The organism is Cupriavidus sp. YAF13, from assembly GCF_052113425.1.
Taxonomy (GTDB): domain Bacteria; phylum Pseudomonadota; class Gammaproteobacteria; order Burkholderiales; family Burkholderiaceae; genus Cupriavidus.
Window position 1 is genome coordinate 1 of record NZ_JBFRDD010000015.1, and the last position, 57,406, is coordinate 57,406.

Annotated in this window: 52 protein-coding genes (1 of these 52 cut by a window edge); 31 read left to right on the forward strand and 21 right to left on the reverse strand. The window is 66.1% G+C overall.

Translation table 11 applies throughout. From position 1 onward, the window contains the following. Together AB4061_RS14345 and prpB are read right to left on the reverse strand one after the other, a co-directional pair. A partial coding sequence (locus tag AB4061_RS14345) for a citrate/2-methylcitrate synthase (RefSeq protein WP_441634795.1) occupies positions 1–445 on the reverse strand: 445 nt, incomplete at its 3' end. 66 nt (positions 446–511) lie between these two features. Further along, positions 512–1,420 (reverse strand): methylisocitrate lyase, encoded by a 909-nt coding sequence (gene prpB, locus AB4061_RS14350; RefSeq protein ID WP_441634797.1) that lies wholly within the window; start codon positions 1,418–1,420, stop codon positions 512–514. A gap of 286 nt (positions 1,421–1,706) precedes the next feature. On the opposite strand from prpB, the gene prpR reads away from it, so the two are divergent. Continuing rightward, on the forward strand, positions 1,707–3,758 hold the full coding sequence (gene prpR / locus AB4061_RS14355) for a propionate catabolism operon regulatory protein PrpR (protein WP_441634799.1): 2,052 nt from the start codon (positions 1,707–1,709) through the stop codon (positions 3,756–3,758). Positions 3,759–3,763: 5 nt separating this feature from the next. Here prpR and AB4061_RS14360 read toward each other — a convergent pair whose 3' ends face one another. The 10 genes from AB4061_RS14360 to AB4061_RS14405 all read right to left on the reverse strand — a co-directional run bounded on the left by AB4061_RS14360 (position 3,764) and on the right by AB4061_RS14405 (position 15,277). Then, positions 3,764–4,774 carry a cysteine synthase A gene (locus AB4061_RS14360; protein WP_441634801.1) on the reverse strand — a complete coding sequence of 337 codons (1,011 nt, stop codon included), beginning with the start codon at positions 4,772–4,774 and terminating at the stop codon, positions 3,764–3,766. Between the two features lie 199 nt (positions 4,775–4,973). Continuing rightward, positions 4,974–5,267 (reverse strand): putative quinol monooxygenase, encoded by a 294-nt coding sequence (locus AB4061_RS14365; protein WP_006160712.1) that lies wholly within the window; start codon positions 5,265–5,267, stop codon positions 4,974–4,976. Between the two features lie 177 nt (positions 5,268–5,444). Beyond that, positions 5,445–6,908: an N-acyl-D-amino-acid deacylase family protein gene (locus AB4061_RS14370; RefSeq protein WP_441634803.1), complete on the reverse strand. Its 1,464-nt coding sequence runs from the start codon at positions 6,906–6,908 to the stop codon at positions 5,445–5,447. 41 nt (positions 6,909–6,949) lie between these two features. Next, a complete protein-coding gene (locus AB4061_RS14375; RefSeq protein WP_441634805.1) occupies positions 6,950–7,942 on the reverse strand; it encodes an ABC transporter ATP-binding protein in 993 nt (330 codons plus the stop codon). Continuing rightward, positions 7,939–8,982 carry an ABC transporter ATP-binding protein gene (locus AB4061_RS14380; RefSeq protein ID WP_441634807.1) on the reverse strand — a complete coding sequence of 348 codons (1,044 nt, stop codon included), beginning with the start codon at positions 8,980–8,982 and terminating at the stop codon, positions 7,939–7,941. Before AB4061_RS14380 ends, AB4061_RS14375 begins: the two co-directional genes overlap by 4 nt. 14 nt (positions 8,983–8,996) lie before the next feature. Next, positions 8,997–9,899 (reverse strand): ABC transporter permease, encoded by a 903-nt coding sequence (locus tag AB4061_RS14385; RefSeq protein ID WP_441634809.1) that lies wholly within the window; start codon positions 9,897–9,899, stop codon positions 8,997–8,999. A gap of 41 nt (positions 9,900–9,940) precedes the next feature. Next, positions 9,941–10,876, reverse strand: coding sequence for an ABC transporter permease (locus AB4061_RS14390; RefSeq protein ID WP_441634811.1), 936 nt, complete (start codon positions 10,874–10,876; stop codon positions 9,941–9,943). 41 nt (positions 10,877–10,917) lie between these two features. After that, a complete protein-coding gene (locus AB4061_RS14395) occupies positions 10,918–12,501 on the reverse strand; it encodes an ABC transporter substrate-binding protein (RefSeq protein WP_441634813.1) in 1,584 nt (527 codons plus the stop codon). 66 nt (positions 12,502–12,567) lie between these two features. Further along, complete coding sequence (locus AB4061_RS14400) at positions 12,568–14,022, reverse strand: M81 family metallopeptidase (RefSeq protein WP_441634815.1); 1,455 nt, start codon at positions 14,020–14,022, stop codon at positions 12,568–12,570. A gap of 88 nt (positions 14,023–14,110) precedes the next feature. Beyond that, positions 14,111–15,277 carry an NAD(P)/FAD-dependent oxidoreductase gene (locus AB4061_RS14405; protein ID WP_441634994.1) on the reverse strand — a complete coding sequence of 389 codons (1,167 nt, stop codon included), beginning with the start codon at positions 15,275–15,277 and terminating at the stop codon, positions 14,111–14,113. 184 nt (positions 15,278–15,461) lie between these two features. On the opposite strand from AB4061_RS14405, the gene AB4061_RS14410 reads away from it, so the two are divergent. Further along, the gene (locus AB4061_RS14410; protein ID WP_441634817.1) at positions 15,462–16,199 is read left to right on the forward strand and encodes a helix-turn-helix domain-containing protein; all 738 of its coding nucleotides are present in this window, start codon (positions 15,462–15,464) and stop codon (positions 16,197–16,199) included. A gap of 143 nt (positions 16,200–16,342) precedes the next feature. Then, positions 16,343–17,554, forward strand: a complete 1,212-nt coding sequence (locus AB4061_RS14415) for an HD-GYP domain-containing protein (RefSeq protein WP_441634819.1) — start codon at positions 16,343–16,345, stop codon at positions 17,552–17,554. A gap of 33 nt (positions 17,555–17,587) precedes the next feature. On the opposite strand, the gene AB4061_RS14420 is transcribed toward AB4061_RS14415, so the two are convergent. Then, positions 17,588–19,267 carry an acyl-CoA dehydrogenase family protein gene (locus tag AB4061_RS14420; protein ID WP_441634820.1) on the reverse strand — a complete coding sequence of 560 codons (1,680 nt, stop codon included), beginning with the start codon at positions 19,265–19,267 and terminating at the stop codon, positions 17,588–17,590. A 108-nt stretch (positions 19,268–19,375) separates the two neighbouring features. Between AB4061_RS14420 and AB4061_RS14425 the strand changes: the two genes are divergently transcribed. Next, positions 19,376–20,017, forward strand: coding sequence for a TetR/AcrR family transcriptional regulator (locus AB4061_RS14425; RefSeq protein WP_441634822.1), 642 nt, complete (start codon positions 19,376–19,378; stop codon positions 20,015–20,017). Between the two features lie 77 nt (positions 20,018–20,094). Here AB4061_RS14425 and AB4061_RS14430 read toward each other — a convergent pair whose 3' ends face one another. The 5 genes from AB4061_RS14430 to AB4061_RS14450 form a co-directional block, all read right to left on the reverse strand. Further along, positions 20,095–20,889, reverse strand: coding sequence for a peptidylprolyl isomerase (locus AB4061_RS14430; protein ID WP_150990285.1), 795 nt, complete (start codon positions 20,887–20,889; stop codon positions 20,095–20,097). A 4-nt stretch (positions 20,890–20,893) separates the two neighbouring features. Beyond that, on the reverse strand, positions 20,894–21,208 hold the full coding sequence (locus tag AB4061_RS14435) for a BolA family protein (RefSeq protein ID WP_441634824.1): 315 nt from the start codon (positions 21,206–21,208) through the stop codon (positions 20,894–20,896). Between the two features lie 84 nt (positions 21,209–21,292). Then, the gene (locus tag AB4061_RS14440; RefSeq protein WP_045236319.1) at positions 21,293–21,832 is read right to left on the reverse strand and encodes a septation protein A; all 540 of its coding nucleotides are present in this window, start codon (positions 21,830–21,832) and stop codon (positions 21,293–21,295) included. 70 nt (positions 21,833–21,902) lie between these two features. Then, complete coding sequence (msrB, locus tag AB4061_RS14445) at positions 21,903–22,349, reverse strand: peptide-methionine (R)-S-oxide reductase MsrB (protein ID WP_043346672.1); 447 nt, start codon at positions 22,347–22,349, stop codon at positions 21,903–21,905. A gap of 137 nt (positions 22,350–22,486) precedes the next feature. Next, positions 22,487–24,172, reverse strand: coding sequence for a protein adenylyltransferase SelO (locus tag AB4061_RS14450; RefSeq protein ID WP_441634827.1), 1,686 nt, complete (start codon positions 24,170–24,172; stop codon positions 22,487–22,489). A gap of 270 nt (positions 24,173–24,442) precedes the next feature. On the opposite strand from AB4061_RS14450, the gene AB4061_RS14455 reads away from it, so the two are divergent. From AB4061_RS14455 to AB4061_RS14480, 6 genes are all read left to right on the forward strand, one after another. Next, positions 24,443–26,068, forward strand: coding sequence for a 3-(methylthio)propionyl-CoA ligase (locus AB4061_RS14455; protein ID WP_441634829.1), 1,626 nt, complete (start codon positions 24,443–24,445; stop codon positions 26,066–26,068). Positions 26,069–26,216: 148 nt separating this feature from the next. After that, on the forward strand, positions 26,217–27,455 hold the full coding sequence (locus AB4061_RS14460; protein ID WP_441634831.1) for a branched-chain amino acid ABC transporter substrate-binding protein: 1,239 nt from the start codon (positions 26,217–26,219) through the stop codon (positions 27,453–27,455). A 181-nt stretch (positions 27,456–27,636) separates the two neighbouring features. Continuing rightward, positions 27,637–28,584 carry a branched-chain amino acid ABC transporter permease gene (locus AB4061_RS14465; protein WP_441634833.1) on the forward strand — a complete coding sequence of 316 codons (948 nt, stop codon included), beginning with the start codon at positions 27,637–27,639 and terminating at the stop codon, positions 28,582–28,584. 10 nt (positions 28,585–28,594) lie between these two features. After that, positions 28,595–29,908, forward strand: coding sequence for a branched-chain amino acid ABC transporter permease (locus AB4061_RS14470; RefSeq protein WP_441634835.1), 1,314 nt, complete (start codon positions 28,595–28,597; stop codon positions 29,906–29,908). Further along, positions 29,905–30,678, forward strand: coding sequence for an ABC transporter ATP-binding protein (locus AB4061_RS14475; protein WP_043346660.1), 774 nt, complete (start codon positions 29,905–29,907; stop codon positions 30,676–30,678). Before AB4061_RS14470 ends, AB4061_RS14475 begins: the two co-directional genes overlap by 4 nt. Then, positions 30,678–31,391 carry an ABC transporter ATP-binding protein gene (locus AB4061_RS14480; RefSeq protein WP_043346656.1) on the forward strand — a complete coding sequence of 238 codons (714 nt, stop codon included), beginning with the start codon at positions 30,678–30,680 and terminating at the stop codon, positions 31,389–31,391. Before AB4061_RS14475 ends, AB4061_RS14480 begins: the two co-directional genes overlap by 1 nt. A gap of 75 nt (positions 31,392–31,466) precedes the next feature. Here AB4061_RS14480 and AB4061_RS14485 read toward each other — a convergent pair whose 3' ends face one another. Then, a complete protein-coding gene (locus AB4061_RS14485; protein ID WP_441634838.1) occupies positions 31,467–32,840 on the reverse strand; it encodes an esterase-like activity of phytase family protein in 1,374 nt (457 codons plus the stop codon). Positions 32,841–33,025: 185 nt separating this feature from the next. After that, positions 33,026–33,160: a hypothetical protein gene (locus AB4061_RS14490; RefSeq protein ID WP_441634840.1), complete on the reverse strand. Its 135-nt coding sequence runs from the start codon at positions 33,158–33,160 to the stop codon at positions 33,026–33,028. Positions 33,161–33,211: 51 nt separating this feature from the next. Between AB4061_RS14490 and AB4061_RS14495 the strand changes: the two genes are divergently transcribed. The 8 genes from AB4061_RS14495 to AB4061_RS14530 all read left to right on the forward strand — a co-directional run bounded on the left by AB4061_RS14495 (position 33,212) and on the right by AB4061_RS14530 (position 41,521). Further along, a complete protein-coding gene (locus AB4061_RS14495; RefSeq protein WP_441634842.1) occupies positions 33,212–34,363 on the forward strand; it encodes an RNA ligase RtcB family protein in 1,152 nt (383 codons plus the stop codon). Beyond that, on the forward strand, positions 34,360–34,974 hold the full coding sequence (gene prfH, locus AB4061_RS14500; RefSeq protein ID WP_441634844.1) for a peptide chain release factor H: 615 nt from the start codon (positions 34,360–34,362) through the stop codon (positions 34,972–34,974). Before AB4061_RS14495 ends, prfH begins: the two co-directional genes overlap by 4 nt. 123 nt (positions 34,975–35,097) lie before the next feature. Continuing rightward, positions 35,098–35,739 carry a helix-turn-helix transcriptional regulator gene (locus AB4061_RS14505; RefSeq protein WP_441634846.1) on the forward strand — a complete coding sequence of 214 codons (642 nt, stop codon included), beginning with the start codon at positions 35,098–35,100 and terminating at the stop codon, positions 35,737–35,739. Beyond that, a complete protein-coding gene (locus AB4061_RS14510) occupies positions 35,729–36,700 on the forward strand; it encodes an ornithine cyclodeaminase family protein (RefSeq protein WP_441634848.1) in 972 nt (323 codons plus the stop codon). Before AB4061_RS14505 ends, AB4061_RS14510 begins: the two co-directional genes overlap by 11 nt. A gap of 28 nt (positions 36,701–36,728) precedes the next feature. Further along, positions 36,729–37,691, forward strand: a complete 963-nt coding sequence (locus AB4061_RS14515; protein ID WP_441634850.1) for a threo-3-hydroxy-L-aspartate ammonia-lyase — start codon at positions 36,729–36,731, stop codon at positions 37,689–37,691. Positions 37,692–38,125: 434 nt separating this feature from the next. Beyond that, on the forward strand, positions 38,126–39,451 hold the full coding sequence (locus tag AB4061_RS14520; RefSeq protein ID WP_441634996.1) for a dicarboxylate/amino acid:cation symporter: 1,326 nt from the start codon (positions 38,126–38,128) through the stop codon (positions 39,449–39,451). 115 nt (positions 39,452–39,566) lie between these two features. Further along, a complete protein-coding gene (locus AB4061_RS14525) occupies positions 39,567–40,472 on the forward strand; it encodes an amino acid ABC transporter substrate-binding protein (RefSeq protein ID WP_441634852.1) in 906 nt (301 codons plus the stop codon). Between the two features lie 8 nt (positions 40,473–40,480). Next, entirely contained in the window at positions 40,481–41,521 is a 1,041-nt protein-coding gene (locus tag AB4061_RS14530; RefSeq protein WP_441634854.1) for a threo-3-hydroxy-L-aspartate ammonia-lyase, read from the forward strand. Here the strand turns inward: AB4061_RS14530 and AB4061_RS14535 are convergent. Further along, on the reverse strand, positions 41,422–42,972 hold the full coding sequence (locus AB4061_RS14535; RefSeq protein WP_441634856.1) for an amino acid permease: 1,551 nt from the start codon (positions 42,970–42,972) through the stop codon (positions 41,422–41,424). The genes AB4061_RS14530 and AB4061_RS14535 overlap by 100 nt on opposite strands. Before the next feature lie 499 nt (positions 42,973–43,471). Here AB4061_RS14535 and AB4061_RS14540 point away from each other — a divergent pair, with 499 nt between their 5' ends. The 13 genes from AB4061_RS14540 to AB4061_RS14600 all read left to right on the forward strand — a co-directional run. Continuing rightward, the gene (locus AB4061_RS14540) at positions 43,472–45,553 is read left to right on the forward strand and encodes a 3-hydroxyacyl-CoA dehydrogenase NAD-binding domain-containing protein (RefSeq protein ID WP_174426390.1); all 2,082 of its coding nucleotides are present in this window, start codon (positions 43,472–43,474) and stop codon (positions 45,551–45,553) included. 91 nt (positions 45,554–45,644) lie between these two features. Continuing rightward, the gene (gene pncA / locus AB4061_RS14545) at positions 45,645–46,280 is read left to right on the forward strand and encodes a bifunctional nicotinamidase/pyrazinamidase (protein WP_441634858.1); all 636 of its coding nucleotides are present in this window, start codon (positions 45,645–45,647) and stop codon (positions 46,278–46,280) included. 128 nt (positions 46,281–46,408) lie between these two features. After that, positions 46,409–47,587, forward strand: coding sequence for an acetyl-CoA C-acyltransferase (locus tag AB4061_RS14550; protein WP_043346629.1), 1,179 nt, complete (start codon positions 46,409–46,411; stop codon positions 47,585–47,587). Positions 47,588–47,601: 14 nt separating this feature from the next. Next, positions 47,602–47,781 carry a hypothetical protein gene (locus tag AB4061_RS14555; RefSeq protein WP_441634861.1) on the forward strand — a complete coding sequence of 60 codons (180 nt, stop codon included), beginning with the start codon at positions 47,602–47,604 and terminating at the stop codon, positions 47,779–47,781. Positions 47,782–47,981: 200 nt separating this feature from the next. After that, the gene (locus AB4061_RS14560; RefSeq protein WP_441634863.1) at positions 47,982–49,832 is read left to right on the forward strand and encodes an acyl-CoA dehydrogenase; all 1,851 of its coding nucleotides are present in this window, start codon (positions 47,982–47,984) and stop codon (positions 49,830–49,832) included. Between the two features lie 69 nt (positions 49,833–49,901). Continuing rightward, positions 49,902–50,684, forward strand: a complete 783-nt coding sequence (locus AB4061_RS14565) for an SDR family oxidoreductase (RefSeq protein WP_174426386.1) — start codon at positions 49,902–49,904, stop codon at positions 50,682–50,684. A gap of 91 nt (positions 50,685–50,775) precedes the next feature. Continuing rightward, positions 50,776–51,219, forward strand: coding sequence for a PaaI family thioesterase (locus tag AB4061_RS14570; RefSeq protein WP_441634865.1), 444 nt, complete (start codon positions 50,776–50,778; stop codon positions 51,217–51,219). A gap of 101 nt (positions 51,220–51,320) precedes the next feature. After that, positions 51,321–52,706, forward strand: a complete 1,386-nt coding sequence (locus AB4061_RS14575; protein WP_441634867.1) for a serine hydrolase domain-containing protein — start codon at positions 51,321–51,323, stop codon at positions 52,704–52,706. 97 nt (positions 52,707–52,803) lie between these two features. Next, on the forward strand, positions 52,804–53,814 hold the full coding sequence (locus AB4061_RS14580; protein ID WP_441634869.1) for an NADP-dependent oxidoreductase: 1,011 nt from the start codon (positions 52,804–52,806) through the stop codon (positions 53,812–53,814). A gap of 121 nt (positions 53,815–53,935) precedes the next feature. Next, a complete protein-coding gene (locus AB4061_RS14585; protein ID WP_441634871.1) occupies positions 53,936–54,790 on the forward strand; it encodes a class II aldolase/adducin family protein in 855 nt (284 codons plus the stop codon). Positions 54,791–54,794: 4 nt separating this feature from the next. After that, on the forward strand, positions 54,795–55,616 hold the full coding sequence (locus tag AB4061_RS14590; RefSeq protein ID WP_150990339.1) for an SDR family oxidoreductase: 822 nt from the start codon (positions 54,795–54,797) through the stop codon (positions 55,614–55,616). A 187-nt stretch (positions 55,617–55,803) separates the two neighbouring features. Next, on the forward strand, positions 55,804–56,739 hold the full coding sequence (locus tag AB4061_RS14595; RefSeq protein WP_441634873.1) for a glutathione S-transferase family protein: 936 nt from the start codon (positions 55,804–55,806) through the stop codon (positions 56,737–56,739). Positions 56,740–56,795: 56 nt separating this feature from the next. Beyond that, positions 56,796–57,406: the 5' portion of an SDR family oxidoreductase gene (locus AB4061_RS14600; protein ID WP_441634875.1), read on the forward strand. 292 nt of this gene lie beyond the right edge of the window; 611 of the gene's 903 nt are visible here — the first part of the coding sequence; its start codon is at positions 56,796–56,798; its stop codon lies beyond the right edge, outside the window.

Below are 57,406 nucleotides of genomic sequence, written 5' to 3' on the forward strand. Positions count from 1 at the left end.
CGGTCGGCGACGTCGCGCGCGCCGGGGGTGTTGTGGTCGTCCTTCGGTCGGCGACGTCGCGCGCGCCGGGGGTGTTGTGGTCGTCCTTTTCCGGCAGCACGGTGCCGAGCACGGACACGCCGGTGCGCATCACGTCCATCGGGTGGGCGCTGGCGGGCACCCATTCGAGGGCGGCCTTGACGTTGGCGGGCAGGCCGCGCAGGGCCTTGAGCTTGGCCTTGTAGGCAGCCAGTTCGGCGTGGGTGGGGAGCTTGCCGTGCACCAGCAGGTGGGCGATTTCCTCGAATTCGCAGGTCTCGGCGATGTCGAGGATGTCGTAGCCGCGGTAGTGCAGGTCGTTGCCGGTACGGCCGACCGTGCACAGCGCGGTATTGCCGGCGGTCACGCCCGACAGGGCGACGGATTTCTTGGGCTTCGGGGCGGCTAGCGGTTGCGCTTCGGACATGGGGGGAGTCTCCTTGGGGTTGCTGTGCTCGTGTGCTCGTGTGCTGTTCGAGTGCTGCTGGTGTGCTTACTTGGCCTTGCCCTGGGCAAACAGGGCGTCCAGTTTTTGCTCAAAGTCGTGATAGCCGATGCTTTCGTACAGCTCGGCGCGCGTCTGCATGGTATTGACCACGTTCTGCTGCGTGCCGTCGCGGCGGATTGCAGCGTACACGTTTTCGGCGGCCTTGTTCATGGCGCGGAAGGCCGACAGCGGGTAGAGGACCATCGACACGCCGGCACCACCCAGTTCCTCGGTGGTGAACAGCGGCGTAGCGCCAAATTCGGTGATGTTCGCCAGCACCGGCACCTTCACGGCGTCAACGAACTTGCGGTACATGGCCAGGTCGGTCATGGCTTCCGGGAAGATGGCGTCGGCGCCGGCTTCCACGCAGGCCACGGCCCGCTCGATGGCCTTGTCCAGGCCTTCCACGGCCAGCGCGTCGGTGCGGGCCATGATGACGAAATTCTCGTCGGTACGGGCATCGACGGCCGCCTTGATGCGGTCGACCATTTCGCCCTGCGAGACGATTTCCTTGCCCGGACGGTGGCCGCAGCGCTTGGCGCCGACCTGGTCTTCGATATGCATCGCGCCCGCGCCGAACTTGATCAGCGACTTGGTGGTGCGCGCCACGTTGAAGGCGGAGGCGCCGAAGCCGGTGTCCACGTCGACCAGCAGCGGCACATCGCACACGTCGGTGATGCGGCGCACGTCGGTCAGCACGTCGTCCAGGTTGGAGATGCCCAGGTCCGGCAGGCCGAGCGAGCCCGCGGCCACGCCGCCGCCCGACAGGTAGATGGCGCGGTAGCCCGCGCGCTTGGCCAGCAAGGCATGGTTGGCATTGATCGTGCCGACGACCTGCAGGGGATGCTCATCGGCCAGTGCCTGGCGGAAGCGGGCGCCGGCGGAGCGGGCGAGGTCGGAAGTGGAGAAGGTCATGATCATCGCTTTAGGAGTGGACTGCGGATAAGCGCAAGGGGTGTGCCAGCCTGTTTTCGGCCGTGCATGGGGCCTCGCGCGGGAGGGTGGCATGGGGTAGGTGCCCTTGCCAGTCCTGGGCTGGCGGCGATTCCTGAGGCTTCGCGGCCGGGGCTGCGTTGTGTCGCTGATGTGTGATGAATTTCAAATTTGAAAGGATTGTATTTCAAGATTGAAATGCAATCCGCGAGGGCGCACAATCTGAAGATTAGCGCCATCCGGCGTATCTGCAGCGTTTTCCGTCGCCATGCAATCCGGCATCCTCCCGTCCATCCCCCCCTCCGGCACGGCCACGCCGGCCCGTCCGCGAATCTGGGCCATCGGCATCAGCCGCCTGTCCCGGGCCTTTGCCGACCTGATCCCGGCCTACGCCGCGCAGGCCGAGTTCCGCATCGTGGGCAAGGGCTACGCGGCCGCCGCCAGCGCCGTCGCCCGCGAAGCGCGCGAGGGCAGGCTCGATGCCGTGGTGGCGGGCGGCTCCAATGGCGCCTACCTGCGCCAGCACGTCGATGTGCCGGTGGTGCTGGTCAAGGTGACCGGCTTCGATGTGATGAGCGCGCTGGCGACGGCGCGGCGCATCTCGCCGAAGGTGGCGCTGGTGACACACGCCGCTACCTATCCGGAGGTGGACGAATTCGTGCGGTCTTTTTCCCTGTCCATCCCGGCCTACACGTACCTGACCGAGGATGATGCTGCCGCCCGCGTGAAGGCCCTCAAGCAAGAGGGCGTGAAGGTGGTGGTAGGGCCGGGCATGGTGACTGACCTGGCGGACAAGATCGGCCTGATCGGCGTGTTCCTGTATTCAGGCAATTCGGTGCGGGGTGCGCTGGAGGATGTGATCGAAGCGGCCCGCTTGCGCCGCATCGAGTCCGGCCGGCGCGACTACGTCAACACGATCCTGGCTCACCTGAACGAAGGCGTGGCCGCGGTCGACGCGGACGGGCGCATCCAGACCTACAACCCGGCCATGGAGCGTTTTCTCGGCACGGCGCCGGCCGCCGCGCTGGGCCGCAAGCTGCAAGCGCTGGCCCCCGCGCTCTCGCTCGATGGCGTGATGCACAGCGGCAGCAAGGAGCTCGAGGCCATCCACAAGCTTGGCGACAAGATGGTGGTGGTCAACCGCATCCCCATCGTCACCGAGAGCGGCGCCACCGGCGCTGTGCTGACGCTGCAGGACGCCAATGCCATCCACCGGGTCGACCGCAGCCTTCGCTCGCGCAGCCGCGCGCGGCCGGCCGGAGTGCGCTACAGCCTGGATGACCTCGCTGGCGCATCCCCGGCCATGCATCACCTGCGCGAACTGGCGCGGCGCTATGCGGCGGTGGATTCCACCGTGCTGGTGGGCGGCGAAAGCGGCACCGGCAAGGAGGTGCTGGCCCAGGGCATGCACGACGCCAGCCCGCGCCGCGTATTCCCGTTCGTGGCGGTCAATTGCGCGGCMTTTCCGGAGTCCCTGCTGGAAAGCGAGCTGTTCGGCTACGAAGAGGGCGCCTTTACCGGCGCACGCCGCGGCGGCAAGGCGGGCCTGTTCGAGTCCGCCCACAATGGCACGCTGTTCCTGGACGAGGTGGGCGATATGCCGCCCGCGCTGCAGACCCGCTTGCTGCGCGTGCTGCAGGAAAAACAGGTACTGCCGATCGGCGGCCTGGAGGCCGTGCCGGTCAATGTGCGGGTGATCGCCGCCACGCACCGCAACCTGGGCGAACTGGTCCGCCAGGGCAGCTTTCGCCAGGATCTCTACTACCGCCTCAATATCCTGCGCATCGAGATGCCGCCGCTGCGCGAGCGCGCCGGCGACCTGCCCGAGCTGGCGGAGCTGCTTTACCGCCGTGCCCAGGAACGCCTGGGGCAGCCGGCGCCGCAGCCGCTGCCGCAAGCGGTGCGGGCGAGGCTGGCGGGCTATGCCTGGCCGGGCAATATCCGCGAGCTGGAAAACGTGACCGAACGYATTGCCGTGCTGGTGGCGGGGCGCAAGCTGGCGCCCCGGGATTTGCTCGCTGAATTGCAGGCGGCGGCGCCGGAGCTGTTTGGCACGGAGCCGCAGGGCGAGCCTGCGCCGCTGGCTGGCGGCTTGCGCAGCGCGGCGGAAAAGGGGGGAGACACTAGCACTAGAGGTGAGGCGGGGGATGAGGGTGACGATTCGACTGAGGCCGGCTCGCTCGCAGGCGTGGCACGCGCCAGTCAGGCCGAGCATATCCGGCGCGTGCTGGCGCAATGCGGGGGCAACCGCGCCGCCGCCTGTCATCAGTTAGGCATCAGCGCCACGACCCTGTGGCGGCGCCTGAAAGAGGCGCCGTAGTCATGTCATGGCTGCTCTCGGTGCTGTGCCACGACGGGCCGCGGCGTCAGTCCCTTGGCCGCCAGCCAGTCCGCATTGAACAGGCGTCCGGCATACAGGTCGCCGCGGTCGCACAGCAGGGTCACAATGGTGTGGCCCGGCCCCATCTCGCGGGCCAGCCAGGCCGCCGCCGCTACGTTGATGCCGGACGAGCCGCCCACCCATAAGCCTTCCTCGCGCAGCAGCCGGTAGACCATGTCGACGCAGGTCTTGTCGTCGATCCGGACCGCATCGTCGATCGGGGTGTCCGCCAGGTTGGCGGTGATCCGGCTGGAGCCGATGCCCTCGGTGATGGAGTTGCCCTTGGCCTTGACCTCGCGGTGCTTGACGAAGTGATACAGCCCGCTGCCGTGCGGATCGGCCAGCACGATGCGCACGGGCGGGTTGCGCTCCTTCTCCTTCAGGAAACGCGCGACGCCGGCCAGCGTGCCGCCCGTGCCGGTGGCGCAGACAAAGGCATCGACCTTGCCGGTGGTGTCGTGCCAGATTTCCGGGCCGGTGGTTTCGTAGTGCGCCTGGCGGTTCGCCAGGTTGTCGAACTGGTTCGCCCAGATGGCGTTTTCCGTCTCCTGGGCCAGGCGCCCGGCCACCTTCTGGTAGTTGTTGGGGTCGGCGTAGGGCGCCGCGGGCACCGTGCGCACTTCGGCGCCGAGCAGCCGCAGGCGGTCCATTTTTTCCGGGGACTGGGTGTCGGGGATCACCACGATGCAGCGGTAGCCGCGCGCGGCGCACAGATGCGCCAGGCCGATGCCGGTATTGCCGGCGGTGCCTTCCACTACGGTCCCGCCGGGCTTGAGCGCGCCGCGCCGCTCGGCGTCGCGGATGATGTAGAGCGCCGCCCGGTCCTTGACCGAGCCTCCCGGATTCAGGAACTCGGCCTTGCCGAGGATTTCGCAACCGGTCTCCTCGCTCAGGCCTGCCAGCCGGATCAGCGGTGTATGGCCGATGGTGCCGACGAATCCATCCTTGACGTCCATGATGCACTCCGGGTGTTGCGCTCCGGATGTGGTGGAGCGTCACTCAAAGTGATAGATCGGCGTCGGCGGAATGACAAGCAGGTGGGCGCCCAGAGTCGAGGACAGCCTCGGCTTTAGCTGTCAGCACTTGATTTGAGTGGCTTTCTGGCCACGGCCGGGGCGACCGCCAGGCCGTATTCAGGCCGTATTCAGGCCTTATTCAGGCCGCATTCAACCACCGGAAATTGATATCCCCTTCCAGGAACTCCTGCCGGGTGGCGTGAAAGTCACGCACATATTCGCTGTTGAGGTGCGATTCCAGCGCGTGCCTGGAATTCCACTCCATATAGAGCACAAACACCTCGGCATCCTCGGCGTCTTCTCCCACGTGGTAGCGCAGGCAGCCGGGTTCCATGGCGCCGCGCAGGCGCAGCGCGGCCAGCTTGGCAACCAGGACTTCACGGCGGTGAGCCTTGGCGCGCGCAATTCCGACAAGCGTGTACGTTGTGGACATGGTGTGAACGGCAAGCGTGTGGCGCGCCATTGTAGCCGTGCGGCGAGGCCCTGGGCTGAATGTCCTAGGACATTGGCCGGATAATCTGGACGGGTTGACAAGTCCACGCCTGGGCGATAGCGGTGCGGCCAGCGGCCCCGGCAGGGGCGGGCTGGCAATCCATCGCCCCGCGCCCCGCTAGTCCTGCCGTGCCTGCCGTGTGATGACCTGCCCGTTGCGCGCCCCGCTGTGCGCGCCGTGCTGCCAGGTAATGGCGCCGTTGACGATCACGGCGTCGATGCCTTCGGCCGGGCGGGTGGGGGTTTCGTAGCTGGCGGCGTCGCGCACGTTCTCGGCACTGAAGACGACGATATCGGCATGGTGGCCCACCTCCAGCGTGCCGCGCTGATGCAGGCCGAAGTTGCGCGCTGTCAGCCCGGTCATCTTCCAGACTGCCGTCTCCAGCGGGAACAGCCCGATCTCGCGGCAGTAGTGGCCGAGTACGCGTGGGAAGGTGCCCCACAGGCGCGGATGCGGGCTCTCACCAACGGGAATGCCGTCGGAGCCGATCATGGTGTCGTCGAAGGCGAGGATGCGCTGGACGTCGTTCTCGTCCATCAGGAAGTAGACCGCGCTGCCGGGCTGCAGGCGGCGCGCGGCCTCGTCCTTGGCCACGCCCCATTCCCTGGCAATGTCGTCGAGATCGCGGCCCGCGCATTCGGGGTGCGGTTGGCTGGCGGAGATCAGCACCCGGCCTTCGAGCATGCCGCGGTCGGTGCGGATCATGGTGGAGCCGGCCGTGTACGGGTAGCAGTCGAGCGAGACGCACTGGTGCTTCATGGTTTCACGGATGAATGGCAGCGTGACCCGGCTCCTGCCAAAGTTCGCGGTGTTCTGCACCTTGTGGTGCGACACCACCACCGGCACGTCGAGCTCGCGGCCGATGCGGAAGGTTTCTTCCAGCGACTGCATGACATGGTCGGACTCGTCGCGCATATGCGTCACGTACAGCGCCTTGCGCGCGCTGAGTGGCCGGCAGACCTCGATGATCTCCTCGGTTGTCGCCTTGGCGGCAGGCGGGTAGAAGGTGCCGGTCGACAGGCCGATCGCGCCGGCCTGCATGGCCTCTTCGACCAGTGCCCGCATGGCGGCAATCTCTTCGGCATTGGCGGGTCGGTCGAGCGCCGGCATGGTGACCGCGCGCAAGGTCGAATGCCCGACCATCGCGGCCACGTTGACGGAGCTTGGCGCGGCGCGCAACGCATCGAGGTAAGCAGCGAAGGTGGTGAAGCGGCCTTCGGCGGGCGAGTCGATCAGGCTTAGCGGCATGGGCAGGTCCATGTCGGCGCGCAACGGGGCGGCGCTGATGCCGCAGTTGCCCGCAATCACGGTCGTTACGCCCTGCGAGATCTTGAAGGGCATGTTGGCCTGCGACAGCACGGCCTGGTCGTCATGCGTGTGCGCATCGATGAAACCGGGGGCGACGATCTGGCCCGCCGCGTTCAGCGTCTGGTCGGCGGTGTGCCCGCATAGATTGCCGATCGCCGCGATGCGGCCGCCGCGCACGCCAATATCGGCGCTGAAGCGGGGTGCCTTGCTGCCGTCGATCACGGTGCCGCCAGCGATCAGCAGCTCGTAGTGCGTGGAATCAGGGTTGGACATCGGGTTCCTTTTTTTTGGTTTGCAGCGAGTCGGTCAGCGGGTCAGCGGAAATGGCAGGCCACCTGATGCCCACCGCCGGCGGAGGGCCGATCGGTGAGGGCGGGCGCCTGCTCCTTGCATACGGCTTGGGCCAGCGGGCAGCGCGTGTGAAAGCGGCAGCCCGATGGCGGGTTGGCCGGGCTCGGCGGGTCGCCTTGCAGCAGCAGGCGCCGGGCCGGCGTGCGCGGATTGGGTACTGGCACCGCGGACAGCAGGATTTCCGTGTACGGGTGGCGCGGCGCGCGGAACAAGGTGTCGCGGTCGGCCAGCTCGACGATCTGGCCGAGGTACATCACAGCCACCCGGTGGCTGATATGGCGCACCACGGCAAGATCGTGCGCGACGAACAGGTAGGCGATGCCGAGTTCGGCCTGCAGGTCCATCAGCAGGTTGACCACCTGCGCCTGCACCGAGACGTCGAGCGCGGACACCGGTTCGTCGCAGACGATCAGCTTGGGGTTGAGCGCGAGCGCGCGCGCGATGCCCAGCCGCTGCCGCTGGCCGCCCGAGAACTCGTGCGGGAATTTCTTGGCCGCCTCCGGGCGCAGCCCGACCTTGCTGAACAGCCACTGCACGCGTTCGGAGCGTTCCGCACGCGAATGCATGCCGAAATTGCGCAGCGGCTCGCTGACGATCTCGCCCGCCGTCAGGCGCGGGCTTAACGAAGCGTAGGGGTCCTGGAAGATGATCTGCAGATCGCGCCGGCGCAGGCGCATGGCGTTTGCCGACAGGCCCAGCAGCTCCTCGCCATCGAGCTGCACCGAGCCGGAGGTGGGTTCGACCAGGCGCAGCACCGACTTGGCGGTAGTGGTCTTGCCGCAGCCGGATTCGCCGACCAGCGAGAGCGTCTCGCCGCGCTCCACGGTGAAGGACACGCCGTCCACCGCCTGGATGGGCGGCTTGCGCGGCGCCAGCCAGCGCTGCGGCGCGATGTAGTGCTTCTTGAGCCGGTCGACCTTGAGCAGGGACGAGGGCGTGGCAGTGGGGGTGCTCATGCGATGGCTTCCTGGGCTGGCTGGTTGCATTCGATGCGGCCTTCCTCGATCGCGAAGCAGGCCACGGCATGGTCTGCGCCGTGGCGCGTGAGTTGCGGGATCTCGCGCGCGCAGCGCGTGCCGGCATGCGGGCAGCGCGCCGCGAACGCGCAGCCGCGGCGCGCTTCCTGTGGCGATGGCACCAGCCCGGGGATTTCGGCCAGGCGCTGGCTGCTGGTGTTCATCGAGGGCATCGAGGCCATCAGCGCGCGGGTGTAGGGGTGCAGCGGGCGGTCGAACAGGTCGATGACGCTGGCTTCCTCGACCTTGCGCCCGGCGTACATCACGATCACGCGGTCGCAGCACTCCGCCACCACGCCGAGGTCGTGCGTGATCATGACTACCCCCATGCCTAGCTCTTTCTGCAAGCGGCGGATCAGGTCCAGGATCTGGGCCTGGATGGTGACGTCGAGCGCGGTGGTGGGTTCGTCGGCGATCAGCACCTCCGGGTTGCAGGCCAGCGCCAGCGCGATCATCACGCGCTGGCGCATGCCGCCGGAGAGCTGGTGCGGATATTCGTTGACGCGGCGCTCGGGCTCGGGGATCTGCACCAGCCGCAGCATTTCCACCGCGCGCTTGAGCGCCTCGGCACGGCTTGCGCCTTGGTGCAGCTGCACCGTCTCGGCAATCTGCCGGCCGATCGTGAGCACCGGGTTCAGCGAGGTCATCGGCTCCTGGAAGATCATCGAGACGCGGTTGCCGCGGATGCGGCGCATCTCGCGCTCGCTGAGTTGCAGCAGGTCGGTGCCGCGCAGCCGCACGGCGCCGCGGATGCGTGCCGGCGGCGTGGGCAGCAGCCGCATGATCGACAGCGCCGTCACGCTCTTGCCGCAGCCGGACTCGCCGACCACGCCAAGCGTCTGGCCGGCGCGCACGGTGTACGAGACGCCGTTGACCGAGCGGGCCGGCCCAGTGAGCGTGTCGAAATGGGTGTGCAGGTCGTCTACCTCGAGCAGCGGCTCCCCGGTGGCCAGGGCAACGCGGGACATTGTCGTTGTCATTGGTGTGCCCCCCTTCAGAGTTGCCGCGCCAGGCGCGGGTCGAGCGCGTCTCGCAAGCCGTCGCCCAGCAGGTTGATCGCCAGCACCGTCGCGGCCAGCAGGATGCCGGGGTAAAGGATGATATGGAACGCCACCGCCACGAAGTTGCGGCCCTCGGCCATCATGTTGCCCCAGCTCGGTGTCTGCCCGGGCACGCCGACGCCCAGGAAGGACAGGGCCGCTTCCGTCAGCACGGCGGCGGCGGCCACGAAGGTGGCCTGCACGATCAGCGGCGCCACCATATTAGGCACCACATGGCGCGCCAGGATCACGGGCAGGCGGGTGCCCACCGCATGTGCCGCCTCGACGTAGAGCTGCTCGCGCAGCGTGAGCGCCAGCGAGCGCACCAGCCGCACCACGCGCGGAACTTCGGGGATGGTGATGGCAACGATCACGGCGGTGAGGCTGGCCTGCGTGACGGCCATCAGCGCGATGGCCAGCAGGATGCCGGGGATGGCCATCAAGCCGTCCATCACGCGCATCACGAAAGAATCAGCCCAGCGCACGAAGCCTGCGGCGAGGCCGAGCAGCACGCCGAAACCGGTCGCGAGCAGGCCGACCGCAAGGCCGACGACCATCGAGACGCGCCCGCCCCAGACCGCGCGGCTGAACACATCGCGGCCGAGCGCGTCGGTGCCGAACCAGTGCTCGGCCGAGGGCGGCTGCATGCGCGCCAGCGGATCGATATCCTGGGGGTCGAAGGTGGCGATCCAGGGCGCGCCGATGGAGAGCACGGCAATCGCGGCCAGCAACAGCGCACCGGCGATCAGCGTGGGGTGCTTGCGCGCCCAGTGCCAGCGCGGCAGCACGAAGGGGGTGTCCTGCGGCACCGCCGCGCTGGGGGCGGTGTCATCGGTCACGGGCAGGGAGGTGGACATGGTGGCAGGTCTCGCGGCAAGGATGGGATTGGTACCGGATGTCAGTACTTGATGCGCGGATCGAACAGGCGGTAGCTCAGGTCGATCATCAGGTTGATCAACACGTAGACGCCGGCCGAGATCAACAGCACGCTCTGGATCACCGGATAGTCGTGGCGCTGCACCGAGTCGACCACCAGGCGGCCGACGCCCGGGATGGCGAACACGGTCTCGGTGACGACTACGCCGCCGATCAGCAGCGCGATGCCCATGCCGATGGTGGTGGCGATCGGGATTGCCGCGTTGCGCAGCGCATGGCCCAGCACCGGCAGCACGCCCAGGCCCTTGGCGCGCGCAGTGCGGATGTAGTCCTCGTGCAGTACCTCAAGCACGGTGGCGCGCGTCATGCGCGTCACCAGCGCGATATAGACCAGCGCCAGGTTGACGCAGGGCAGGACCAGGCTGCGCAGCCATTCGCCGGTGCCGTCGGCGAAGCGTGCGTAACCCTGCACCGGAAACCACGGCAGCTGGATGGCGAAGGCATAGACCAGCAGGTAGCCCACCAGGAACACCGGCAGCGAAAACGCCAGCACCGCGAACAGCATCACCAGCCGGTCGATCCAGCTGCCGGCGCGGTAGGCCGCAAGCGTGCCCAGCGGCACCGCGACCAGCAAGGTCAGCAGCATGGTCAGCGCGGCGATCGAGGCCGTGGGTTCCAGCCGTTGCGCCAGCAGCCGGGCCACCGGCACCTGGGTGAAGATCGAGGTGCCGAGATCGCCGGTGGCGAGCCGGCCGAGCCACAGCACGAACTGCCGCCACAGCGGCAGGTCCAGGCCCAGCGCGCCACGCAGTTTGGCGATGTCGTCGACTGTGGCAAGGTCGCCCGCGATCAGTGCCGCCGGGTCGCCCGGCGACAAGTGGATCAGCAGGAACACCACGATGGCTACCACCGCCATCACGGGTAGCGTCGCGGCCAGGCGTCGGAGCAGGTAGCCCATCGTTGTGTCTCCTCGGTGGGTCGTTTTTCTTTCTTTCTTGTTTATTTGTCGAGCATCCAGACCGTGGGCATGCCAGCCCACAGCTTGTCGACGCCCTTGAGGCTGGCGCGCGCCGCGAAGGCCGCCGAGTACTGGCCGGCATTCACATAGGGCACCGCCTCATAGGCGCGCTTCTGGAAGGCGTCGAGCAATTCCTTGCGCTTGGCCGGCACGGTCTCGCGGATCCAGGCGGTGCGCAGCGCATCGAGCGGCTTGTCGCAGGGCCAGCCGGGCAGGCTGTTGCCGCAGGCGGCGCCAAGGTAAGCGTTGGCGATCGGCGAATTCGAATCGAACTCGCCCGCCACTGTCACGTACATGCTCCAGCCGCCGGCCTCCGGCACGTCGCGCTTGGCGCGGCGCGCGCCAATGGATGCCCAGTCCATGTTCTGCATGTCCACGTTCATGCCCATGCTGCGCATGGTCTGCGCCGCCATCAAGGCTTCGGCGTTGAGCTGGGGCACGTCGGTGGGCACTAGCACCACCACCTTCTCGCCCTTGTAGCCGGCCGCGCCGAGCAACTGCTTGGCGCGCGCCAGGTCGGCCTTGCGGTACGGCTCGGCGCCGGCCGTCGTATCGTTGGGGCCGCCGCAGATGAAATAGGTGGCGCAGTAGTTCATGCGCATATCGAGTGGATACCCCATGGCCGCGGTGAAGCGTTCCTGGCTCACCGCCTGCAGGAAGGCCTGGCGTACCTTCGGGTTATTGAAGGGCGGATGGAGCTGGTTCATCACCAGCACGCCCTGGTAGGCGCCGCCCGAGCCGATCTTGACGCTGGTGTCGGCACGCAGCGGGGCGATGTAGTCCGGCGGCACCTGCTCCACCAGGTCGACCTCGCCGCGCTTGAGCGCCGCGATGGCGCTGTTGGCATCCGGCAGGTAGAGCCATTCCACGCGGTCGAACTGGCTCTTCTTGCTGCCGGCGAGGCCGCTCGCCGGCTCGCTGCGCGCCACGTAGTTCGGGTTGCGCACGAAGACCGCCTTGTTGCCAGGCACCCATTCGTCGCGCTTGAAGACGAAGGGGCCGGAGCCCATCACCTCGGGCAGCGGCGCGGTGGCGGGCATCCTGGCCAGGCGCTCCGGCAGGATCACCGGCGGAAAGCCCGATGGCTTGGCCAGCGCATCGAGCACCATGCCAAAGGGCTCCTTGAGCGTGAGCGTGAAACTGCGCGCGTCGAGCGCCTTCCATTCGGCGCCAGCGTCACCCATGGCGCGGCCCAGGCTGTCGCGCGCGCCCCAGCGCTGCAGCGATGCGACGGCGTCGGCCGCGGTGACCGCGCTGCCATCCGAGAACTTGAGGCCGGGGCGCAGGGTGAAGCTCCACTGCTTGCCGTCCTTGGCGCTGCTGTACTTCTCCACCATCTGCGGTTGCGGCTTGCCGCTCGCGTCCTGCGCGAACAGCGTGTCGTAGACCATGTAGCCGAAGTTGCGCGTGATGTAGGCGGTGGTGAAGGTCGGGTCGAGGATCTTCAGGTCGGCATGGGCCACGACCTTGAGCGTCTTGGTCTGCGCCAGCACGGGAAGGCTGGCGCTGGCCAGGGCAAGCGCGCTCGCCGCGAGGGCGACGCGCAGGGCGGGATTCGGTTTCATGGACGGGTCTCCTGTCTTGTTGTTGTCGTTCTTATGTTGTAGCCGTTGCGAACCGGCGCGCGGCGCTCAGGCCGACGCTGCGTCGAGCGGCCACTTGGGCCGGCGCACCTTGCGGTAGGGCAGGGTCGTGAGGTCGAGCGTCACGGCGCCGGGGGCGCCCGCGTAGATCACGTGYCTGGCCACCGTCGAGAACGATGCGTAAAAATGCTGCGAGGACTTCACCACGATGATTTTCTTGCGCGCGAGGTCGCAGCCCAGTTGCGTGAACAGATCCGTGCCCATCGCCTGGTTGCGCAGGGTAATCAGCACGATGTCGATGCCGTTGGCTTCCACCAGCGCGCAATCGCCCATCTGCACCGGCGCGTTCGACAGGCCGGTCATCACCATGTCGGGCAGCAACGCCTTGATCGTGCAGTCCACGTCCAGCGGATCACCCGAGAGCGGGCTGATCTTGCCGCCGATGCGCATCGCCAGGCGCGCGCCCACACCCGCATCAAAGGCGATGCGCACCGCGATCGGGTCCCACAGCGGGCCGACGGCGGCGTTGGCGATGCCCCGCTCGATCATGCGGCGCAGGATAAAGGTGGAGTCGCTCGCCGCGCCGCCCCCGGGATTGTCCGCGCCGTCTGCCAGCACCACCGGGCCGCCATCGAAGGCCAGGGCCTCGTCGAGCGCGGTGTCGATGTCCGGATAGCGTACCGTGAGCGCTTCGCGCATGCCGATCAGCTCGTCGGCCAGCTGGCGGGCCAGCGCATTGGCCTGGGCCTGGTTGCCGTCGGTGTAGACCAGCACCTTGGTGCCCATGCCGGGCACGTCTCCCCAGGAGAAGCCGTGCGCGATGGAGATCGACAGCACGCCGTCCCGGCCTTCCAGCGATTGGATGCGGTTCACGAAGCCGCGCGCCGGCTCGCGCGAGGTATGAACGGTCACGATCATCTCGCAGTCGACCACGGCAGCCACGGGGCGGACCTTGCCTTGCACCTTGGCCGCGCACAGGTCGACCAGTTCCAGGGCGCGCTCCAGCACGTCGGTGTGCGGGTATTCCTTGAAGGCGATCAGCACGTCGGCGTACGCCACCATCTCCGGTGTCAGGTGGCTGTGCGGATCGAGTTCCGCCCCGATCACCACCTCCGGCCCGACGATGGCGCGCACGCGCTGCAGCAAGTCGCCTTCGCAATCGTCATAGCCATCGGCCACCATCGCGCCGTGCAGCCCTAGCAGCACCATGTCCACGGGCAGCGCCGCGCGCAGGTCGGCCAGCAGTTCCTCGCGCAGGGTTTCGTAGGCATGGCGCGTGGTCGTGCCGCTGGGCTGCGCGCCGGCTACCATGCCTTCGGACAACTGCCAGCCGCGCTCCTTGCCGCGCAGCCGGGCGGCCCACAGCGGGCCGGAGAAGAACGTCATCTGCTCTGGGTGCTGGCCGGCCGGGAAGTAGCCGCGGTCCCTGAAGGACGCGAGGCCGGTCGGCATCGGCCCGAAGGTGTTGGTTTCGGTGGCGAGGGAGGCACTGAAGACACGCACGATGGTGAACTCCTGGTCAATTTGGCGGTTGGTGATTGGCGGTTGGTGATTGGTGATTGGTGATTGGCGGTTGGGGGGCAAGCGGAATTCAGGTCGAGCCAGCCAAGCGGCGCAGCCGCGCGGGCCCCAGCATCTCGGCGGTCAGGCCGAACGATGCGGGATGCGCGGGCACGGGCAGGCCGCGCGCAAGCGCGGCGCAGGTTTCGCCCATGGCGGCCGAAGTCTGGATGCCATAGCCGCCCTGGCCCGCGACCCAGAAGAAGCCGGGTACCGCGTCGTCAAAACCGCCGACCAGGTCGCCGTCGGCGACGAAGGAGCGCAGCCCGGCCCAGGTGCGGGTAGGGCGTCGGATCGACAGCGAGGTGGCTTCCTCGATGCGGTGGATGGCAAGCGCGATATCCATTTCCTCGGGCTGGATGTCCTGCGGCTCGACCGGATCGGCATTGGCCGGCGAGCCCAGCAACATGCCGGCATCGGGCTTGAAGTACCAGTCCTCGTCGGCGCCGAAGACCATGGGCCAGTGGTCCGTGTCCATGCCCGCGGGCGGCGCGAAGATAAACGCGGAGCGGCGGCGGGGCTCGATTCCCAGGGGCTGCACGCCGGCCAGCCGCGCAATGGCATCGACCCAGGCGCCGGCGGCGTTGAGCAGCACGGGCGCTTCGTACACCACCCCGCCCGCCTCCACGCGCCAGTGGTCCTGCACGCGCGTAATTGCGCTGGCTTCGGCATCGCACACCAGCTTGCCGCCAGCCTGGCGCATGCCGCGCAGATAGCCTTGGTGGATGGCATGCACGTCCATGTCCGCGGCGTTGGGCTCGTACACGGCGCCCAGCACCTGTTCTGGCCGCAGCGCGGGCACGCGCTCGCGTGCTTGCTCGGCGCTCAGGCGGCGCGCATCGGGGTCCATGGCGCGCAGCATCTCCCAGTGCGCTTCGAGCAGCGGCAATTGCCCGGGGCCGGCGATCATGAGCGCGCCGCGCGGGGTGAGCAGCGGATGCGAGGCAAAGCCCGGCGGCGGGTCCTGCAGGAAGGCGCGGCTTGCCATCGTCAGCGCGCGTACCTGCTGGGTGCCATAGCTCTCCATGAAGAGTGCCGCCGAGCGGCCGGTCGAGTGGTAGCCAGGCTGGGCCTCGCGCTCGAGCACGATGACGCGGCCATGCGGCGCGAGCCAGTGCGCGACGGACGCGCCGGCGATGCCACCCCCGATGACGAGGTAGTCGGCTGAGATCGGCGAAGCAGCGTGAGTTGTGCGCATGATGGTGGTGGGGCTGAGCGCGCTCGTGGGGCGCTGGTGCTTTGGAATGCGAGTGAGTGTATTCAAGAATTTGCGAATATGCAAATTGCGGATACGCAAATTTTGCACTAAAGTGAGCGGCATGGAATCTACCCGGCCGCGCCGTCTGATAGCATCCGCTCCAACGGAAAAAAAGGACGCAGGCTTGAAAACTCACATCGCCCCGGGGCGCGGCAGCGACGATAGCGACGAGTCGCGCACACTCGACCGCGAGACCTTTGGCAAGCGTCTGCGCAGTGCGCGCAAGGCCTTTGGCTGGACGCTGGCACATCTGGCCGAGCTGTCGGGCGTGTCGATCACCACCATCTCGCGCGCGGAGCGCGGGCAGCTGGCATTGGGCTACGAGAATTTCGCCGCGCTGGGCAAGGCGCTGCGCATGGACATGGGCTCGATGTTCGCGGGCGCTGGCGCGAAGACTGCGCCATTCCAGGGGCCCGTCGTGACGCGCTCAGGCGAGGGCGTGACCTATCGGGGCGTGTCGTTTTCCTATGAATTCCTCGGCACCGAGGCGGTGGGAAAGCAGATGATCCCGGTGGTCAGCACCGTGCACGCGCGCCGTATCGCGGGGCCCGAGGATTTCGCGCGCCATCCCGGCGAGGAGTTCGTGTACGTACTCTCCGGCGAGATCGAGGTGCATTTCGACGGCGGCGAGCGGGTGCATCTGGCGCGCGGCGATTCGCTGTACTTCGACGCCCGCATGGGCCACGCCTATATCAGCCTGAGTCGCCAGCTCGCACGGATCGTCGGCGTGATGACCAGCGAAAGCCGCTTCATGAAGTCCGCCCAGGCCGGGGAGACGGAAGCCGCGCCGAAACCTGCGGCCAGGCGGCCGCGGGGGAAAGCCGCTGCCGGCAGGGGGCAGGGCAAGGGGGGGAAGGATTGAGGGATTGAAGGGTTGAAGGGTTGAAGTGTTGACGGGCTACTCGCCTGCCTCCAACCGTGCATGCGGGTCGCCAGGCCTAAAGTATTTTGTCTCCTTGCCGTTAAGCGGCCACGCCTTATTCAATCTGTACGCGAGGAGCTGGCATGCTGAAACGGATCAAGACCCAACAGCTTCAAGTCGGAATGTTCGTGGCCAGGGTGGGGGGGCCATGGCTGGAGCATCCCTTCTGGCGCTCCCGGTTCCTGGTGAACAGCCAGGAACAGATCGACCAGATGATCGCCTCCAAGGTCGAGGAGGTCTGGATCGATCTGCTCAAGGGCAAGGGTGTGCCGCCGCCCGCGCAACTCGCGGCATCGGGATCCTTGAACGTGAAGCCCGTCGCCGACGAGCCGGCCGGCGCCGTGCCGCAATCGGGGGTGCCGCTGGAGGTGGAGTTCGGGCTGGCCCGGGAGGTGATGAAGAACGGCAAGGCGGTGGTCGGGTCGATGTTCACGAATGCCCGCATGGGCCGGGCGCTGGAGGTGGAGGGCGCCCTGATGCTGGTCGATTCCGTATCGAATTCGCTGACCCGCCATTCGCAGGCCCTGATCGCGCTGGCGCGGCTCAAGGTGCGGGACGACTACACCTATCTGCATTCCTTCGCGGTCTGCGCGCTGATGATCGCGCTGGGCCGCACCCTTGGCCTGGACAATGCCGCGGTGCAGCAGCTCGGGCTGGCGGGCCTGGTGCACGATATCGGCAAGATTTCCGTGCCCACGCACGTGCTGCACAAGCAGGGCGAGATGACCGCCGCCGAGGTAGCGATGGTGCAGCGCCATCCTTCGGTGGGTTACCGCGTCCTCAACGAGGCTAAGCTCTACAGCAATATTCCCCTCGATGTCTGCATGCACCACCACGAGCGCATCGACGGGCGCGGCTACCCATTTGGCCTGCATGGCAACGAGATCAGCGTGCACGCCAAGATCGCCGCGGTGTGCGATGCCTATGATTCCCTGACCTCCAACCGGCCCGGGCACCAGGCGTGGACGCCTGCGCGGGCGCTGGAGTATATGGCGGTGCGGGCGGATACGCTGTTCGATCGTACGGTGTTCCAGGCCTTCACCCGGTCCATTGGCATCTATCCGCTGGGCACGGTGCTGCGCTTGCGCTCCGGACGGCTGGCGGTGGTCTTCGCGCAGAACGACAACGAGCCGCTGCGCCCGCAGGTCAAGGTGTTCTATTCGGTGAGCGAGGCCGCCCACCTCGGCCCCGAGACGCTCGATCTGCGCGAGACGGAGGACACCGTGGTGGGGTTCGAGGATCCGGCGCAATGGGGCTTTCGCGACGAGCAGTTGCTGGAGCTGTGCGCGGCTTGAACCCTGCCACGGTGCGGCAATGCCGTGCTGGCGTCAGGCGGCCCAGGCCAGCTCCAGGATGCGCGCGGCATTGCCCCCGCCCGCGCCGATGCCCGCACTGATACCCATTACGGCGCCCCATTCCGGGTCGAAGCGGCTGGCAAGGAAGGCGTCGGCGGTGGCCGCCTCGGCATGCTGGCGCATCAGGCAGGCCTGGGCGGTCAGCACCAGCCGCGTGGTGGTGCGGCGTGCCTCGGCCTGCTGCTCCTCCTCGGGCAGGCGCAGCGCCGCGCGCAATGCCGCCACGCTGGCCTGGATGCGCGGCTCGTCCGCGCCGACCGCGCTCATGTGTTCCAGCACCCGCAGGTAGTCGTCCGGGTTGCGGCCGATGGCGCGTAGCACGTCCAGGCACATCACGTTGCCGGAGCCCTCCCAGATCGAGTTGACCGGGGCTTCGCGGAACAGCCGGCCCATGGGGCCATCTTCCACGTAGCCGTTGCCGCCGAAGATTTCCATGGCCTCGCCGGTCATCTCCACCGCGCGCTTGCAGATCCAGAATTTGGAAGCGGGCGTGAGGATGCGGCGCCATGCCAGGCGGGCGGGATCGTCGGTGGCTTCGAAGGCGGTGGCCAGGTCCATGGCCAGCAGCATGGCGGCCTCGGCCTCCAGCGCCATGTCGGCCAGCAGCCTGACCATCAGCGGCTGGCGGATCAGCGGCTTGCCGAAGGCGCTGCGGTGACGCGTGTAGTGCAGGGCCTGCACCAGCGCCTGGCGCAGGAAACCGGCGCTCGATAGCGAGCAGTTAAGCCGGCTATACGTGGCCATCTCCAGGATGGTGGGAATGCCGCGGCCTTCCTCGCCGACCATGATGCCCCAGGCATCGCGGAACTCGACTTCGCTGCTGGAGTTGGAGCGGTTGCCCACCTTGTCCTTCAGGCGCTGGATCTCGATGGGGTTCTTGCTGCCGTCGGGGCGCCAGCGTGGCACGAAGAAGCAGGAGGAGCCGGCCTCGGTGTTTGCCAGCACCAGGTGGGCATCCGACATCGGCGCGGAGAAGAACCACTTGTGGCCGGTGATCAGGTACTCGGCTCCACGCCCCTCGCCGCGGCTGGGCACGGCGCGCGTGGTGTTGGCGCGCACGTCGGAGCCGCCTTGCTTCTCGGTCATGCCCATGCCCACGTTGATCGAGTGTTTGTGTTCGATGGGAAGGTCGCGCGGGTCGTAGGCCTGCGTCAGCAGCTTGTCGCCGAACTGTGCGAACAATGCCGGCTCCTTGCGCAGCACGGGGATGCAGGCCTGGGTCATGTTGGTGGGGCACAGCGAGCCGGACTCGATCTGGCTATGCATATAGAGCGAGGCCGCGTAGGAAGCCCAGGCCGAGGGGCGCGTATCGGCGAAGGGCAGGTTGGCCAGCCCGCTGCGGCGCGCAATGGTCATCAGCGCCTGCCAGCCCGGGTGGAAACGCACCTGGTCGATGCGCTCGCCGATGCGCGAATGTGTGTGCAGCTCGGGGTGATGGCGATTAGCATCTTCGGCATGCCGGATCGTTTGCTCGGCACCGAGCACGGCGCCCTGGCGTTCGAGTTCCCCCTCGTTCCATTCCGCGCCCGCGCGCGCAACCGCGCGGCGGATGCCGGGGTCGCTGGTGTAGAGGTTGTAGTCCTTGAGTTCCGGGACCTGGTTGGTGATGACGTGGGTGGCGCGCGTGGCGTGGGTGGCGTTCATGGCAGTCATGGCGGGTTGTCTCCTTGGGCCGGGGGGCTGGGCTTGCCGCCCCCCGTTAGATTCGAAAGGTCATTCTAGATAGAATGACCAGCCGTCATGTTCGGCTTTCGGAGCACCATGAACCCACAGCAAAAAGGCCCGGCAAAGCCGCGCCGCAGGCCGGTGCAGTCGCGCTCATGGCAGACCTCCCTGGCCATCCAGGAGGCCTTTGTTCGGCTTTTGGCCGCGCAGGACTATGGGCAGGTGACGATCCGCGCCATCGTGGACCTGGCCGGCGTGGGGCTGGGTACGTTCTACGAGTACTTCGGCAGCAAGGAAGAACTGGCGCAGGTGTGCCTGCACCTGCGTGCCAAGCGGATCGTGCTGGCGATGGATGCCGGCCTGGCGCAGTGCCGGGGGGAATCGATGGCGGCCATCGTGGACGCGCTGATCGCCGTCAACGTGGAGCACCACCGGGAGACGCCGGAGCGTTGGGGGCCGATCTACCTGCTGGAGCGGCATTACTCGGGGCGCGCGGCATACCAGAAGATGTACGCGCGGTTTGTCGCGTTGTGGAGCCGGGCGCTGCTAAGCGCCGCCGACGCGCCGCAGGCCGCGGTGCTCGAGGAGGCCTCGGTGACGCTGCAGGCCATCGTCTATGGCCTGATCTCGCATGCTTGTATCGATGAGGGGGAGGGGATCGATTTCTCGCGCCTGATGCGACAACTGCGGGGCGCAGCGCATGGATACCTGCGAACGCTTGGCGGGCAGGAGGGCTGAAGGGAACATCCCGCTCGCGCAAATGAAAACCGGCGCCATCGGCGCCGGTTTTCCCGTCACGGCAAGGCTGAGTCCACTTACTGGATCTTGGCCTTGTCCTTGAGCGACTTCATCATTGCCTGGAACTGCTCGCGCTGCCAGTTCTGGTCGCCCATCAGCATCTGCACCAGCTGCGGCTTGACTTCCTCGAACGTCGGGATCTTGGCGTCGCGGGTGTCGTCGAGCTGGATGATGTGCCAGCCGAACTGGGTCTTGACCGGGGTTTCGGTCATCTGGCCCTTCTTCAGCGCGGTCATGGCGGCCGAGAACTCCGGCACGTAGCTGCTGCTGTTGGCCCAGTCGAGGTCGCCGCCGTTGGCTGCGGAGCCCGGGTCCTTGGACGAGGCCTTGGCCATGTCTTCGAACTTGGCGCCGGCCTTGATCTTGGCGATGATGGCGCGCGCGTCGGCTTCCTTCTCAACCAGGATGTGGCGGGCGTGGTATTCCTTGCCGCTGCCGAACTGGGACTTGATCTTGTCGTACTGCTTGCGCAGTTCGTCGTCGCTGGCGCCGTGGGTCTTGACGTAGTCCTCGAACACGGCACCGGCCAGCACGTTCAGCTTGGCTTGTTCCAGTTGTTCCTGCAGGTCGTCGCGCTGGGTCAGGCCGCGCTTGTTGGCTTCCTGCAGCAGCAGCTCACGGTCGATCAGCATGGTGCGGGCACGGTCGCGCAGTTCTGCGCTGGGAGGCTGTCCGGTGCCGGCTACGAGCTTGTCCAGCTTGGCCGAGGGGATCGCCTTGCCATTCACGACGGCGGCGTTCTGGGCGAGGGCGGGCAAGCTGCCAGCGGCAAGCACAGCCGCCAGGCTGAACGAGAGGACTGTGGTCTTCATGGAATCAGGTCTGAGAGTTGCTCGAGGAATCGCGGGAGGTTTCGCGGGATTCAAGTTCTTGGTCAGTCAGCGCGGTCACCGCCAGCGCGTGGATTTGCGCGGGGAATAGATCGCGCAGCGCATCATACACCATGCGATGGCGCGCCACCCGGGTGCTGCCGGCAAATTGCGCGCTGACGATGGTGACGTGGTAATGCCCGCCACCGGAGGCGGCGCCGGCGTGGCCGGCGTGCAGCGCGCTGTCGTCGCGTACTTCGACACTGGAGGGCGAAAGGGCTGCGCGCAGTAGGGCTTCGATTTGTGCGGGTTCTGCGGCCATCGGTGAATGCGTATCCTGGTGGGGCCCGGCCGGAGCCGGGAGATCAATCGAGGCAGGCGCGGCGGGCAGGGCCCGCCGGTGCGCTTACTCGGGGGTGTTTTCCTGCATGTGGCGGGACAGCCAGACGCTTTGTGCCAGGATGAACACCAGCATCAGGCCCATGCTGCCGAACAGCTTGAAGTTGACCCAGGCGTCGGTGGAGAACTGGTAGGCCACATAGAGGTTGACCACGCCCATCACGGCGAAGAAAGCGGCCCAGGCGGCGTTGAGCTTGCCCCAGGCGGCTTCCGGCATGGTGACCTGCTTGCCCAGCATGGCGCGGATCAGGTTCTTGCGCCAGATCAGCGCCGACAGGGTCAGCGTGGCGGCGAACAGCCAGTACAGCACGGTGGGCTTCCACTTGATGAAGGTCTCGTTATGCAGCAGCAGCGTGGCGCCGCCGAACACCGAGATGATCACCAGGCTGACCCACTGCATCGGCTCGACCTTGCGGTGGCGCAGCCAGACCCAGCCGATCTGCACCACGGTGGCGGCGATCGCCACGCCGGTGGCGGCATAGATGCCAGCGAACTTGAAGGCGACGAAGAACAGGATGACCGGAAACAGGTCGAACAGGAATTTCATGCGAACAGGATTGAGCGACGCAAGGTCGAAGGCTTGGTTGGCGGCGAACCGCCGCGCGGGCGGTTCGGGCTTAGCGCGGCGTGTCGGGCGATGTCGGCGCGGCGTCACCCGCGTTGAGGTCGGCGGGGTCGCGCTGGTCGAATTTTAGCGCAGCCGAGTTGATGCAGTAGCGCAAACCGGTGGGCGCGGGGCCATCTTCGAAAACGTGGCCAAGATGGCTGCCGCATTCCTTGCAGCGAACCTCCACCCGGACCATGCCGTGCGTGTGGTCGGTGTGCTCGTCGATCACCTCGCCGTTGATCGGGCGGAAATAGCTCGGCCAGCCGCAACCGGCGTCGAACTTGGTGCTGGCTTCGAACAGCGGCGTGCCGCAGCCGACACAACGGTAAGTGCCGCGCTCCCAGTGATCCCAGTAGCGGCCGGTGAAGGGCCGCTCGGTGGCGGCTTCGCGGGCAACGCGGTACTCGATGTCGGAGAGTTGCTCGCGCCACTCGGCTTCAGTCTTGTGCGTGGTCATAGTCGGCTTTCCTTTCTCGTTGGCCGGGAGGCTCGGCGGGCGCACAGCTGGTTGCGCAGCCCGCTTTTCGTCACCCAAGGCCGGTTGGTCGTTTCTTGCCAGTCAAACCTTACAGTGCTTGCAGTGGCGCCGCGCCTTCACGACGAGCAGCTCACTTCCAGCCCGGCTGCCCAGTCCGGCGGCAGCGCGGCATAGCCCTCGGCCTCCGGCTGCTCGTCGAACGGGCGCGACAGCACGGCCAGCAAGCGGTCCACCTCGCTGAAGTCGTTCTCGCGCGCGAGCTGGATGGCGGTTTCGGCCAGGTGGTTGCGCAGCACGTACTTCGGGTTGACCGCCAGCATGGCCACCGCGCGCACGGCGTCAACGGAGTTCTCGGCACGCAGGCGGGCGCGGTAGGCCTCGGCCCAGGCATCCCACGCCGCGCGGTCCAGGAACAGGTCTCGCACCGGGGCATCCTGGCTGCCATCGGCGCAGGAGATGCGGGCGAGATTGCGCCAAAACAAGGTGTAGTCCACGCGCTGGGCGTGCAGCAGCTGGAACAGGTCGGTCAGCAGCGGCTCGTCGTCGGCATCGGGGCCGCCCGTCGGGCGCAGGCCGAGCTTGTCCCGGTACTGCTGGAAGAAGGCCCCGGCATAGCGTTCGCGGAACGGATCCAGCGCGGCGCGCGCGGCTTCTACCGCGGCGTCGGTGGCCGCTTTGCTGGTTTCGGCGCCGGCGTTGCCATCGCCCTCTCGCCACAGCGGCATCAGCGCCTGGGCCAGGCAGTGGAGGTTCCAGAACGCAACCTGCGGCTGCTGGCTGTAGGCATAGCGGCCTTGCGTATCGGAATGGTTGCAGATGTGGTTGGCGTCGAACGCATCGAGGAAGCCAAAGGGCCCGTAGTCGATGGTCAGCCCGAGGATCGACATATTGTCGGTGTTCATCACGCCATGGCAGAAGCCCACGGCCTGCCACCTGGCCATCAGGTCGGCGGTGCGCAGGGAGACTTCACGCAGCAGCGCCTGGTAGGGCTGCTTGTCGTCGCGGCATTCGGGCATGAAGCGGTCGATCACGAAATCCGCCAGCTGGCGCAGCGAGCCAAGGTCCTCGCGGGCCGCGAAATGCTCGAAATGGCCAAAGCGGATAAAGGACGGCGCCAGGCGCGTCACCACGGAGGCGGTCTCGATGGTCTCGCGGCGCACCGGGGCGTTGGATCCGATGATGCACATGGCACGCGTGGTGGGCACGCCCAGCGCCTGCATCGCCTCGGAGCACAGGTATTCGCGGATCGAGGAGCGCAGCACGGCGCGGCCATCGGCCATGCGCGAATAGGGCGTCATGCCGGCGCCCTTGAGCTGGATTTCCCAGGGGCCGGAGGCGGTGCGCGCCTCGGCAAGGCGTATCGCCCGGCCATCGCCCAACTGTCCCGCCCAGACCCCGAACTGATGGCCGGAGTACACGCTGGCGAGGGGATCGGCCCACTCGGGCACGTGATTTCCTGCAAAAGTTTCGATGAAGCTACGCTGCGTTGCGGCATCCGCATCCCAGCCCAGCAACCCGGCCGCGCCGGCCGACACGCTGACCAGCCTGGGGGAGGGTAGCGGCGTGGGCGCGAGCCGTGTAAAGAAGCGCGGGCCGAGCTCCGCAAAGCCTGGCACGGCAGTGAACGGCGGCCGCGGCTCGGCAGCATTCAATGGGGCGGGGCCGGCGGTGTCTGGCAAGGCTTGGGGGGCGTCGGTTGGCTCGGGAGAGTTCACTGGGGCATCACTATGGGTGGCTGGGCGGTGCAGCGCCGGCGTGCCGGATTTCGCGCAAGTGCGCTTGCAGGCTAGGGAAAACGACATGTTGAGGTGCAACATGGCAGGCGTTATTGTACTTCCACGCCGTCATTTGCATCTCTGACCGTCGTTGTCACCACAATGTTTCCGGATATCCCTTGAATCCCGCCCCCGGCGCACCGCCATGGGGCCGGGGTGCAGCCCGCCGGCCTCCCGGATATGGCGCTGCACAACGGATTCCCGTTGACGTTTCATCAATGGATGGCAACAATCGGCCCAAAAATAGAACGGTTGTTCGTTTTTTGACGGATTTCGAAAATTACAGGAGACTATTCCATGGCATTGATGGGTCAAATGATGAGCGAACCCCTGCTCATTTCCTCCATCATCAAGCACGCCGCACGCCACTATGGCGGCACGGAAATCGTCTCGCGACGGACCGAAGGCGATCTGCACCGTTATACCTACCGCGATTGCGAGCTGCGCTCGCGCAAGCTGGCCCAGGCCATCGCCGCGCTGGGCGTGCAGTCGGGCGACCGTGTTGGCACGCTGGCCTGGAATGGCTATCGTCACCTGGAGATCTACTACGGCGTATCGGGCTCGGGAGCGGTATGCCATACCGTCAACCCGCGCCTGTTCCCCGAGCAGGTCGCCTACATCATCAACCATGCCGAAGACCAGTACGTGTTCTTCGATGCCACCTTCCTGCCGCTGGTCGAAGGCGTGGCGGCGCACTGCCCGGGCGTGAAGGGCTGGGTGATGATGAGCGACCGCTCGCACATGCCGGCGCAAGCCAAGGTGCCGCTGCTGTGCTACGAGGACCTGATCGACGCGCAGGACGGCAACTACACGTGGCCGCAGTTCGATGAGAACACGGCCTCCAGCCTGTGCTACACCTCAGGCACCACCGGCAACCCCAAGGGCGCGCTGTATTCGCATCGCTCCACCGTGCTGCACTCCTACGCATCGGCGCTGCCGGACGCGCTGGGCTGCTCGGCGCGCGACGTGATCCTGCCCGTGGTGCCGATGTTCCACGTCAACGCCTGGGGCCTGCCGTATTCGGTGCCGCTGGTGGGCGCCAAGCTGGTGCTGCCGGGCGCCAAGCTCGACGGCGCCTCGGTCTACGAGCTGTTCGAGAACGAGAAGGTGACCTTCTCGGCCGGCGTGCCCACGGTATGGCTGGGCCTGCTGCAGCATGTGCAGGCCAACAATCTCAAGTTCTCCACCTTTCATCGCACCGTGATCGGCGGCTCGGCGGCGCCGCCCGCCATGATCCGCGCGCTCAAGGCGCTCGGCGTGGAGACCATTCACGCCTGGGGCATGACGGAGATGTCCCCGCTGGGCACTTCCTGCAAGCTGCTGGCGCGCCACAACGACCTGCCGGAAGACGAGCAGCAGAAGATCCAGGAAAAACAGGGCCGCGTGATCTACGGCGTGGACATGAAGATCGTCGACGGTGACGGCAACGAGCTGCCCTGGGATGGCAAGGCGTTCGGCGACCTGCACGTGCGTGGCCCCTGGGTGATCGAGCACTACTACCGCAACGACGCGTCGCCGCTGGTGGATGGCTGGTTCCCCACGGGCGACGTSGCCACCATCGAYSCCGACGGCTACATGCAGATCACCGACCGCAGCAAGGACGTGATCAAGTCCGGCGGCGAGTGGATCTCGTCGATCGATATCGAGAACGTGGCAGCCGCCCACCCGGCGGTGCATATGGCGGCCTGCATTTCCTGCTATCACCCCAAGTGGGACGAGCGCCCGCTGCTGGTGGTGATGAAGAAGCCCGGCGCCGAGGTGACGCGCGAGGAATTGCTGAAGTACTTCGAAGGCAAGGTCGCCAAATGGTGGATCCCCGACGACGTTGCCTTTGTCACCGAGATTCCGCTCACCGCTACCGGCAAGATGCAGAAACTCAAGCTGCGCGAGCAGTTCAAGGACTACCGCCTGCCGGCGGCCTGACCCCAAGGCGGCCATAGAGCCGCCAATGCTTGCCGGGCGTTGATGCCGGCGATTGCAGGACAGGTTTGCGGCGCGCGCGGTCTTGGGAGAGAGCGCCACCGCGAATCGGGATCAACCACAGCCAACAATAAGACTGAAGGAGACAAGCATGATCAGATTGCGTCCGCTCGTGGCCGCCACGGCCATTTTCGCGGCAATGGGTTCCGGGGTCGCGGCTGCCGATACGGTGAAGATCGCCTTTATCGACCCGCTGTCCGGCCTGATGGCGCCGGTGGGGCAGAACCAGCTGAAGAGCTGGCAGTTCGTCGCGGACATCGCCAACCAAAAGAACTGGGGGGGCGGGAACAAGTTCGAAGTGGTTGGCTTTGACAACAAGCTCTCGCCGCAGGAAAGCCTGACCATCCTCAAGCAGGCGGTGGACCAGGGCATCCGCTATATCGTGCAGGGCAACGGCTCCTCCGTGGGCCTGGCGCTGGAAGACGCGGTGGCCAAGCACAATGAGCGCAATCCGGGCAAGGAGATCATCTACCTGAACTACGCCGCGGTGGACCCGGACATGACCAACGGCAAGTGCAACTACTGGCACTTCCGCCTGGACGCCAACTCCGACATGAAGATGGAGGCGCTGACCACTTACCTGGCCAAGGATCCCGGCGTCAAGAAGGTCTACCTGATCAACCAGAACTACTCCTTCGGCCACCAGGTGGCGCGCGCCGCCAAGGACTACCTGAAACGCAAGCGCCCGGACATCCAGATCGTCGGCGAAGACCTGCACCCGCTGGCACAGGTCAAGGACTTCGCCCCTTATGCGGCCAAGATCAAGGCCTCCGGGGCCGACACGGTGATCACCGGCAACTGGGGTAGCGACCTCGCGCTGCTGATCAAGGCCGGCAAGGACGCGGGCCTGACCACCAACTACTACACCTACTACGCCGGCACCACCGGCGTGCCGACCGCCATGGGTGCGTCGGAAGCCGGGCACGTCAAGTACGTCGGCTACTACAACCCCAACAACAAGGGCTTCAAGGGCGGCGATGTCATCGAAGGCTTCAAGAAGAAGTACAACGATGACTTCTACGTGATGGCCGCGTACACCGGCATCGCCATGCTGGGCAAGGCGTTCACGGACGTCAAGTCGACGGATCCGGTCAAGGTGGCCAAGGCACTCGAAGGCATCAAGGCCGAAAGCCTGAACGGCACGGTGGAGATGCGCGGCTCGGATCACCAGGCCCAGCAATCGCTGGTGGTGGCTACCTGGACCAAGGTTGACGGCAAGGAGGTCAAGTTCGATCAGGAAAACACCGGCTTTGGCTGGAAGACCGATGCGCTGATGGACCAGTACGTGGCAGCGCAGCCGACTTCCTGCCAGATGAAGCGCCCGGGCTGAGCCCGCGCGCGGCGGATGGCGCGGCCAGTTCCGGCGCGCCACCCGATCCTGCATACTTCGGTCGACCCGGCGCGGCGCATGCCGCTTTCGGGTGGGCGGCGCTCACCCGCGCGCGCCCGTTCTACGGCCGGCCGATCGGTGGCCGCCAACTGGCCACGTGCATCAGAATGAAGGATAAGTTGTGGAATTCTTCGTCATTTCCCTATTGAATGGCGTCAGCTACGGGCTGCTGCTGTTCATGCTCTCTTCCGGGCTTACGCTGATCTTCAGCATGATGGGCGTGCTGAACTTCGCGCACGCCAGCTTCTACATGCTGGGCGCGTACTTTGCCTACACCATTGCCAGCAAGATCGGTTTCTGGCCCGCGCTGATCTTCGCGCCGCTGCTGGTGGCCGGCGCTGGCGCGCTGGTGGAGCGCTTCGGGCTGCGCACCGTGCACAAGTACGGGCACGTGGCGGAACTGCTGTTCACCTTCGGCCTGGCTTACCTGATCGAGGAAGGCGTGAAGCTGGTATGGGGCCTTGCCGCCGTACCCTACCGCATCCCGGCAGAGCTGGACGGGCCGCTGTTTACCATATTCACCTCCTCGTTCCCCAAGTACCGCGCCTTCATGATGGTGGTGTCGCTGGCCATGCTGGTGGCGATCTACCTGGTGCTCACCCGCACCCGTATCGGGCTGGTGATCCAGGCCGCGCTGACACATCCGGAAATGGTCGAGGCGCTTGGCCATAATGTGCCGCGCGTGTTCATGATGGTGTTCGGTGGTGGCGCCGCGCTGGCGGGGCTGGCCGGCGTGATCGGCGGCAATGCCTTTATCACCGAGCCGTCGATGGCGGCGGCGGTGGGGTCGATCATCTTCGTGGTGGCGGTGGTGGGCGGCATGGGGTCTTTAGTGGGGGCGTTCATTGCCTCGCTGCTGATTGGCGTGCTGCAAACCTTTGCCGTCACGCTTGACGCCTCGCTGGCTGGCCTGCTGGGCTCGATCGGCCTGCAGGTTACCGACAGCACGCCGCTGTCTTCGCTATGGAAGCTCACGGTGGCGCAGGTTGCCCCGGTACTGCCGTATCTGTTGCTGGTGGTGATGCTGATCTTCCGCCCGCGTGGTTTGATGGGCACGAGGGAGGGTTGATAGCATGAGCATGGAGACGACAATGCAACAACGCCGCGAGACGGTTGCGACCGGCCGCACCATGCGCTACCGCCCGATGAACCTGGCACGCTGGGCGATCTGGGGCCTGACCGCGGCCCTGATGCTGGTGATGCCGCTGTTCTTCACCGGCGGGTTCGCTATCACGCTGATGTCCCAGATGGGCATCATGATTATCTTCGCGCTGTCCTACAACATGCTGCTCGGGCAGACCGGCATGTTGTCGTTCGGCCATGCGGTGTACGCGGGCCTGGGCGCCTTCATCGCCATCCACGTGCTCAATATGGTGGGGGCGGGCAAGGTATGGCTGCCAGTCTCGCTGCTGCCGGTGGTGGGCGGCCTGGCCGGCGCCTTCTTCGGCGTGCTGTTCGGCTACGTCACCACCAAGAAGTCCGGCACCACCTTTGCGATGATCACCATGGGCATCGGGGAGATGGTATTTGCCAGCTCGCTGATGTTCCCGGATTTCTTTGGGGGCGAGGGTGGCATCTCCACTAACCGCATGGTGGGCGATCCCGTGTTCGGCATCACCTATGGGCCCGGGCGCCAGGTGTATTACCTGATCGCGGTGTGGTGCCTGCTGTCCATGGTGGCCATGTACGCCTGGACCCAGACGCCGCTTGGCCGCATTGCCAACGCGGTGCGCGACAACCCGGAGCGGGTGGAATTCATCGGCTACAACACGCAGCGCGTGCGCTACCTGGTACTGATCCTGTCGGCGTTCTTCGCCGGCATCTCGGGCGCGCTGTCGGCCATCAACTTCGAGATCGTGTCGGCCGAGAACGTCAGTGCGGTGCGCTCCGGCGGGGTGCTGCTGGCGGCCTTCATCGGCGGCGCGGGCGTGTTCTTCGGCCCGGTGATCGGGGCGGTGGTGTTCATCCTGTTCGCGGTCGCGCTGTCGGACCTGACCAAGGCCTGGCTGCTTTACCTTGGCCTGTTCTTCGTGCTGATGGTCATGTTCGTGCCGGGCGGCATCGCCAGCTTGCTGATGATGCAGGTGCCGCTGCTCGCGCGCGGCAAACTGCGCGCCATGTTGCCCGACTACGGCCGCGCCGCGGCTGCCGGGCTGGTGCTGCTCGCCGCGGTGATCCTCACCGTGGAGCTGGTCTACAAGGTGCAGGTGGATAGCGCCAACGGCACCGAGATGTCGCTGTTGCGCATTGGCTTCGACGCCGCGACGGTGAAGCCGTGGCTGGTAGCCGCAGCGTTGTGGGTGGCCGGCCTGCTGGCTTGCCGCGCTGCGCGCGCGCGGGTGCGCGCCACGTGGGACAAGGTACAGGCCGAAATGGCGGGAGGCACGGCATGAGCGCCGCACTGGAACTGAACGACGTACGCAAGAAATTCGGCCAGACCGAGATCATCCGGGGCGTCAACCTGAGCATCCCCAAGGGCGAGCGGCATGCGCTGATCGGCCCCAACGGCGCCGGTAAATCGACCACCTTCAACCTGATCTCGGGGCGCTTCGCGCCAAGCTCTGGCACGGTCAGGCTGAATGGCCAGGAGATCGGCGGGCTGCAGCCTTTCGTGATCAACCGCATGGGGCTGTCGCGCAGCTTCCAGATCACCAATATCTTTCACCGCTTGTCGGTGTTCGAGAACCTGCGCTGCGCGGTGCTCTGGTCATTGGGCTACAAGTATTCGTTCTGGCATCGCCTGTCCGAGCTGCGCGACGCGCGCGAGCGGGCGGACGAAGTGCTGGAGCTGATCGGCCTGCAGCACCGCCACAGCACGCAGGCCAGCCTGCTGACCTATGCGGAACAGCGCGCGCTGGAGATCGGCATCACGATCGCTGGCGGCGCCGAGGTGATCCTGCTGGACGAGCCTACGGCCGGCATGAGCCGCTCGGAGTCCGATCATGCGGTGGAACTGATCCGCCGCGTCACCGTGGGCAAGACCCTGGTGATGGTGGAGCACGACATGAGCGTGGTGTTCGGGCTGGCCGACCGGATCTCGGTGCTGGTCTACGGCGAGGTCATCGCCACCGACACGCCCGAGGCCATCCGCGCCAACCGCAAGGTCAAGGAAGCCTACCTGGGCACGACCCTGGACGAACCTGCTACTGAGGGAGCGCACTGATGGGCAAGCGCATGCTGGACGTGCAGGGCCTGCACGCCTACTACGGCAAGAGCCATATCCTCCACGGCGTCGACGCGCATATCGACGAAGGCGAGATCGTCGCGCTGCTGGGCCGCAACGGGGTAGGGCGCTCGACCATGGCCAAGGCCATCCTCGGCATGGTCAAGGCGGAGGGCTCGGTGCGCTTTCGCGACGAAGAGATCCTCGGGCGGCGCACCTTCGAGATCGCCCACCTGGGCGTGGGCTACGTGCCGGAGAACCGCGATATCTTTCCCACGCTCACGGTGCGCCAGAACCTGCAGCTCGGGGAAAAGCGCAATCCGCGCCAGTCCAAGCCCCGCTGGACGGTGCAGGACATGTACAACATGTTCCCGCGCCTGAAGGAGCGCGAGAATACGTCCGCCGGCGTGCTCTCCGGCGGCGAGCAGCAGATGCTCACGCTATGCCGCACCCTGATGGGCGACCCCGACCTGGTACTGATCGACGAGCCTACTGAAGGGCTGGCTCCGATGATCGTCGCGCTGGTGGGCGACTACCTGAAGGTCCTGAAGGAGCGCGGCGTGTCGGTGCTGCTGATCGAGCAGAAACTGGCCATTGCGCTGGATATTTCACAGCGGGTCTATGTGATGGGGCACGGGCACATCGTGTTCGAAGGTACGCCCGGGGACCTGAAGGCCAATGCCGCCATTCGCAAGGAATGGCTGGAGGTGTAGGCAGGATGGGTGTCCTCGCGAGTCCGGGGACACCCATTCATGCCGGCTCACGCGCCGGCACTGCCATGAAGCCGATTACTTCGCCTTCAGGAACTCACCGACCTCAAGCAGCACCAGTTCATTGTCGTCGGCCTTGTTAGGCTCGCGGCTGCTGGAGAAGGGCAGGTTGTTGTCGTTGCCGACCACGATATGGGTGGGGTCGACCACATCCACGTTCTCGATGGTGAAAAACGGGAACTTGAGCACGCCTTCGTTGAGCGGCTTGCGGGCCAGCTTGTCGGGGTCGGCGATATTGAGCAGGTCGATGTAGCCGATCTTGCGCACCGGGCCGCCCGCATTGGCGTCGCTCAGTTCGATCTTGTAGATGCGCTTGAACTTGGCGATATCCGAGAAGCAGTCGTTGCGCTTCTGGCCTTCGGGGCAGGCTTTGTCGGCCGTGCCTTCGTCGTTGTCGCGCTCGATGATGAGGCCGGTGCTGGCGTCGATCATGTTGAAGTCGCCGATGGCGTTGCCATTGGCCTCGAGCGGGTACTTCCACGAGCGGCCCGTCCACTTGCCGGCCTGGGTGTCGAACTCCAGCACCCGCAGGGCTTCCTTGCCGCCGATACGTTCAAAATCCTTGGCTTCGGCGTTCCACACGGGGCCTTCCAGCAGCGCGTAGAGCTTGCTGCCGTCCGGTGACGAGGCCATGCCTTCGAAGCCCTTGGAGCGCTTGACCTGGAAGTCCACCGCGCCGCCCGGCATGCCCGGCGTGGTCACGGCGGGATGGTCCGGCGAGCGGACGACCTTGCCGTCGACCAGCGTGTCGTACACAGCCAGCACCTTGCCTTGCAGGTCGGCCTTGATCAGGAAGGGCCCGAACTCGTCGCCAATCCACAGCGCGCCGCCGGCGAACTGGAAGCTTTCCGTGTCGAAGTCCGAACCGGTCAGGTAGCGTTGCTTGGTGCCTTCGTGGACGACGCGGAAGGGCACCTTCTTGTCCGGATCGTGCAGGAACACAGTGCCCAGGCGATGGAGCTTGCCGCTCTTGAAGTCCACCTTGTAGTGATTCAGGTAGAGCATGAAGTCCGGCGAGTTGGCCTTGCTGCCGGCGCCGTTGTCGGTCAGCACCCAGAAGCTGCCGTCCGCCATGTGCTTGATGCCGGAATGGCCTTGCAGCGGCTGGCCCTTGAAGGGCAGCGAGACGCCTGTCGGCCGGTTGTTCGACTGGCCTTCCACCGCGCTGATCTTTTCCACGCGCGCGCCGGTGGTGAACTTGCCGCTCTCCTGCAGGTCCTGCGGCGCGTCCTTGGGCGCGGCGATATAGCTCTGCGCGGGCAGGATGGCGTGGCCGGCGAGGGTGGCGGGGTAGGCGGCAGGGGCCGTGGCCTGGGCCGCGACGGGCAAAGCCCAGGCCGCAGCGGTGACGGCGATAACGGCAATGACGGTCGCGGACGGGAGGATGCGCATGTCGAAGAAGAATGGTGTCGAAAGACCGCTACGATGCATGGGCCACGTGACGGTGGCGTGATGAAGGCGTGACGCTGGCGTGACAGATAAGTGTCTCGGCCTGACAACAGCCGCACGAACCGCACGCACTGATCTGATCGTCGACATTGCCAGATCACGCCATTGCGCATTACGATCGTTTCCCTTCATTCATCAACCGCACTGCAAAGGAGAGCACACCATGAAAACGTCGATGCATCTTTGCAGGCCGCGCCAGGTTTAATCGTTCCGCCCCGCAGGCGCATTGCCAGATTGGCATCGCGCTGCGCGGTGAGTTGCATTGCCCGGCTCCGGCCTGCCACATCAGATTCTTTCTCTTATCTGGATGGTATATGGGCAATTGCATCAAGCATCTGTCCGAGCGCGTATCGCTGATCGCGTCGGACCACACCTGGATCGAAGGCAACGCGATCCAACAACTTCATCACACCGCTAGTCTCGCCGGCATGGAGCGGGTCGCCGGCATGCCGGACTTGCATCCTGGCCGGGGATATCCGGTAGGCGCGGCCTTTTTCTCCAGCGGCCGGCTTTATCCTGCGCTGGTCGGCAATGACATCGGCTGCGGCATGGCGCTGTGGCGCACGGAGCTGGACGCGACCAGGATCGGCGCGGACCAGCTGGAGAAGCGGCTCGGCAACATCGATGGGCCGCTCGACGCGTCATGGGCCGAGGCCGTGGCGCAGGTCGTGGCCAGCCAGTCGCTTCAGGGCGTGGGCCACGAGCACGCCCTGGGCACGATCGGCGGGGGCAATCACTTTGCCGAAGTGCAGCAGATCGACGAGATTCTCGACGAAGCCGCGGTGGCGGCGCTCGGGCTGGACCGCCGCCGGCTGGTGCTGCTGGTGCACAGCGGCTCGCGCGGGCTTGGCCAGGCGATCCTGCAAGACCATATCGAGCGCTTCAGCCACAATGGCTTGAGCGGCGGCAGCCAGGATGGCGCCGACTATCTGGCCCGGCACGCACAGGCGCTGCGTTTCGCGCAGGGCAACCGCGAGCTGGTCGCGCGCCGCATGCTGGACCGGCTGCGTGGCGGCGGCGAGCGGGTGCTCGACGTCAACCACAACTTCCTGGCGGCGGCCACGATCGACGGCACCGCCGGCTGGCTGCACCGCAAGGGCGCCACGCCGGCCGACGCCGGGCCGGTGGTAATCCCGGGCTCGCGGGGGGACTACAGCTACCTGGTCGAGCCGGTAGCCGATGCGCGCAGCTTGCTGTCGCTGGCGCACGGCGCGGGCCGAAAATGGATGCGCGGCGAGTGCAAGAGCCGCTTGTCGGGGCGCTTTACCGTCGAGCAACTAAGCCGGACGCGCTTTGACAGCCGCGTGATCTGCCGCGACCGGCAGTTGATCTATGAGGAGGCGCCGCAAGCCTACAAGCCCATCGACAGCGTGGTGGCGGCGCTTTGCGACGCGGGCCTGGCAAGGCCGCTGGCGCGCCTGCGCCCCGTGCTCACGTACAAGACCAGCGGGGAGTGCTGCCGATGATCCTGCTACAACTTTCCGCGGCGCAAGGGCCATCCGAATGCTGCCTGGCAGTCAGCCGGGCGCTCCGGCGCCTGCTGCACGAGGCAACGCTTTGCGGCGTGCAGATCGAGATCCTCGACGAAGAGGGCGGCGAGCGCGCGGGCACCCTGCGCTCGGTGCTGGTGAGCCTGGACGGCGAGCCGGCGCCGGACCTGGCGCGCCAGTGGGAGGGCACTGTGCAATGGACTTGCCCGAGCCCTTACCGGCCCCGGCATGCGCGCAAGAACTGGTTTATTGGCGTGGCGCGTTGCGCTGCGCCGTCGCCAGCCCTGGCGGGCGAGATCCGCTTTGAGACCTGCCGGGCCTCGGGGCCAGGCGGGCAGCACGTGAACCGTACCGAGTCGGCCGTGCGCGCCATCCATGTGGCTACCGGCATCAGCGTCAGGGTGCAGTCCGAGCGCAGCCAGCATGCCAACAAGCGCATTGCCACGTTGCTGATCGCGCATAAGCTGGCGCAGCAGGCGGACCAGAGCGTACTCGCCCAACGCGCCCAGCGGCGCTTGCTGCACCATCAGGTGGAGCGCGGCGCGCCGGTGCGGGTATTCAAGGGGGAGCGCTTCGAGCCGGCCTGAGGCAAGTCCAAGAGGCAAGGCAAGGCCACGACGCGGCGCCCGCGCGCGAGGGGCGGGGGCGCCGCGCGCCCAGCCCGATGCCGCGATATTGACAAAATATCCATATCTGGATAACCTGTCTACATGAAAAAACGCACCCCAGAACGCACGCTCGAGCAGCAAGCGCTGCTCGAGCAACTCAAGCAGGTGGCCCAAGGGTTGAGCGAAACCTTCGCGCCCTTTTGCGAGGTGGTTGTTCACGATCTGCTGGACCCCAAGCACGCCATTCTCGCCATCCATAACAATCTGTCGGGCCGTCAGGTGGGAGACCCGGCAACCGAGCTGGGCCTTGCCCGGATCGCCGACCCTGAGTATCCGCAGGTGATTGCCAATTATGCGAATCAGTTCGCCGACGGGCGGCAGGCCAAGAGCACGTCGATCGGCATCAAGGATTCGACCGGGGGCTATGTGGCAGCCCTGTGCATGAACGTCGACCTGACGCTGTTCCGCAGCTTGCAGAACGTGCTGGGCCAGTTCGGCAGCGTGGACGCGGGCGCGGCCATGAAGGAATCGCTCGACCCGGCCGGTGCGGATGCCATCCGGGCCCGCATCGACCAGTTTGCCGCGCGGCTGGCCACCACGCCGCGATCCCTCAAGGCCGAAGACAGGCGTGCGTTGCTGCGCGAACTCAAGGAGGCGGGATTCATGGAGGTGCGCCGCGCCATGGAAATCGTGGCGCTGCATCTCGGCGTGTCGCGGGCTACGGTGTATAGCTATGCCAAGTGAAGCGCGCTTGCTCCTGCTCGACAAGAACCAGGTCGAGTCACTGCTGCAGCCGGCAGATGCCATGGAGGCGGTGAGCGAAGCCTTTGCCCTGCATAGCCAGGGCGAGGGCCGTGTCTTTCCGCTGGTTAGGGAGCCGCTGGCGACCGGTGGCGTGTTCGGCATCAAGTCCGGCGACGTCCAGTCGCAAGGCCTGCTGGGTTTCAAGGCGGCCGGATTCTGGCCGGCCAACCGCGAGGTGGGCGGCGAGCCGCATCAGGCCACGATCATGCTGATCGATCCGGCAACCGGGCGGCCAGTGTGCATGATCGATGGCAATGCCGTCACCACGATGCGCACCGGTGCCGCCGGCGGCCTGGGGCTTCAGTGGCTGGCGCGCCGGGACAGCGAGCGCCTGTGCCTGTTCGGCACTGGCGTGCAGGCGCGGATTCAGTTGACCTTCGCCCTTGCGCTGCTGCCCTCGCTCAAGCAGGTTCAATACGTTACGGTGACGGGCCAGCCCGACGCTGCGTTCGAGCGTGCCTTTGCCGAGCGCTGTGAGATCTCCCATGCCCCTGATCGCAATGCGGCGGTGGCGGGCAGCGACGTAGTGATCACCGCTACGCCTGGCGGCGGCGCGCTGTTCGACCTGCAAGCCGTGCAGCCAGGAACGCACCTGAACTGCGTGGGCGCAGACACCCGCGGCAAGCGCGAATTGCCCGACGGCCTGCTGGCGCGCGCGCGGCTGTTCGTCGACGATCGGGCCCAGGCCCGGCAGATCGGCGAGACGCAGTGGGCGCCGGACACGCCGTGCACGGAAATCGGCGACGTGCTGGGCGGCAAGGTGCAAGTGGAGCGCCACGACACCGACATCACCATCTTCGATATGACAGGCCTGGCGCTGCAGGACCTGACGGTGGCTCGCCTGCTCCAGCGGCGAGCCGCCGCCGCGCAAGCTGGCACCAGCATTCACTGGCCCTGGTAGCCTTTTTACTCAAACGAGACTTACGATCATGCTGAATCTACCGACCTTTGATGATGTGTCAGCCGCCGCCGGGCGGCTTGAGGGCTACGCGCACCGCACCCCCGTCATGCGCTCGCGCACCGCGGACAAGGAGGTGGGCGCGGAGCTCTTCTTCAAGTGCGAGAACCTGCAGCGCATGGGCGCCTTCAAGTTTCGTGGCGCCTTCAATGCGGTCTCGAAGTTCGACGAGCGCCAGAGGCGGGCGGGGGTGGTGGCTTACTCGTCGGGCAATCACGCGCAAGGCATTGCGCTGGCGGCGTCAATTCTCGGCATCCCCGCAACGATCGTGATGCCCCATGATGCGCCGGCTGCCAAGGTGGCCGCGACCCGGGGCTACGGCGCCAAGGTGGTCATTTATGACCGCTATACGGAAGATCGCGAGGCCATTGGCCGCAAGCTGGCCGAGGAACATGGCCTGACCCTGATCCCGCCGTATGACCACCCGGATGTCATCGCCGGGCAGGGCACCGCGGCCAAGGAGTTGTTCGAGGAAACCGGCGAGCTGGATGCCCTGTTCGTCTGCCTTGGCGGCGGCGGGCTGCTCTCCGGTTCCGCGCTGTCCGCGCGCGCGCTGGCTCCGCATTGCAAGATCTACGGCGTGGAGCCTGCCGCCGGCAACGACGGCCAGCAGTCGTTCCGCACTGGCTCGATCGTGCATATCGAGACCCCCAAGACCATCGCCGACGGCGCGCAGACGCAGCACCTTGGCAACTACACGTTCGAGATCATTCGCCGCGATGTCGATGACATCGTTACCGCGACCGACGACGAACTGGTCGACTGCATGCGCTTCTTCGCGTCGCGCATGAAGCTGGTGGTGGAACCCACCGGCTGCCTCGGCTTTGCCGCCGTGCGTGCCATGAAGGCAGAACTGCAAGGCAAGCGCGTGGGTGTCATCATCAGCGGCGGGAACATCGATATCGACCGGTTCGCAGCGTTGCTTGCTGGCTGATTGGCCCGATTAGCGAGCGGGGCGGCTGGTGCGCATGGCACCGGCCGGCCATGCCGCGTGGCGCGGGTGACGTTGGCCCCGGCGGCATCACAGCCAGGAACAGATTCGACCACTCCTACCGATCATCATCCGTGCGAGCCTGTCCATCAGGCTGCGCGCGCGATGGCGTTTGCCTTCACCGGAAATTCCCCCCCCGGTATCGCCATTGCATGCCTGGCCTCGCTCAGGCCATCTCCTCCATGGCTTTGCTTTGCTGCCGTCGTCCGGCGGCACGCGCTTGCGTGCGCCTGCCGCCGGCGCTGCGCGCTCGGCTTGCCAAGACACTTCGGGTTTTCATCGTGTTGACGTTTTGTCTAGTGTTGGATAATCTGTCTTATCGGCATGGGCGGGATGCACTGCACGTCGATATTGGAAACTGGCCAGGAGGCGAAGCTTTGAAAACCACTAACAAACTTACCCGCTGGATCATGCTCAGCATGGTCCTGGGTGTCATCGTCGGCTATGCCTGTCACCGCATGGCGGCGGACGCGGCAGCTGCCAAGGCGATTGCCGGGAATTTCTCGATCATCACCGAGATCTTCCTGCGCATGATCAAGATGATCATCGCCCCGCTCGTATTCGCGACCCTGGTCTCGGGCATCGCGAGCATGGACGACACCAAGGCAATTGGCCGTATCGGCGCCAAGGCCTTGACATGGTTCATCCTCGCGTCACTTGTGTCGCTGAGCATCGGACTGCTGTTCGTGAACCTGGCGCAACCCGGTGTCAGCCTGAACATGGTTCTGCCGGACGCTGGCGCGAGCACGAACCTCAAGACCAGCGCGCTCAACTTGAAAGAGTTCGTCACGCATATTTTCCCCAAGAGCATCTTCGATGCCATGGCGACCAACGAGATCATGCAGATCCTGATCTTTTCGCTTTTCTTCGGCATTGCGCTGGGCAAGACGACCGGCGGCTCGGGCCAGTTCCTGAAGCGGTCCGTCGACGAACTGATGCACGTGATGCTGAGCATCACGAATACGGTGATGTTGTTCGCGCCGGTCGGCATCTTTGCGGCGCTTGCCGCTGCCGTCACCGTGCAGGGTCTTGACGTACTGGTGACCTATGGCAAGTTCATTGGCGCGTTCTATCTCGCTTTGCTGGCCCTGTGGGCAGTCCTCTTCATCGCGGGCTATGCGGTTCTCAAGGGACGCATGTTCGATCTGGCAAAGGGTATCCGCGAACCCATGATGATTGCCTTTTCCACCGCCAGCAGCGAGGCGGCTTACCCGAAGATGATCGAGCGGCTGCAGCGCTTCGGGGTGAAGAAGCGCCTGGTCGGCTTTGTCCTGCCGCTGGGCTATTCCTTCAACCTCGACGGCTCCATGGTGTATCAGGCGTTTGCGGCGGTCTTCATCGCGCAGGCCTTCGATATCCCTATGTCGCTCGGGCACCAGATCACCATGCTCTTGATCCTGATGGTCAGCAGCAAGGGCATGGCCGCGGTCCCGCGCGGCTCGCTGGTAGTGGTAGCCGCCATCTTGCCGATGTTCGGCTTGCCGGAGGCCGGCCTGTTGCTGGTGATGGGAATCGATCAGTTCCTGGATATGGGGCGCACGGCGACCAATGTCCTGGGCAATAGCATTGCCACTGCCGTCGTTGCCAAATGGGAAGGGGAGCTGGGGACCGAGGAAGCGTTCGACCCGCTTTGCGGTGATCTGGGCGCCGGTCACGGCGATTCGGTCGAGCAAGCGATACCTTCCCCGGCGACCCTGGCTTGATCGCACGGAAAAGCAATTTGCTTATGAGAATGCCGGGCATGCTCTTATAAGAAAGATATTGTTTCGCCGGGGCGGAGTGCGCAATACGCTTACGCACTTTGCCCGAGCACCTGCCATGTCCTTTCCTGTCTCATTCACAGCGCGCGCGTTCGCCGCGCTGACCGCCCTCGCTGCGTTGGCCAGCCTCCAGTCCGCGCGCGCCCAGAGTCCGATCCTGGAGCAGATCCGGGAATCCGGCACGATCGCGATGGGTTTTCGCGAGGGCGCGCTGCCGTTCTCTTTCTCCGATATCAAGGGCCAGCCTTCGGGCTACGCCGTGGACTTGTGCCTGCGCGTGGCCGAGGCCGCGCGCCAGAAGCTCGGCCTGAAGGACCTGAAGGTGCGCTGGCTGCCGCTGACGGCGYAGAGCCGCGTGCCGGCGGTAATGAACGGCCTGGTGACCGTGGACTGCGCGCCCAACACCAATACGGTCGAGCGCCAGAAGCAGGTGGCATTTAGCGTATCGCACTATGTGTCGGTGGTACGCATGCTGGTTCGCGAGGATTCCGGCATTCAATCCCTTAATGATCTGCGCGGCAAGGTCGTGGTCACCAGCGCGGGTTCCACCGGCGACCGTCACGTGCGCCGGCTCAAGACGCAGTACGCCTACAACGATGTGTACGCGAAGGACCATAACGAGTCCTTCCTGTTGCTGGAGACCGGCCGCGCCCAGGCCTTCGTGCTGGATGATGTGGTGCTGTACGGCCTGCGCGCCAATTCAAAGGCCCCGTCGCAATACACGGTCGTCGGGCCGGCGCTCTCCACCGAACGCAACGCGCTGATGCTGCCGAAATCCGATCCGGAATGGAAGCAGCTGGTCGACCAGACGTTGACCGCGGTCTTCGCCGGCCCGGAGGTGGTGGCATTGCAGAAGCGCTGGTTCCAGCAGCCGATCGGTACGCGCGGCGTCAACCTTGCGCTGACGCCATCGCCCGAGGTGCTGGCCGCGTGGAAGCGTCCCACCGACGAGGCGGCAGAGTGAATCGGCCGATGCGCGCCGCCCTGCCGACCTATGACGATGTGGTGGCCGCCGCCAACCGGCTGGCCGGGCACGCGTGGCGCACACCGGTGCTGCGTTCGCCCGCGATGGATGCCTGGGTCGGCGCCGAGCTGTTCTTCAAGTGCGAGAACCTGCAACGTACCGGCGCTTTCAAGTTTCGCGGCGCCTTCAATGCGCTGGCGCGCTTCGATGCCGGGCAGCGCCGCCGCGGCGCGGTCGCGTTCTCCGGCGGCAACCACGCGCAAGGCATTGCGCTTGCCGGGCAGGTGCTTGGCATTCCGGTGACGGTGGTGATGCCGCGCGACGCGGCGGCGTCCAAGGTGGAGGCGACCCGTGCTTATGGCGCGCAGGTGGTCCTGTACGACCGCCAGGTGGACGACCGCGAAGCGATCACGCGGCGCCTGTCGGAAGAGCGCGGGCTGACCCTGATCCCGCCCTACGACCATGCCGATGTCATTGCCGGGCAAGGCACGGTCACGCGCGAATTGCTGGAGGAAACCGGCCCGCTCGATGCCCTGTTCGTTTGCCAGGGGGGCGGGGGGCTGCTCGGGGGCGCCGCCCTGGTGAAGGAACAGCTCTCGCCCGGCTGCCTGCTGTACGGCGTCGAGCCGCAGGCGGGCAATCATGGGCAGCAGTCGCTTCGCCGTGGCGACATCGTGCATATCGAGCCACCCGACACGATCGCCGACGGCGCGCGCGCCCAGCATCTCGGGGCGCTGACGTTCGGGCTGATCCGCCGCGGCGTGACCGACATCGTCGCCGTGCCGGACCACGCGCTGCGCGAATGCATGCGCATGTTCGCGCAGGCCATGAAGCTGGTGGTCGAGCCGACCGGCTGCCTTGGCCTTGCCGCCGCGCGCTATGCGGGGTTGCCGCTGCTGGGCAAGCGTGTTGGCATCATCATCAGCGGCGGCAATGTGGATCTGGCGCGTTATGCGGCATTGCTGTCGGCGGACGCGTGCCTTGGCAGTGAAGCTGCAGCCGGCCCTGCCTCGGTTGCCCGCTTGCAGTTGAACGGCATATCTTCGTAGTCGATCAGCCGCGTTTTCTTTACCAGCCGATAGCCAAGCCAGAGAACCAGGAACAGCGGCACGCCGATATACGTGCCGACAATCTCCAGCCAGCGCCCGCGCACGTCGGAGAAGGCCTGGTAGTTCTGGCCAAGCACGATCACCACGCACAGCACGATGGCAAAGATGGGGCCAAACGGGTAGAGCGGCGAGCGGTAGGCCAGGTCGGACGGCTTGTAGCCCTGGTGCACCAGCCCGCGGCGAAAGCGGTAGTGGCTGATGGCAATACCAAGCCAGGCGATAAAGCCAGTCATGCCGGACGTGTTCAGCAGCCACAGGTAGACTGCCTTGTCGCCAAACAGCGAGCTGAGGAAGCACAGGGCGCCGACGGCGGCGGTGGCGCACAGCGCGACGTAGGGCACGCCGCTGGCGGACAGGCGCGCCAGCGCGCGCGGCGCCCGCCCGCTGACCGCCAGCCCGTAAAGGATCCGGGTGGAGGCGTACATGCTGGAGGTGCCGGCGGAGAGCAGGGCGGTCAGCACCACGGCATTCATCAGGCCGGCGGCGAAGGCCAGGCCGGCGTGGCGGAACACCAGCGCGAAGGGGCTCACCCCGATGTCGGTGACGTCGTTGCGCAGCAGGCTGGGGTCGGTATAGGGGATCAGCACGCCGATGATCAGGATCGCCAGCACGTAGAACAGCAAGATGCGCCAGAAGGTCTGGCGGATGGCGCGCGGGATGGTGCGTGCCGGGTCGGCGGCTTCGCCGGCGGCCACGCCGACCGTTTCCGTGCCCTGGAAGGAGAACCCGGCGATCATGGCCACGCCGAACATGGCGGGGATGCCGCCAACAAAGGGGGCATCGCCCAGCGTGAAGTTGTGCCAGCCGGACTGCGGGCCGCCCTGCATGATGCCGAAGATCATCATCAGGCCGGCAGCCAGGAAGATCAGGATCGTGGCCACCTTGATCAGCGCGAACCAGTACTCGGCCTCGCCGAAGCCGCGTACCGAAAAGGCATTGAGGCCAAACATCAGCAGCAGGAAGCCCGCGCTCCACACCACGCCGGAGACGTGCGGAAACCAGTACTGCATCACTAGCTGCGCCGCCGCCAGCTCCACGGCAATCGTGACCGCGAGGCTGAACCAGTAACTCCAGCCGAGCGCGAAGCCAAAGCCTTCTTCTACGTACAGCGCGCTGTAGGTGACGAAAGAGCCGGCCACGGGCATATGCACGGCGAGCTCGCCCAGGCTGGTCATCAGGCAGTACACCATCAGCCCGATCAGGCAGTACATCAGCAGTGCGCCACCGGGCCCCGCCTGGGAGATCGACGCGCCGGAGGCGACGAACAGCCCGGTGCCGACCGCACCGCCGATGGCGATCATGGTCAGGTGGCGGGCCTTGAGTTTGCGCTGCAGGTCGTCGTGCTCGACGATGGGGTGCTGGTGAGGATGGGGATGTGGATGGGAAGACATCAGGGTCACTGGAACTTCGGCGGACGGGGCCGCGGCTTCGGCACGGGCGACGCCTTGTGGGGCGCCCGTGCGGGCAAAGCGCGCGAGTTTACCGGGTTATCCGGGTAAATCCGAGGATTGCGGCGGTTTATGTCAGGAAAGTCGCCTACTGTGACTAGAGGTAATCCTCAAGGGCTGGGGAATGTGCCGCATGGGCCATGAGACTCCGGGCTTACCCTAGTTTTTTGGTGCCCTTTGCCAGCCTTTCGGCAGCCTGAATGCACGCGGGCGAGATCCGCCATGAACGAGGCGCATGGGAGTGCCAGCGAAGCCCCAAAATGAAATTGAACGACCGTGCTATTTTGTGTATGCTTGATCCGCTCGCGACAGGGCGGGCACGGGCCGAGGGCGGCAAGCACAGTGCTTCCCCGGTGGCCGGGCGGTGGTTTGGGGCCCCGCGGAAAAACATAATTCGAGAATTCGAATCCCGAGACAACTTCTAGTTACCAAAGGAACCAGCATGACAGCGCAGTATCAGGTTCAGGACGGCGTCGCCGTCATCACGCTCGACAATCCCCCCGTCAATGGCCTGGGTCTCAGCACCCGGCTTGGCATCGTCGAAGGCATGACCCGTGCGCTGGACGATGCGGCCGTCAAGGCCATCGTCATTACCGGCGCCGGCAAAGCCTTCTCGGGCGGCGCCGACATCCGTGAATTCAATACGCCCAAGGCCACCCAGGAGCCGACGCTGCACTCGGTGATCAAGGTCGTGGAAGGCTCGAGCAAGCCCGTCGTGGCGGCGATCCATTCCGTTGCCATGGGCGGTGGCCTGGAGCTGGCGCTGGGTTGTAACTACCGTGTGGCTTCGAAGGGAGCGCAGATCGCCCTGCCGGAAGTGAAGCTGGGCCTGCTGCCCGGCGCTGGCGGCACGCAGCGCCTGCCGCGTGTGATCGGCCTGGAAGCCGCCCTGAACATGATCGTGTCGGGCAACGCCATCCCCAGCGAAAAATTCGCAGGCACCAAGCTGTTCGACGAGATCGTCGACGGCGACGTGCTGCCCGCGGCCGTGGCGTTTGCCAAGACGGCGGCGGCCAACCCTGGCCCGTACCCCAAGGTGCGCGACCTGAAGGTCAAGCACGAGAACGCGGAAGGCTTTATCGCTTTCTCGCGCAATACCGTGGCAGCCGTCGCCAAGAACTTCCCGGCGCCGCTGAAGTGCGTGGATGCCGTGGCCGCCTCGCTCAAGCCGTTCGAAGCTGGCCTGAAGGCCGAGCGCGAAGGCTTCATGTACCTGATCACCACGCCCGAATCGCGCGCGCTGCGTCACGCCTTCTTTGGCGAACGCGCCGCCAGCAAGATTCCTGACGTGCCGGAAGGCACCGCGACCCGCAAGATCGAGAAGGTCGCCGTGATCGGCGCTGGCACCATGGGCGGCGGCATCACCATGAACTTCCTGAACGCCGGGGTGCCGGTGATCATGCTGGAAACCAAGCAGGAAGCGCTGGACCGCGGCGTGGCCACGATCCGCAAGAACTACGAGAACAGCGCCAAGAAGGGCAAGCTCACGCAGGAGAAGGTCGAGCAGCGCATGGGCCTGCTGACCACCACGCTGTCCTATGACGAGATCAAGGACGCGGACATGGTCATCGAGGCCGTGTTCGAGGAAATGGGCGTCAAGGAAATCGTCTTCAAGAAGCTGGATGAAGTGATGAAGCAGGGTGCGATCCTGGCTTCGAACACCTCCACGCTGGACGTCAACAAGATCGCCTCCTTCACCAAGCGTCCGCAAGACGTGGTCGGCATGCACTTCTTCAGCCCGGCTAACGTGATGAAGCTGCTGGAAGTGGTGCGCGGCGAGAAGACCGGCAAGGACGTGCTGGCAACCGTCATGCAGGTCGCCAAGAAGATCAAGAAGACCGCCGTGGTATCGGGCGTGTGCGACGGCTTTATCGGCAACCGCATGATCGAGCAGTACAGCCGCCAGGCCGGCTACCTGCTGGACGAAGGCGCGCTGCCGGAGCAGGTGGACAAGGCCATCGAGAAGTTCGGCTTTGCCATGGGCCCGTTCCGCATGGGCGACCTGGCCGGCAACGACATCGGCTGGGCGATCCGCAAGCGCCGCGCGATCGACAAGCCGGAGATCCAGTACTCCAAGACCGCCGACCTGCTGTGCGAACTGGGCCGCTATGGCCAGAAGACCGGCGCGGGCTGGTACGACTACAAGGCGGGCGACCGCAAGCCGTACCCGAACCAGCAGGTCAACGACATGATCGTGCAGCACTCCAAGGACCTGGGCATCACCCGCCGCAAGATCTCCGATGAGGAAATCGTCGAGCGCCTGGTGTTCGCGCTGGTCAACGAAGGCGCCAAGATCCTGGAAGAAGGCATTGCCTCCAAGGCCTCGGATATCGACATGGTCTACCTGACCGGCTACGGTTTCCCGCTGTTCCGCGGCGGCCCGATGCTGTACGCGGACCAGGTTGGCCTGTTCAATGTGGCGCAGTCGATGGCGCGTTATGCCAAGGGCTACCACGGCGAAGCCTGGCAGGCAGCCCCGCTGCTGGTCAAGCTGGCTGGCGAGGGCAAGGGCTTCAACGGCTAAGTACAGCCAAGGCGATTTCGCGCGGCGCAGCCAGGCCGCGCGGGGTTCTCATCACTGATCGCAAACCGGTCACCAAGCGAGGAGTAGCGGCATGGCCAAGCAATACGGCCCCGAAGATTGCCTGCTGGTCATCGACGTGCAGAACGACTTCATGCCGGGCGGCGCGCTTGCCGTGGCGCAGGGCGATGAAGTCGTGCCCGTGATCAACCGCCTCGCGACGGCGTTTGCGCGCGTGGTGCTGACCCAGGACTGGCATCCCGCCGATCACGTTTCGTTTGCTGCCAACCATGCCGGCAAGCAGCCGTTCCAGACCGTGGCGTTGCCCTATGGCCAGCAAGTCTTGTGGCCCACGCATTGCGTGCAGGACACCCACGGCGCCGCGCTGCATGCCGGGCTGGAAGTGCCGCAAGCGCAGATGGTGATCCGCAAGGGCCATCACCGCGAGGTGGATAGCTACTCGGCCTTCATGGAGGCCGACCGCGCCACCCCGACGGGGCTCGCGGGCTATCTGCGCGAGCGTGGCGTGCGCCGGGTGTTTTGCGTGGGACTGGCAACGGATTACTGCGTTGCCTGGAGCGCGCTGGATGCCCGGGCGGCGGGGTTCGAGGCCGTCGTGGTCGAGGATGCCTGCCGCGCCATCGACCTCGACGGGTCGCTGGCGCGTGCGTGGCAAGACCTGGAAGCCGCGGGCGTGCGACGCCTGCAATCGGCCGCCGTGCTGTCCTGAAACCGAAGAATCGCCAAGCCAACCCGAGCTGACACGGCTGAACCCAGCCAACGACATATTGCATGACACTGCCGGACGTGAACGCACGCCGCAGGTCACCAGATACCAGAGATACCGAGGAGCAAGACATGAAAGAGGCAGTCATCGTTTCCACCGCACGTACCGGCCTGGCCAAAAGCTGGAAGGGTGCTTTCAACATGACCCACGGCGCGACCCTGGGCGGCCACGCGGTCCAGCACGCCATTGCGCGCGCCAAGATCGACGCCGGCGAAGTGGAAGACGTGCTGATGGGCTGTGCCAACCCGGAAGGCGCCACCGGCGCCAATATCGCGCGCCAGATCGCGCTGCGCGCGGGCTGCCCGGTTACCGTGCCCGGCGCCACCGTGAACCGTTTCTGCTCGTCCGGCCTGCAAACCATCGCCATGGCCGCGCAGCGCGTGATCGCCGATGAAGGCGACATCTTCGTGGCCGGTGGCGTGGAGAGCATTTCCTGCGTGCAGCAGGAAATGAACCGCCACATGATCCAGGAAAACTGGCTGACCAAGAACAAGCCGGAAATCTACTGGAACATGCTGCAAACTGCCGAGAACGTGGCCAAGCGCTACAACATCTCGCGCGAGCGCCAGGACGAATACGGCGTGCGCAGCCAGCAGCGCGCCTTCGCCGCCCTGGAAGCCGGCAAGTTCAACGATGAAATCGTGCCGATCACGGTGCTCGCCGGCGTGGCCGACAAGGCGACCGGCCAGCTGATGACCAAGGAAGTCACGGTCTCGGCCGACGAAGGCATCCGCGGCGATACCACGCTGGAAGCCGTGTCGAAGATCCGCACCGCCATGCCCGGCGGCGTGGTCTCGGCAGGCAACGCATCGCAGTTCTCCGACGGCGCTTCGGCGGTCGTGGTGATGGACTCGAAGGTGGCCGAGGCCCGCGGCCTGCAGCCGCTGGGCGCGTTCCGCGGCTTTGCCGTCGCCGGCTGCGAGCCTGACGAAATGGGCATCGGCCCGGTGTTCGCGGTGCCCAAGCTGCTGAAGAAAGCCGGCCTGACGGTGGCCGACATTGGACTGTGGGAACTGAACGAAGCCTTCGCCGTGCAGGTGCTGTACTGCGCCGACACCCTGGGCATCCCCATGGACCGCCTGAACGTCAATGGCGGCGCCATCGCGGTGGGCCACCCCTATGGCGTGTCGGGCGCCCGCCTGGTCGGCCACGCGCTGATCGAGGGCAAGCGCCGTGGCGCGAAGTACGTGGTGGTCACCATGTGCATCGGCGGTGGCCAGGGTGCTGCCGGCCTGTTCGAGGTCTTCTGAGGCGGCCCGGTACCGTGAGCGATTCAGCCGACCCGATGCTGGCCCATGGCCGGGAGGTGCTGGCCAGCCAGCCCTTCTCGGTGCTGGCCAGCGCGGCCATGGCCGCGCCGGTGGTGGCCTCCGGCTACAAGATCAACTACCTGCGTCCGGCGATCGGCGACACGCTGATCGCCTGCCTGGGCGAAGGCCGCTAGGCACGGCAGGCAAGAGACGGGCGCGCGAGCGCCTTTTTCTTTCCCCGCGCCATGTTGAGATACAGAATTTGCGGTGTGCCACGAGAGCGCGCCGTTGTGGAGACAGCGATGATCCCCGCCGCGAGGCTTGCAGTTGATGCAGCCGCCGCCGGGTCGCGCATCTTTGATTTTCCCTTTCAGTCTGGGAGCCGTTTCCTGCCATGTCGCTGATCCTTTCCCGCCGTGACCTGAACTTCGTGCTGTACGAATGGCTCAAGGTCGAAGGGCTGACCCGCATTCCGCGCTACGCCGACCATTCCCGCGAGACCTTCGACGCCGCGCTCGATACCTGCGAGAAGATCGCCACCGACCTGTTCGCGCCGCACAACAAGAAGAACGACCAGCAAGAGCCGCATTTCGACGGCGACACCGTCAGCATCATCCCCGAGGTCAAGACCGCGCTGAAGGCTTTTTGCGAGGCCGGCCTGATGGCCGCCGGGCAGGACTACGACATCGGCGGCATGCAACTGCCGGTGGTGGTGGAGAAGGCCGGCTTTGCCTACTTCAAGGGCGCCAACGTCGGCACCAGCTCCTATCCCTTCCTGACCATCGGCAACGCCAACCTGCTGCTCACGCACGGCACGCCGGCGCAGGTGGAGACCTTCGTCAAGCCGGAGATGGAAGGCCGCTTTTTCGGCACCATGTGCCTGTCCGAGCCGCAGGCCGGCTCGTCGCTGTCCGACATCACCACGCGCGCCGACTACGAGGGCGAATCGCCGCTCGGCCAGCAATACCGCCTGCGCGGCAACAAGATGTGGATTTCGGCCGGCGAGCATGAGCTCTCCGATAATATCGTCCACCTCGTGCTGGCCAAGATTCCCGGCCCGGACGGCAAGCTGATCCCGGGCGTGAAGGGCATCTCGCTGTTTATCGTGCCGAAATACCTGGTCAACGCCGACGGCAGCCTGGGCGAGCACAACGACGTGGTGCTGGCCGGCCTGAACCACAAGATGGGCTATCGCGGCACCACCAACTGCCTGCTGAACTTCGGCGAAGGCATGAAGTACAAACCGGGCGGCAAGGCGGGTGCCATTGGTTACCTGGTGGGCGAGGCCCACAAAGGCCTGGCCTGCATGTTCCATATGATGAACGAGGCCCGCATCGGCGTGGGGCTGGGCGCGGTCATGCTGGGCTATACCGGCTACCTGCACTCGGTCGATTACGCGCGCAACCGCCCGCAAGGCCGCCCGATCGGCCCCGGCGGCAAGGATCCGGCCAGCCCGCAGGTGCGGCTGGTGGAGCATGCGGACATCCGGCGCATGCTGCTCGCGCAGAAGAGCTATGTGGAAGGCGGGCTGGCGCTCAACCTGTATTGCGCGCAACTGGTGGACCAGGAACGTGCAGCGCAGGGCGCCGAGCATGAACGCCTGGCACTGCTGCTCGATATCCTCACGCCGATCGCCAAGAGCTGGCCGTCACAGTGGTGCCTGGAAGCCAACAACCTGGCCATCCAGGTGCATGGCGGCTACGGCTACACCCGCGAGTACAACGTGGAGCAGTTCTACCGCGACAACCGCCTCAACCCGATCCATGAAGGCACGCATGGCATCCAGGGCCTGGACCTGCTGGGCCGCAAGGTGGTGATGAAGGACGGCGCGGCATTCAAGGCGCTGGGCGAAGAGATCCAGGCCACCATCGGCCGCGCCCTGGCGAGCGGCGATGCCGCGCTGGGCAGCCACGCGAAGGCGCTGGGCGCCGCCGTCACGCGCGTGGCGCAAGTCACGCAGGCGCTGTGGGCGGCGGGTGACGCCAAGGTGACGCTGGCCAACGCCTCGGTCTACCTGGAAGCCTTCGGCCATGTCGTGCTGTCGTGGACCTGGCTGGAGCAGGAACTGGTGGCGCAAGCCGCGCTGGCGGGGGCCAAGGGCCAGGAAGACCAGGACTTTTATCGCGGCAAGCTGGCGGCGGCGGCGTACTTCTTCCGCTGGGAGCTGCCCAAGGTGGGCCCGCAGCTGGACCTGCTGGCGTCGCTCGACCGCACCACGCTGGACATGCAGGACGCCTGGTTCTGAGCGGCAGCCACACAAGATGAACGAGCGCGCGCACCGATCTGTGCGCGCCACACCAAATCGGGAGACACCATGAACACCATCCAGCAATTGTTCGACCTCAAGGGCAGGACGGCACTGATCACCGGCGGCTCGCGCGGGCTTGGCCTGCAGATCGCCGAAGCGCTTGGCGAGCAGGGCGCGCGCATCGTGCTGTCGGCGCGCAAGGCCGATGAGCTGCAAGCGGCGCAAGCCCACCTCAAGGCGCTTGGCATCGATGCCGAGTGGATCGCCGCCGACGGCGCGCGCGATGCGGATATCGTGCGCCTGGCCGACGAGGCCCTGGCCAAGCTGGGCCATATCGATATCCTGGTCAACAATGCCGGCGCCACCTGGGGGGCGCCTGCCGAAGACCACCCCGTGGAAGCGTGGGACAAGGTGATGAACCTGAATATCCGCGGCGTGTTCCTGCTGTCGCAGCGCATCGGCAAGCTGTCGATGATTCCGCGCCGCTATGGCCGCATCATCAACGTGGCCTCCATCGCCGGCCTGGCGGGCAACCCGCCGGGATCGATGGAAACCATTGCCTACAACACCTCCAAGGGCGCGGTGGTGAACTTCACCCGCACGCTGGCGGCCGAGTGGGGCGAGCACAACATCACGGTGAACGCGCTGGCGCCGGGCTTCTTCCCCTCCAAGATGACGCAGGGCTCGCTGGACCGCCTTGGGGTGGATGCCATGTGCGCATCGGTGCCGCTGCACCGGCTGGGCGACGACGAAGACCTGAAGGGCGCGGCGCTGCTGTTCGCCAGCGCCGCCGGCAAGCACATCACCGGCCAGGTGCTGGCGGTGGATGGCGGCGTGAGCGCGGTATAAAGTCCATGCTCCAATGCGGTTGGCCCGTGCGGGGCGGGGCTTTCCGCCTCGCCAGCCGGCCAGCCGTACCGTCTTCGCCACACTAGCAACTATGACTAAAACCAACGGATTTCCCCTCACGATTCCCTTCCTTGCCGATCTTGGCGTGCAATGCACCCGCATGGACAAGGAGGGCAGCGAGATCGAACTGGCGCTGGAAACGCGCCACCAGAACAGCTGGGACATGGCCCATGGCGGTGTGCTGATGACGCTGCTCGACGTGGCCATGGCCATCGCCGGCCGCGCAACCGATCCCGATGGCCGCGGGGTAGTGACCATCGAGATGAAGACCAGTTTCATGGCGCCCGGGCGCGGCAAGCTCATCGCGCGTGGCCAGTGCGTGCACCGTACCAGCACCATGGCCTTTTGCGAGGCGGAGATCGTGGATGCCGATGGCAAGACCGTGTCGCGCGGGTCGGGCACGTTCAAGTTCGTCAAGCGCGTGCCCCCGCAACGTGCCGCGAGCGGCGCTTCGGATACCGGCGCGGACGGCTGAGGCCGCAGGACAGGGACGCGATATTAGCCACAAGACCGGCAGGGCCACCAGAGCTAGAGCCGGCGGCGCGCAGCAGCTGTAAAACAAGAAATGGAGACAAGATGCTGTTTGAACGGATTGCCGCCACGCGGCGATTGAAACTGACCGTGCTCGCCGCCTTCGGCGCAGGAGCCCTTGCCATGTATCAGCCGGGCCAAGCCCAGAATGCACCTGCTCCTTCGGCCGGCGCGCCGGTAGCCGCACCGGCCTCACCGGCTGCACTGGCGTTCCCGGACGCGGTGGCCACCGATCCCGTTGCAGCGGGCTGGATGCAGGGCTTTCCTCCCGCAGCCGCCAAGATCATCAGCTTCACCCCTGCCAGCAACGGCTTCCCGCGCACGCGCTGGAGTTTTTCGCATATCCGTGAACTGGTCCCGACCGCCTCGGTCTGGCACGGGCGCGGCCCGGTTTCGGCACTGCCGCGTGCCGAGCGCGATATCGGTGGCGTGCCGTTTACCGATGCCGACGGCACCCGCCGCACGTTCAGCGACATGCTGGGCCTGACCTATACCGACGGCATCCTGGTGATGCATAAGGGCCGCGTGGTCTACGAGAAGTACTTCGGCGCGCTGGATGACCATACGCCGCACATCGCCATGTCGGTCACCAAGTCCTTCGTCGGCACGCTGGCCGCCATGCTGGTGGCGGACGGCAAGCTCGACCCCGCCGCGCCCGTCACGCGCTACCTGCCGGAGATGGCGGGCACCGCCTACGGCGATGCCACGGTGCGCGAAGTCATGGACATGACGGTGGGCGTCAAGTACTCCGAAAACTACGCCGATCCCAAGGCCGAGGTCTGGGACTACAGCCGCGCCGGCGGCATGATGCCGCGCGAGCCCGCCTATGCCGGGCCCAAGACGTTCTATGAATTCCTCGTCACCTTGAAGAAGGACGGCGAGCATGACCAGGCCTTCGCCTACAAGACCGTCAATGCCGAAGTCCTGGCCTGGATCGTCAAGCGCGTGTCCGGGCAGCCGCTGGCCAAGCTGCTTTCGGAGCGCGTCTGGCAAAAAATGGGCGCGGAGAACGATGCCTACTTCATGGTGGACAGCATCGGCAGCGAGTCCGGTGGCGGTGGCCTGAACACCACGCTGCGCGACCTGGCCCGCTTTGGCGAGACCATGCGCAACGGCGGCCGCTTCAACGGCCACCAGGTCATCCCGGCCGAAGTCGTGGCGGACATCCGCCGCGGCGGCGATCCCGCCAAGTTTGCCAAGGCTGGCTATGCCACCTTGCCCGGCTGGAGCTATCGTTCGATGTGGTGGGTCTCGAACGACGACCACGGCGTGTTCGAGGCACGCGGCATCCACGGCCAGCGTATTTACGTCGATCCCAAGGCGGAGCTCACCATCGTGCGCTACGCCTCGCATCCCGTCGCCGCCAACGGCGCCAACGACCCCGTCACGCATCGCGCGTATCGGGCACTGGCGCTGTCATTGATGAAATAGCAAAACAAGCCAGCCAGCCGACCAGCTAGCTGRCAACCACCCACAACGAACGACAAAGGACGAGTGTCCTTGTCCATTTCACTGTAAGGAAGCCATCATGTCGAACACCTACAAGCGCATCGTCCTGGCATCGCGCCCCACCGGCGCCGTGACCCCTGAGAACTTCCGCCTGGAAGAAGTGCCTGTGCCCGAGATCGGCGAAGGCGAGGTGCTGGTCCGCAATCATTTCCTGTCGCTCGACCCGTATATGCGCGGCCGCATGAACGAGGGCAAGTCGTACGCCACCCCGCAGCCGCTGGGCGACGTGATGATCGGCGGCACGGTCGGCGAGATCGTGGCGACGAAGAACCCCAAGTACGCTGTCGGCGACAAGGTGGTCGGCATGTTCGGATGGCAGGAAATGGGCGTCACCAACGGCGTCGGCATCCAGAAGGTCGATACCACCCATATTCCGCTGTCGGCCTATCTTGGCTCGGTCGGCATGCCCGGCGTCACGGCGTGGTACGGCCTGAACAAGATCATCCAGCCGAAGGCCGGCAAGACCATCGTGGTGAGCGCTGCCTCCGGTGCGGTTGGCAGCGTGGTGGGCCAGCTGGCCAAGCTCCAGGGTTGCCGCGTGGTGGGCTTTGCCGGCGGCAAGGACAAGTGCGACTACGTGGTCAATGAACTGGGCTTCGATGCCTGCGTTGACTACAAGGCGGCCAAGGACAGCAAGGAGCTGTACACGATGTTCAAGGAAGCCACCCCGGACGGCGTGGATGGCTATTTCGAGAACGTCGGCGGCGAGATCCTCGACACCGTGCTGGCCCGCATGAACGCCTTCGGGCGCATCGCTATCTGCGGCATGATTGCCGGCTACGATGGCCAGCCGATGCCACTGAAGAACCCGCAGCTGATCCTGGTGTCGCGCCTGACCGTGGAAGGCTTTATCGTGTCCGAACACATGGACGTGTGGCCGCAAGCGCTGCAAGAGCTGGGCACCGCGGTGGCGCAAGGCAAGCTCAAGTTCCGCGAGAGCGTCGCGCAAGGCCTGGCGAGCGCGCCGGAAGCGTTTATGGGCCTGCTCAAGGGCAAGAATTTCGGCAAGCAGCTGGTCAAGCTGGTTTAAGCCAGAGGCAAGCACCGAAGCCGCCGAGCGGGCCAGAGCCGCGCACCATGACGACGGCTGTTTCTCCCTCTTCCCTCAGGGGAAGAGGGGAGCAAACCAACTACGAGCAAGGAGACACCCCATGAATGCGCCAGGCCAACACACCAAGCCCCAAGCCGACCAGGACGAAATGGCCGCCGGCCTGTCCGAAGCGGTCAAGGCCAAGTACCGCGTACTGCCGCGCCCGCCGAAGTTCGATACGCCGGCGGAGGAACGCCTGCACCGCAAGCAGCGGCTGGCCGCGGCCTTCCGCTTGTTTTCCAAGTTCGGCTTCGACGAAGGCGTCGCCGGCCACATCACCGCGCGCGATCCCGAATTCCCGGATACGTTCTGGGTCAACCCGTTTGGCGTGCATTTCAGCCAGGTCAAGGTGTCCAACCTGATCCGCTGCGATCACCATGGCGACGTGGTGGAAGGCGATTACCCGGTCAACGCCGCGGCCTTCGCCATCCACTCGCGCGTGCACCAGACCCGTGAAGACGCGGTCGCCGCCGCGCACTCGCATAGTACCTATGGCCGCGCCTGGTCCACGCTGGGCCGCACGCTCGATCCGCTGACGCAGGACGTGTGCGCCTTCTACAACGACCATGCCCTCTATGACGATTTCGGCGGCGTGGTGGTGGAGTTGGACGAAGGCCAGCGCATCGCCAACGCGCTGGGCAGCAACAAGGCCGCGATCCTGCAGAACCATGGCCTGCTGACGGTGGGCAAGACGGTAGACGAAGCCGCCTGGTGGTTCATCACCATGGAGCGCTCGTGCCAGGTGCAGTTGCTGGCCGAGGCCGCTGCCGCGCGCACCAATGCACCGCTGAAGGTGATCTCCGACGCCGCGGCACGCCAAGCGTATTCGATCGTCGGCACCGCGCAGGCGGGCTGGTTCCAGTTCCAGCCGCTATACGCCCGCATCGTCAAGGAACAGCCCGACCTGCTGGATTGAAGTCATGGCCGCCTTTGCTCCATTTACTGGCAAGGTCGTGCTGATCACCGGCGCGTCCGACGGCATTGGCGCCGAACTGGCCCTGCTGCTGGCGCAGCAGGGCGCGCGGCTTGCGCTGGCGGCGCGCCGTGTCGACATGCTGCAGGCGCTGGCGGAGCGCATCCGCCGCCAGCACCCGGCCGCCGACGTCGGCGTGTGGCGCGTCGACGTGTCGGACGAGTTCGACTGCAGGCGGCTGGTGGCCACGGTGGTGGCGCAGTACGGCGGGCTCGACGTGCTGGTCAACAATGCCGGCGTGTCCGCCCACGGCTACTTCGAACAAGTATCGGACTACAGCTACTACGAGCAGGTCATGCGCGTGAACTACTTTGGCGCCATGTGGTGCACGCGCGAGGCGCTGCCGCACCTGCGCGAGCGCGGCGGCCTGATGGTGGCGGTGTCCAGCCTGGCCGGCAAGATCGGCGTGCCCGGCCGCACCGCCTACTCGGCCAGCAAGTTCGCGCTGGCGGGATTCTGCGAGGCGCTGCGGGCCGAGCTGCGCGGGTCTGGCGTGGATGTGTGCGTGGTGTTTCCCGGTGTGGTGGCGACCGATACGCGCATCAACGGCTTTGGCCCCGACGGCCGCCCACTGGGCGAGAGCCGGCTGCGCGAGGAGGGGGCCATGAGCGCGCAGGAATGCGCGCGCCAGATGCTGGCGGCCATGGCCGCGCGCAAGCGCGAACTGGTGATGACCGGCAAGGGCCGGCTTGGGCTGTGGCTCAAGCTGCTGGCGCCGCGCCTGGTCGAGAACATGGCGCTCAAGGCGCTGAAGCAAACGGGGCGGTAGTGCGGTTGACAGCGTGACAGCATGACAGCATGACAGAGGAGGTCGATCAATAGCAGGCACGCGCCTTGCTGATACCCGTGGCGGCATCCGCCCGGCGCACTGGCAGCAGGCATAAGAGAAATTTCAGGCTGAATTTAATCTGGCTTCAGGCTGGCTTCAGACTGGCAACACAAGCGATTCCGACACCATGGCAGACCTTATCCTTCACCAGTACGCAACGTCGCCGTTCTCCGAGAAGATCCGCCTGCTGATGGGCGCGAAGGGCCTGGCGTGGCAAGCGGTCGAAATCCCGCCCATCATGCCAAAGCCGGACGTGGTGGCGCTGACCGGCGGCTACCGCCGCACCCCGATCCTGCAGGTGGGGGCCGACATCTATTGCGACACCGCGTTGATCTGCGAGGTGATCGACAGCGGGGCGCCCGCGTGCCCGCTCTATCCCGCCGCGCAAGCCGCCGCTACGCGCCTGGTCGCTGGCTGGATCGACACCGCGCTGTTTACCGCCGCCGTCACCTACCTGTTCCAGCCGGCCGGCGCGCAAAGCATGCTGGGCCACCTCACGCCGGCGCAAATGCAGGCTTTCGCGGCGGATCGCAAGGCCATGCGTGGCGATACCAATGCACTGCGCATGCCGTTGCCCGAGGCCATCGCCATGCTGCATGAAACCTTCGGGCGGCTCGAGCAGCAATTCAAGGCGGGCGTGGCGCATGTGGCCGGGGCCGAGCTGTCGGTGGCGGATTTTTCGCTGTACCACAATGTCTGGTTTATCCAGCGTGCCAGTGAGCTGGCCAAGCTGCTGGATGCGTATCCGGCGGTGCAAGCCTGGTATGGGCGCATGAAGGCCTTTGGCCATGGCTCGGTGCGCGTGGTCAGCGCGGAGTCGGCGCTGGAGGTGGCAGGGCACGCCGATCCGGCCGCGTTGCCAGGCGGGGTGGCTGCCGGCAGCGGCTTCGAAGCGGGCGACGCGGTCACCGTGACGCCGACGGACTACGCGCGCGATCCCGTCGCCGGCGTGCTGGTGGCGCTGGACGCCCACCGTGCCACGTTGCGCCGCCAGGATCCGCGTGCGGGTGCGGTCAATGTGCATTTCCCGCGCCAAGGTTATCAAGTGCAGCACGCGGGCTAAGACCCGCGCGCGGCAAGGCTTTCCGATAACAACGACAGCAACGAGAGGCAGACAACATGAAGCAATTCCAAGGCAAGGTGGCAGTGATCACCGGCGGTGCATCGGGCTTCGGCAAGGAATTCGCCAAGCTGGGTGCGGGACTCGGCATGAAGCTGGTGCTGGCCGACGTGCAGGAAGACGCACTGGACGCCACCGTGGCGGAGTTCAAGGCGCAAGGCGTGCCGGTGATCGGCGTGCGCGTGGATGTGTCCAAGGCCGAGCAGGTGCAGGCGCTGGCCGATGCCGCCATCGCCGCCTTTGGCCAGGTCAACCTGCTGTTCAACAACGCCGGCGTGGGCGCGGGCGGCCTGATGTGGGAAAACACCGAGCGCGACTGGGAGTGGGTGCTGGGCGTCAACCTCTTTGGCGTGATCCATGGCGTGCGCATCTTTACCCCGCTGATGCTCGCGGCCGCCGCCAAGGACCCGTCGTTCGAAGGCCATATCGTCAATACGGCCTCCATGGCCGGCTTGCTCAGCCCGCCCGCGATGGGCGTCTACAACGTCTCCAAGCACGCCGTGGTTTCCCTGTCCGAGTCGCTGTACCAGGATCTCAGCCTGGTCAGCGAGCAGGTGCGCTGCTCGGTGCTGTGCCCGTATTTCGTGCCGACCGGCATCACGCAATCGGG

Bases quoted from the DNA above. Each gene is read 5' to 3' on its own strand.
- AB4061_RS14460 (WP_441634831.1), top strand. From the start codon at position 26,217: ATGATCAGATTGCGTCCGCTCGTGGCCGCCACGGCCATTTTCGCGGCA.
- AB4061_RS14415 (WP_441634819.1), top strand. From the start codon at position 16,343: ATGCTGAAACGGATCAAGACCCAACAGCTTCAAGTCGGAATGTTCGTG.
- AB4061_RS14420 (WP_441634820.1), bottom strand. From the start codon at position 19,267: ATGACTGCCATGAACGCCACCCACGCCACGCGCGCCACCCACGTCATC.
- AB4061_RS14450 (WP_441634827.1), bottom strand. From the start codon at position 24,172: ATGTCGTTTTCCCTAGCCTGCAAGCGCACTTGCGCGAAATCCGGCACG.
- AB4061_RS14580 (WP_441634869.1), top strand. From the start codon at position 52,804: ATGTCGAACACCTACAAGCGCATCGTCCTGGCATCGCGCCCCACCGGC.
- pncA (WP_441634858.1), top strand. From the start codon at position 45,645: ATGGCCAAGCAATACGGCCCCGAAGATTGCCTGCTGGTCATCGACGTG.
- AB4061_RS14440 (WP_045236319.1), bottom strand. From the start codon at position 21,832: ATGAAATTCCTGTTCGACCTGTTTCCGGTCATCCTGTTCTTCGTCGCC.
- AB4061_RS14375 (WP_441634805.1), bottom strand. From the start codon at position 7,942: ATGAGCACCCCCACTGCCACGCCCTCGTCCCTGCTCAAGGTCGACCGG.
- AB4061_RS14425 (WP_441634822.1), top strand. From the start codon at position 19,376: ATGAACCCACAGCAAAAAGGCCCGGCAAAGCCGCGCCGCAGGCCGGTG.
- AB4061_RS14475 (WP_043346660.1), top strand. From the start codon at position 29,905: ATGAGCGCCGCACTGGAACTGAACGACGTACGCAAGAAATTCGGCCAG.
- AB4061_RS14360 (WP_441634801.1), bottom strand. From the start codon at position 4,774: ATGGACGTCAAGGATGGATTCGTCGGCACCATCGGCCATACACCGCTG.
- AB4061_RS14540 (WP_174426390.1), top strand. From the start codon at position 43,472: ATGACAGCGCAGTATCAGGTTCAGGACGGCGTCGCCGTCATCACGCTC.
- AB4061_RS14480 (WP_043346656.1), top strand. From the start codon at position 30,678: ATGGGCAAGCGCATGCTGGACGTGCAGGGCCTGCACGCCTACTACGGC.
- AB4061_RS14430 (WP_150990285.1), bottom strand. From the start codon at position 20,889: ATGAAGACCACAGTCCTCTCGTTCAGCCTGGCGGCTGTGCTTGCCGCT.
- AB4061_RS14395 (WP_441634813.1), bottom strand. From the start codon at position 12,501: ATGAAACCGAATCCCGCCCTGCGCGTCGCCCTCGCGGCGAGCGCGCTT.
- AB4061_RS14530 (WP_441634854.1), top strand. From the start codon at position 40,481: ATGCGCGCCGCCCTGCCGACCTATGACGATGTGGTGGCCGCCGCCAAC.
- AB4061_RS14405 (WP_441634994.1), bottom strand. From the start codon at position 15,277: ATGCGCACAACTCACGCTGCTTCGCCGATCTCAGCCGACTACCTCGTC.
- AB4061_RS14570 (WP_441634865.1), top strand. From the start codon at position 50,776: ATGACTAAAACCAACGGATTTCCCCTCACGATTCCCTTCCTTGCCGAT.
- AB4061_RS14560 (WP_441634863.1), top strand. From the start codon at position 47,982: ATGTCGCTGATCCTTTCCCGCCGTGACCTGAACTTCGTGCTGTACGAA.
- prpB (WP_441634797.1), bottom strand. From the start codon at position 1,420: ATGACCTTCTCCACTTCCGACCTCGCCCGCTCCGCCGGCGCCCGCTTC.
- AB4061_RS14515 (WP_441634850.1), top strand. From the start codon at position 36,729: ATGCTGAATCTACCGACCTTTGATGATGTGTCAGCCGCCGCCGGGCGG.
- AB4061_RS14565 (WP_174426386.1), top strand. From the start codon at position 49,902: ATGAACACCATCCAGCAATTGTTCGACCTCAAGGGCAGGACGGCACTG.
- AB4061_RS14380 (WP_441634807.1), bottom strand. From the start codon at position 8,982: ATGACAACGACAATGTCCCGCGTTGCCCTGGCCACCGGGGAGCCGCTG.
- AB4061_RS14390 (WP_441634811.1), bottom strand. From the start codon at position 10,876: ATGGGCTACCTGCTCCGACGCCTGGCCGCGACGCTACCCGTGATGGCG.
- AB4061_RS14385 (WP_441634809.1), bottom strand. From the start codon at position 9,899: ATGTCCACCTCCCTGCCCGTGACCGATGACACCGCCCCCAGCGCGGCG.
- msrB (WP_043346672.1), bottom strand. From the start codon at position 22,349: ATGACCACGCACAAGACTGAAGCCGAGTGGCGCGAGCAACTCTCCGAC.
- AB4061_RS14505 (WP_441634846.1), top strand. From the start codon at position 35,098: ATGAAAAAACGCACCCCAGAACGCACGCTCGAGCAGCAAGCGCTGCTC.
- AB4061_RS14485 (WP_441634838.1), bottom strand. From the start codon at position 32,840: ATGCGCATCCTCCCGTCCGCGACCGTCATTGCCGTTATCGCCGTCACC.
- AB4061_RS14495 (WP_441634842.1), top strand. From the start codon at position 33,212: ATGGGCAATTGCATCAAGCATCTGTCCGAGCGCGTATCGCTGATCGCG.
- AB4061_RS14585 (WP_441634871.1), top strand. From the start codon at position 53,936: ATGAATGCGCCAGGCCAACACACCAAGCCCCAAGCCGACCAGGACGAA.
- AB4061_RS14595 (WP_441634873.1), top strand. From the start codon at position 55,804: ATGGCAGACCTTATCCTTCACCAGTACGCAACGTCGCCGTTCTCCGAG.
- AB4061_RS14370 (WP_441634803.1), bottom strand. From the start codon at position 6,908: ATGTCCAACCCTGATTCCACGCACTACGAGCTGCTGATCGCTGGCGGC.
- AB4061_RS14510 (WP_441634848.1), top strand. From the start codon at position 35,729: ATGCCAAGTGAAGCGCGCTTGCTCCTGCTCGACAAGAACCAGGTCGAG.
- AB4061_RS14435 (WP_441634824.1), bottom strand. From the start codon at position 21,208: ATGGCCGCAGAACCCGCACAAATCGAAGCCCTACTGCGCGCAGCCCTT.
- prfH (WP_441634844.1), top strand. From the start codon at position 34,360: ATGATCCTGCTACAACTTTCCGCGGCGCAAGGGCCATCCGAATGCTGC.
- AB4061_RS14590 (WP_150990339.1), top strand. From the start codon at position 54,795: ATGGCCGCCTTTGCTCCATTTACTGGCAAGGTCGTGCTGATCACCGGC.
- AB4061_RS14365 (WP_006160712.1), bottom strand. From the start codon at position 5,267: ATGTCCACAACGTACACGCTTGTCGGAATTGCGCGCGCCAAGGCTCAC.
- AB4061_RS14550 (WP_043346629.1), top strand. From the start codon at position 46,409: ATGAAAGAGGCAGTCATCGTTTCCACCGCACGTACCGGCCTGGCCAAA.
- AB4061_RS14575 (WP_441634867.1), top strand. From the start codon at position 51,321: ATGCTGTTTGAACGGATTGCCGCCACGCGGCGATTGAAACTGACCGTG.
- AB4061_RS14490 (WP_441634840.1), bottom strand. From the start codon at position 33,160: ATGCAACTCACCGCGCAGCGCGATGCCAATCTGGCAATGCGCCTGCGG.
- AB4061_RS14470 (WP_441634835.1), top strand. From the start codon at position 28,595: ATGGAGACGACAATGCAACAACGCCGCGAGACGGTTGCGACCGGCCGC.
- AB4061_RS14535 (WP_441634856.1), bottom strand. From the start codon at position 42,972: ATGTCTTCCCATCCACATCCCCATCCTCACCAGCACCCCATCGTCGAG.